Source organism: Micromonospora sediminimaris (genome assembly GCF_016863575.1).
Taxonomy (GTDB): domain Bacteria; phylum Actinomycetota; class Actinomycetes; order Mycobacteriales; family Micromonosporaceae; genus Micromonospora; species Micromonospora sediminimaris.
Map to the genome: position 1 here is coordinate 1 of NZ_BOPD01000005.1, position 56409 is coordinate 56409.

Below are 56409 nucleotides of genomic sequence, written 5' to 3' on the forward strand. Positions count from 1 at the left end.
CCCGCCGGTAACGGCGGGTCAGCCCCGCTTGGGCAGCACGACCACCCGACCGAAGAACTCGTCGATCCGGTGCACCACGTCGTTGAAGTCGTCCAGGTCGATCGGCTTGGTGACGTAGGCGTTGGCTTGGAGCGTGTAGCTGCTGATGATGTCGGTGTCCGCGTTCGAGGTGGTAAGCACGACGATCGGGATCGTCCGCAGGTCCTCGTCGCCCTTCACCTCGCCCAGCACCTGACGCCCGTCCATCCGGGGCATGTTGAGGTCGAGCAGGATCACGTCCGGGCGTTGGGCGTCGCCGTGCCGGCCCTCGCGACGGAGGAACTCCATCGCCTCCTGACCGTCGGCGACCACGTCGATCACCTTCTCGACGTCCGAGGTGGCCAGGGCCTCCTCGATCATGAGCACGTCGCCCGGGTCGTCGTCCACCACGAGAATGCGAACCGGAGCGAGGGTGCGTGCGCCCATCTCTACCTGCCTCAGGTCGGCCAGGACGGGGCCTACCGGCCCCGCGCTGGCGGAAATCTAGCCCATCGCCGGACGGTCGGCGACCGCCGGGTCCGCGAAGTCGCGGCCGTACCTCCAGCACCCCCGGCCTGGCCCGCTATGGTCAGCACAGATGTTTGCTGCGCGACAAGTATAGGGGCCCTTGCGGGCGGCAGCTCACCTCGCGGTCAGGCCGCTCGCCGGTCGGCAACCGGCAGCGCCCCGCGCCCCCGCTGGAGAAAGTCCACCGCCCGGGGAAAATCGTGCAGCACCCCGCCGTAGTGGGCCAGCGACGCTTCCACCGTCGCGGCCGGCACGCTACGACTGTCCAGGATGGTCACCAACCACTCGACGAACTCGGTGAACAGCGAGCCGTCGTCGACGTAGAGGGCGGCGGCCAGGAAATCCAGGATGTATCCGAGGTCGCTGACCGTCGAATCCAACTGGGCCGGGCTGTGGTCGCGAATGGCCGGGAACCGCTGCGCCAGGTCGGCCAGCGCGCTGTCGATCAACTCACCACGCCGGTTCACCAGGCTGGCGTACTCGTCGTCGGCCAGGTGCGCCAGGTCGGCCGGCGCGGCCGCACGCAGGGCTCGTTCGTCGCCGAGCAGGTCGGCGGCGGCCGGGGCGCTGGCGGCCCAGGGCACGCCGAGCCGCCGAGCCCACCGGCCGTCCACACCGAAGCCCCGACCACCGACCAGCACGGGCACGTCCGAACGCCGGCACACCTCGACCATCCGGTGCGCGTGCGGTAGCCGCATCGGCAACGCGGAGGCCAACGCCACCGCGTACGCGTCGTGCCGGTGCAGGTACGACACCAGGTGCGCGGCGGGGACGCTGGCCCCCAGGAAGGTGACCTGCCAACCGCGCAGCCGCAGTACCTCGGCGACCAGTCGCGCCGGCAACGCGTGCCACTCGCCGTCCATGCAGGCCACCACGATCCGGGCACGGGTCGGCCGCACGTCGGCGTACGCGGCGACGGCCGCCACCACCCGGTCGCTGATGTGCGTCGCCGCGTGCTCCTGGGCCACGCTCCACTCGTTGCGCGCCCAACGCTCGCCCACCTCGGCCTGCGCCGGAGCGACCAGATCCAGCAGCACGCGTTCGGCCGCCACGCCGGCGTCGAGCAGCCCGCGCGCCACCTCGACGGCGGCGTGCTCGTCGGCCTCGGCGAGACAGTGCAGGTAGTCCGGGTAGACGGCGTCGAGCGAGGTGTCTCTCGTCGCGGCGGTCACCGGGTCGTCGCCCCCTCCGGATCCGGCCCGGTCACGGTCGGCACCGCGTGCAGATGCCGTTGGGGGCGATTGGCGACGCCGGTAGCGCGCAGCGCGAGAACCGCGATGTCGTCGTGGTCACGCTGCGCCAACCAGTCGCAGGTCACCTGTTCGATCCGCTCCGCCAGCGCCGGTGCCGGCATCCGGTGGCACCCGGTGAGCGCCTGCACGAGGCGATCGGTGCCGAGCAGTTCCTCGCCCCGCCGGCCGCCGCGCGCCTCGGTGACTCCGTCGCTGTAGAGCAGGCATGTTTCGCCGGGGGCGAGCCGCGTGGAGACCTGTCCGATGCGCGGATCCGGCACCACGCCGATGAGCATGCCGTTCAACGGCAGCTGCTCGACCTCGCCGGAGGAACGCAGCACCAACGGCGGCAGGTGCCCGCCGCCGGCCAGCGTCAACCCCAGGCCACCGTCGCGGTGCGGACGGACCACTCCCAGCACCATGGTGGCGAACCGGCCCTGACCGTGCGCCAGGGTCGTCTCCAGCAGCGCGTCGTTGAGCAGCCGCAGCAGCTTGGCCGGTTGCTGCTCGACCCGGTGCAGCGCGTGCAGGCACTGACGCAGCTGCCCGGTGAAGACCGCCGCCTCGACTCCCTTGCCGGAGACGTCGCCGAGGAAGAACACCGAGCCGCCGTCGGGCAGCCGGTGGGAACCGTAGAAGTCGCCACCGATGCGTAGGCCGGCCTGGGCGGGACGGTACGCCGTGCCCCACTCCACCCCTGGCGCCGCAGCGGGCTCGACAGGCAGCAGGCTGGCCTGCAACATGTCGGCCACCTCCGCCTGTTCGCGGTAGAGCAGCGCGGTGGTCAACGCCGCACCGGCCCGGGCGGCGAAGGCCCGAACCAGGTCGAGGTCGTCCTCGCCGTACCAGCCGCCCGTCCCCCGCGCGACGAGCAGCACCCCCGCAGGCGCGTCCCGGCCCGGCAACGACACCAGCCGGGCAGCCACCTCGGTGGCGGAGACACCGGGCAGCCAGCCCGCCTCGACGACCTGCTCGACCAGCCAGTCGACGGCGTGCGGGTGGTTACCCCGCAGACTCTCGGCGATCGCCGGCGGGAGCGCCGTGGCGGCGATCACCCCGCGATCGACGGTGGGTGTCTCGTCTCCGGCCCGGCTGGCCCGCCACCAGCGGGCCCGTCCGGACCGTGGCGCCAGCACCAGCACCGCCACCTCGGCGAGGGTGGGCACGGCCAGGCGGACCACCGCCGCGGCGGCCCGGTCCGGGTGTAGCGGGTTGCCCAGCTTGTCGCCGACCGTCGTCAGGAACGCCGACCTGGACCGCTCGGCGGCCAGTTCCTCGGAGCGCCTCTCGCGGTCGCTGACATCCTCGACGTACCAGCAGCTACGCCCGGCGGAGAGCGGGACTCGGCGTACCCGCAGCCACCTGCCGTGATGACGCAGGTGTGGATCGAGCGAGGCCAACTGCTCGACGGCCGCGAGCGTCCCGCCGACGACCACCTCGGGCAGCAGACGCTGCGCGACCGGGCTGACGTGCCGTACGGTCCCGTCCGGACCGCACACCACCACGCCTTCACGCAGATGCTCGGCGACCTCCGGCCAGTCGAGGGCGGGCTGACCCTGCGCCGGCTCCAGGGCGGGCAGCGCGGCGACCGACCGAGAGGTGGTCTGACGCCAGGCGGGGACCCGGGCGGCGCTCGGCGTGGAAGACCGTCCGTCGCCGGGGTCGAGGTCCCTGACGTCGGCACCTGTCACCAGCTTTAGCCTCGCTCCTTGTCGGATCCGCAGCCGCTTCGAGCGGCATGCATGGTCACGTCCTGACACCCAGCCTACGCGGGTCTGCCGGTGCCGCCACCCGGGCAACCGTCCGCCGGGCACCGACGGCCGCCCGACCGGCGGGCCAGCTCAGTGGTTGTTACGATCCCAACCGCCCCTACCCGCCCGCCATCCGCGGAAGGCGTGATCGTTGCTGTCCCACGGTCGCAGACCCGAGACGCCGCCGCTCAGCATGTCCGTCGACCGGTCCGATCCTGACGCGCCCGTGATCAAGGTCGTCGGTGATCTCGCCTACACCACCGCCGCGCCGCTGCGGGCCGAGATCGACCGGTGGATGAGCACCGACCCCAGAACGCTGGTGCTCGACTTCGGCGGCCTGCAGTTCATCGACAGCACCGGGCTCAGCGTCATCGTGCACGCCTGGCGCGAGGGCCAGCAGCGGGGCGTCCGACTGCGGCTGCGGGCGGTCCCCCGGTTCCTCGAGACCATCCTCGGCATGACGGGGGTGACCAGCCTGCTGGCCCGAGAACCGGCCGGCACCGAGCCGGACGATCAGTCTCCGGTCACCGCGTAGCGGCTGTCGGCAAACTTCTACACCCCGCGACTTGCGCCTGGCCGGCGTACTGGGAGCATGGAGTCATGTCGGCACAGCTGTTGGTCATCGAGGTCGACCGGCACGACGCGGGGCGGGCCGAGTTGCGGCTGACCGGCGACCTCGACTTCGACAGTTCGCCGGAACTCATCGACGTCGTGGCCGCCCTGCGGCGCGACGGCTACCAGCAGTTCGTCATCGACCTCAGCGGGGTCGGGCTGTGTGACTCGTCCGGGTTGAGCGCGCTCGTGGTGGCCTATCGGGGTGGCTCCGCGCCACTGCGGCTGACCGGCGTCAACCCCACGCTGCGCCAACTGCTGGACCGCACCGGCCTCGCCGAGCTGCTGAAGCTTCCCCTGGCCGCCGGGGACGACGTGCAGGCGGCCGGCTGATCCACTCGGGCCACCAGAAGGGGTGGCCCCCGACCCTGGGACCAGGGGTCGGGGGCCGGAGGATGGCTCAGGAGGCCGGGATCGGATACCGACCCGTACGGTGGGGCTCCATGGTCGGCTCCGCGTCCTCCGGTGGACCGGAATCCGGAGTTTTAAACAGATAGCGGACGAACTCCGCACCTGTTCCGTCGTCCTGCGCCCCGGGCCACTGGCCGGCGCAGTCGACGCCGATCACCTCGCGACCACCGCCGTCGGCGTCTTCCAACAGCGCCCACAGGCTCACCGGGTAACAGCGGGTGCGCTCGGGTGCCAGCCGCCACCGGGCGTACCAACCGGGTCGAGCGGGGACGATCTCGACTATCCGCTTCATCACGACCTTCCCTTCCGCCGTGCCTCGGAAGATCTCCGGTCCACCACGATCGTCAGCCCCGCCCGGGTGACCGGCCCTCACCCCGGCCGGATGAAGCCTCACCGGCGTCGGCGACCGGCACCCGGCCCGACCCCGGCCCGATCGTTTCGCACCGGCGACGGCCGGGAAGGCCATCGACGAAGCCAGCGAACACCAGCGGAAGCGAGGTGTGCACCATGCGTAAGCAGATGGAGGGCGACAACCAGCGCCGTCGGGCACTGGCCCGCCAGGCCCGGGAACGCGGCATGCGAGCCGCCGACACCGGCGCCAGCCTGAGCGCGTCCAAACAACTCACCCACCTCGACCAGAACAAGCGGGCCGGCCCGGCACCGGCCGGCGGCCGCAAACCGGACACCACGCGGGGCGGTCCCGCTCCCCCGCCAGCCGGTTTGCCGGAGGCCCCTCGGCCCCGGCCGGAGCCAGGTGTGCAGGCACCGGGGATCACCACCATGGGCTACCGCGACCTGGTCGAGGACGTCGTCCGTCGCGCCGGGGTCGACTTCCGCACCGCCAAGGTCGGGGTCGAGTCGACGGTGCTCGTGCTGGCCTGGGCCCTGGAGGCCGGCGAACGCCGCCGGTTGCTGGAGGCGGTGCCCGCCTCACTGCACGACGTGGTCCCGGTGGACGGCATCGAGCGACGCCAGGACCTGAGCGGCTTCCTCTCCGAGGTGGGTCGGATCAGCGGTCGAAGCCCGGAGCAGGCGCGCTACCAGGCCGAGGCGACCCTCGCCGCACTCGCCGAGCACGACGGTGACCTGATCGAGTCGCTGCACGTACCGGATGAGCTGCGGCAGTTGCTGGCGCAGCCGTCGGCCGGCGGCGGCGTGGTCGGTCCGGTCAGCGCGCTGCCGCCGCTGTCGCCGGCCGAGCTGCGCGCGGCCCTGGCCGACCTGCCCTACTGGTCGGGTGACGGCACCGCGCTGTCCCGGACCCTGGAATTGCCGCCGGGCAACCTGGACCGGGTGTTGGACCGGCTCGATCTGCTGCGCCAGCAGACCGGCCGTGGGCCACGGATCGGCCGCGCCGACCCGACGACCGCCGTGCTGACCGTGACCTCAAGCAACGCCGGGGCGGTGACCGCGATGGACATCGACCTGGCGCACACGGTCGATGACGCCATCGACGAGGCGGGGGCCGGAATGGCCGCCGGCTGAGCCGGAAATCAGCTGTGCGGTCGCGGGGTCCGCGCCCACGACCGCACGAGCCTCCGTGCCGACGGGCCCGTGGTCAGCGGGCCCGCGCCGGCATCTCGGGCGACGCACTCTCCAGCGGTACGGCGGTGGCGGAGATCAGTCCGAGCTGTGCCGCCGACCGCTGTAGTGCGGCGTCGAGGAACCAGTCCGCGCTCACCCTGGCCCGGTTGCCGGGCATCGCAAGCAGGTGGTAGCCCCGGGTGACCGCCTTGGCGGGCAGACCGGACAGCGGCACCTTCAGCGGATTCGCCGCGGCCTGCTTGCCGCCCAGGTCGACCACCCAACCGAGGTCGTGGTGCTTGTACGGCCGGCGGCGTCCCTGCCCGTACGAGGCGGCGATGTTGTGCGCGGCCAGTTTGCCCTGCCGCTGCGCGTGCTGAGCGGTCATCGTGCAGATCTCACCGGGCCGGGTCAGGTCGGGCACCGCGGCGGCGTCGCCGCAGGCGTACACCTCGGGGAACCCGGGGACGTTGAGGTACTCGTCGACGACCAACCGCCCCTTCTCGGTCCGCAGGCCCAGTTCCGCCACGAACGGGTCGGGGCGCACGCCGACGCACCAGACCAGCGAGCAGGTGGGGACGTACTCGCCGTCGGTGAGCTTGACCCCGTCGGAGGTGGCGACCGCCACCGAGGTACCCATCCGTACGTCGACCCCGCGCCGCCGCAGCACCTTGTCGGCGGTGACCGACATCCGCCGGTCCAACTCCGGCAGCACGCGTGGGGCGACGTCCAGCAGCAGCCACCTCGGCCGGATCTTGAGCCGGGGGTGCTGGGCGGCCAGTTCGTCGGTGAACAGGATGCCGTGCGCGGCCACCTCGGTACCGGTGTATCCGGCACCCACCACCACGAAGGTGGCGCGTGCCTGCTGCTCCGCCGGATCCTCTGCCTGCTCGGCCAGCTCGATCTGCCGGACCACGTGATCGTGCAGGTAGAGCGCCTCAGGCAGACCGCGGAAGCCGTGCGCGTACTCGGTCACGCCGGGAATGGGTAGCAGCTTGTTCACGCTGCCGACGGAGAGGACCAGGCGGTCGTACGCCAGCCGATTGCGGTCGCCCTCCGGCTGGGTGAAGCCGACCCACCGGTTCTGCAGGTCGACGCTGTCGGCCTCGCCGATGACCACCCGTACGCCGTCCAGGGTGCCGGCCAGCGGCACCGCGATCCGGCCCGGCTCCACCACCCCCGCCGCCACCTCCGGCAGCAGCGGCAGGTACAGGAAGTAATCCGTCGAATTCAGCAGGACGATCTCGGCTCGGTCGCGGGCCAACCGGCTCAACGTCTTCGCCGCGTGGTACCCGGCGAACCCGGCCCCCACGATCACCACACGAGGCTTCGTCATTTCGGCCCGGTTCCCGTCGTGCGCGCCGGCAAACGTCCCCACGACAGTCGCGAGGACCTCAGCGTGGTCGGTCGGGTGGCATCGGGAACTGCAGGAAGGTGGCGCCGCGCAGGTCGAGCCAGGCACGGTCGGGCGCGCGGACCAGCCGCAGCATCACCTCGACGCAGGTGGGGCAGCGACCCACCAGGCCGGGCGCGTGCGAGTAGACCCGCAGCCCGGCCACCGGACCGGGGGTGCCACAGTTGGCGCACCGGGCGGTGGCGCTGCTCAGGTCGACCGCGAACACCTCCCCCAACGGACCGTCGAGCATGTTGCCGTCCACGTAGGGCAGCGCGGTCATCCGCGGTCTCCTCTCAACCGGTCGGGCCGAAACGTTCGGTGCGTACCCGCCGCGCCGGGTGGCCCAGCCCGACGAGCAGGTCGGAGACGGTCTCCACGAAAGCGGTGGGCCCGCACACGTACACCAACGGCTCCAGCTCCGGCGGCCAGCCATGGGTGTTGACATCGGCGAGGCCGAGCCGGTGCGGCTCGCCGCGCCAGCCCTCGGGCGCCTGCCGGGTGTACACGTACGCCACGTCCAGGCCGGCGTCGTCGCGTACCCGTCGCCGCAGCTCGTCGGTGTAGAAGGCGTCCTCGGGGGTGCGGACGGAGTAGATCAGCCGGAACGGTGCCCTGCTGCCGGCCGCCCGCCGGCCGCGGATCATGGCCATGAGCGGCACCACCCCCGATCCCCCGGCGACCAGCAGCACCGGTTCGGTCTGCTGTGGCCGCCAGACGAACCAGCCGCCGATCGGGCCGCGGACCTCGACCGGGTCACCCTCGCGGTAGGCGTCCACCAGGAACGGCGACACCTCGCCGTCGGACACCCGCTGGACGGACACCTCGATCCGGTCACCGTCGGCGGGGGCGGCGAGCGAGTACGACCGGGCGGCCTGGTACCCGTCCGGCGCGGTGAGCCGGATGTCGACATGCTGGCCAGGCAGGTGGGCCGGCCAACCGGGTACCTCCAGCACCAGGGTCCGCGCCGTCGGCGTCTCGGTCCGGTGTGCCACCAACCGGGCCGCCCGCCAGCTCATCCGGCCGCTCAATCGCCCTGGTACCGCTGCTCACGCCACGGGTCGCCGTAGTCGTGGTAGCCGGCGGTCTCCCAGAAACCCGGGGTGTCCTCGACGGTGAGATGAATGCCCCGCACCCACTTGGCGGACTTCCAGAAGTAGAGGTGCGGCACGAGCAGCCGCGCCGGCCCGCCGTGCTCGGCCGGCAGGTCGTCTCCGTCGTAGGTGTGCACCAGCCAGGCCTGCCCGTCGCGCAGGTCCTCCAGTGGGAGGTTTGTGGTGTAGCCGCCGTAGGAGTGCGCGAGGGCGTAGTCGGCGGCGGTGTCCACGCCGTCGAGCAGCGTGTCCAGCGAGACGCCGCGCCAGGTGGTGCCGAGCTTGGACCACCGGGTGACGCAGTGGATGTCGACGGTCGGCGTCTCCTGCGGCAGCGCCATCATCTCGTCCCAGCTCCACCGGTACTCCGTACCGGTCTCGGAGCTGATCACGAATTCCCACTGGTCACGGGGCACCCGTGGGGTCGGGCCCGCGGAGAGCACGGGAAAGTCAGGCGTCAGGTACTGGCCGGGAGGCAGATCCGGAGCTTCGGCGCGCGGCCGACCCTGGAAGCCCGGTGTGACGATACCCACCGCTCAGTCCTACCACGGCGAGCACCGCCGGGGGCGGGTTCGACAGGCACGGAGTCGGCCACCCGTTCCCGTGGACGCTCACTTCCGCTCGGTGACGACTTCCTTGGCCCCCGGCACCACGTTCCGGGTCGCCCGCAGGCTGGTGATCGTGACCACGGTCAGCACGCCGACGATGACCAGCAGCGAGGCCACGGTGGGGATCTCCGGGACGCCCTCCCAGACGCCGTGCGCCCAGTGCAGGCCGAGCTTGATGCCGATGAAGGCCAGGATGATCGCCAGGCCGTAGGTGAGGTGGACCAGCCGGCTCAGCGCCGCGTGCAGCACGAAGTACAGCGCCCGCAGGCCCAGCAGGGCGAAGGCGTTGGTGGCGAAGACGAGGTACGGGTCCTCGGTGATGCCGTACACCGCCGGCACCGAGTCGACGGCGAAGACCACGTCGGTGGCGAACACCGCAACCACCACCAGCGCGAGCGGGGTGAGCGCCCGACGCCCGTCGACCCGGACGGTCATCTTGGTGCCGTGGTACTCGTGGACCACCGGCATGAACCGGCGCAGCAGTCGCACCGAGCGCATGGTGCCGATGTCCACCGTCTGCTCGTGCCCGGTGAACGCGTCGCGGAGCAGCTTGGCGGCGGTGAACAGCAGGATCAACGCGAAGATCAGAAAGGCGAAGTCCAGGGTTTGCAGGGCCGCCGCGCCTAGGGCGATGAAGACACCACGCAGGACCAGCGCTCCGGTGATGCCGAACAGCAGCACCCGCTGGGCGAGTTCGCTGGGCACTGCGAAGGCGGCCAACAGCAGCATGAAGACGAAGAGGTTGTCGACCGACAGCGACTTCTCGACCAGGTATCCGGTGAGGTACTCGAAGCCACGCTCGGAGCCGTAGCGGTGCCAGACCCAGGCACCGAAAGCCAGCGGCAGGGCTATGTAGAAGGCGGTCCAGCCGAGTGCCTCCTTGAGCGACACCTCGTGCGGACGCCGGGTCACCAGGAAGTCCAGCGTCAGCAGGGCGAGCACGCCAAGGATGGTGATCGCCCACAGCGAGGGCGTGCCCACCGACTGCAGACCAGCCGCGACAGACAAATCGGACATGGGGCCTCCTCGAACACCGTGTCATGTTCGAGGTCTCCTTCACCCACGTTTCGTGGGCAACCACCCGAGGCGCGCTCCGGGCGCGCCGTACTGACCGGCATGGTTCGTGGGAAGTACTCCCCTCGTGCTGACAAGGTTAGGACAGCCGAATTCCGCCCGCCAGGCGGGGCGTTGTCGGGCCCGGTGGCTTCGCTCACGGCGGGCGGCCGGCCGAACGCGAGGTGAGCGCCTATCGTGACCCGGTGACCGCAGACCTGGCGACCGGCCCACTGTCCGGCGTACGCGTGGTGGAGCTGGCCGGTATCGGCCCCGGGCCGTTCGCCGCCATGATGCTGGCTGACCTCGGCGCCGACGTGATCCGGGTCGACCGGGTCACCGAGGTGGATGCCACGGCCTTCGGCACCCCGCACCCCGATCTGCTCAACCGGGGGCGCCGCTCGATCGGGGTGGACCTGAAATCCGCCGACGGGCGCGAGGTGGTACTGGCCCTGGTCCGCGACGCGGACGCCCTCGTCGAGGGGTTCCGGCCCGGCGTCACCGAACGGCTCGGCGTCGGGCCGGCCGACTGCCACGCGGTCAACCCGGGGCTGGTCTACGGCCGGATGACCGGCTGGGGCCAGGACGGCCCGAACGCCCCGTACGCCGGGCACGACATCGACTACCTGGCGCTGACCGGTGCGTTACACGGCATCGGACGGGCCGGTGAGCCTCCGGTGCCGCCGATGAACCTGCTCGGCGACTTCGGCGGCGGCGGAATGATGCTCGCCCTGGGTGTCGTCTCCGCGCTGTACGCGGTGCGCGGGGGTGCCACCGGCCAGGTGGTCGACGCGGCCATCGTGGACGGGGTCGCGGTGCTCAGCACCCAGATCCACGCCCTGCACCAGCTCGGCATGTGGCGAAACCCGCGCGGGGTCAATCTGCTCGACGGGGGTGCGCCCTTCTACGACACGTACGAGTGCGCCGACGGGCGGTACCTCGCCGTCGGGGCGCTGGAGCCGCGCTTCTACGACGAGTTGGTGCGGCTCACCGGTTTCCCACTGCCGCCGGACGAGCCGATCGACCGCACCGACCCGGCGAACTGGCCGGCGCTGCGGGCCGCCTGGGCGCGCCTGTTCCGCACCCGTACCCGCGACGAGTGGGCCGCGCTGCTCACCGCCTCCGACGCCTGCGCCGCGCCGGTGCTGGACTGGCGTGAAGCCCCGGAACACCCGCACCTGGCCGCCCGGAAGACGTTCGTGCTCAGCGACGGGGTCGTCCAACCGGCGCCGGCACCCCGGTTCTCCGCCACCCCGGCCGCGATCCGCCGGCCGCCGCCGTGGCCGGGCGAACACACCGACGAGATTCTCGGCGAGGCAGGCTTCGACCGGGACCGGATCAGCCGGCTGCGCGCCAGCGGGGCTGTCGGCTAGTGCGGTGTCCGCACCGACGGCCAGTCAGCCGCGCCGCAACGTGGCGCCGGGCGCCAGGGCGGGCTCGACCATGTCGCGGTAGTCGCGGGGCAACTGGACCACCAGTTCGTCGAACTCGCCACCGGTCACCGCCTCCCGAAGGGTGGTGAAGACCGCGCGGACCGCGTCCCGGGCGGCCGGCTCCCCCACCCCGGCGCGGAGCGCGACCCGGGCGACGAACTCGGCGGCGCCGAAGCGCTCCGCCGCCTCGATGTCCGGTGTCGGGCGCATCGGCAGCCGCAGCGGAGCGGGCAGCTGCACGGCCAGGTCCAGCACCTCGCCGCCGGTCAGCCGCTCGGCCAGCGTCTCCAGCGTCGCCCGAATCAGCTCCACCGCCCGCGACGATGACGTGGCGGTGCGCTGGGCGACCTGGTCGACGAACGTGTCGTAGTTCATCGCGTACCCCCTCCGGCCGGCGCTTACCCACCCGCTCGGTATGGAAACGGCGACTGCTTTTCCGTCGGCCTCGGCGCGTGAGCGGCCCCGGGTCGGGTATCCGCGCCCGGTTGTGGCCGGACCGAATGCCCGGGAGGAGCCGACATCATGGCGAGTTACGCCGACGTCCTGCAGTACCTGTCGAGCCTGGACTACCCCGCCGGGAAGGACGAGGTGGTACGCGAGGCCGAGCGGGAAGGGGCGCCGCCGGACGTGCTCCAGGCCCTGCGCGCCCTTCCTCCGGTGGATTACGCCAACGGCAACCAGGTGGCCCGGTCGGCCGGCATCGACGCGGCCCCCGAGATCACCGACGCGCAGCGTGGCGCGCAGGGACGCGACAAGCGGCACCAGCGGGTATCACAGCACCTGCGCGGCATCTAGGCCTGCCCGCCGCGTCTCGACTCGCCGGTAGACAGGGAGGCGCCCCGGCAGCGAACCGCTGCCGGGGGCGCCCCTGCGTAACCGCCTGCCCTGGCGACGGCGCACCCGAACCGGGTCGCGGCCACCAGGCGGCCGACAGCCACCCGAACCGGGTGGCTGCGTTTTACTGCGGTCAGCTTACCGCACGCCATCAGCCGAACGGACAGCGGGTACCGACGAAGGGCCTCATTCTGTCAGCTCGGCGTAGCGCCCCTCCAGGTCGACCCGCGCGAGCGCACCGACCAGCCAAGCGAGCCGCTCCGACTCGCGGCCGCCGGCCAGCCCGGCGAGATCCTCGGCGGAGCGGCCCAAGCCGAGTCGCCGCGCCGCCGTCAGCGCGCGCCGGTCGGCCACCGGCGCGACCTCGCCCCACAGCGCCTGCACCTCGCGCAGGAACAGGTCCGCGACCTGCTCGTCGACCCCCGGAAGGGCGGTGAGCAGGGCCCGCTCACGGGCCGGGTCGCGGTGCGCCGCCGACCGCAGCCGCCTTAGGTCGCCCCGGTACCGTTCGACGACCGTGCGGGCCAGCCGGCCCAGCAGGTCGGCCAGCGCGTCGACGTCGCCGCGCTGGCCGCTGTCGCGCAGCGCCCTGACCCGATCCGGGTGTGACGCGCCGGACAGCCGGGCGGCGCTGTCCCAGCCCGCGTCGGACAGCGCGTGCGCGCCGTCGACGGCCCGCCGGAAATCTCCCCGGCGGGCGAGCAGCATGGACAGGCAGAGCACCTGGAACAGGCTGGACGGGTTGTTTGTGACCCGGAATCCGTACTGCTCGGCGAAGCCCCGGCCGCTACCGGCGAGCCGACGCGCCAACCGCTTCCTGTCCTCGATCGTGGCAACCGTGGTGGGCATGAGCGGCTGTTACCCGCGCCCCGCACGAGTAGGCCGGGTGTCCCGGCCGCCCGGACACGAACCTCAGCTGCGATCCAACGTCAGTACGCGTACCCCTGAGCCCAGCACGGCGGCGTCCACGTGGGTGAACAAGGTGGGCTGGAAGGGACCGGCGAACATCGGGATGCCCGAGCCGATCACGGACGGGTGCTGCTTGATGATGAGCCGGTCGATCTCGGGCAGCAGGCTGTGGGCCAACGTACCGCCGCCGACCAGCCAGATGTCCAGCTCGCTGCCGTCCTGCTTGAGGCTGCGGACTCGGTCGAGGGCGTCGGTGCGGACCAGCTCGACGGCGTTGCCCGGCGTTGCCCGCAGGGTGGTGGAGAACACCAGGTGACGCAGGTGCGGATAGGCGTCGTCGAGCCCGGCGTCCAGGCCGAGCTGATAGGACGCCCGACCTTCGAGCACCGTGTCGAAGACCTTTCCCGGCCCCTCGACGCCCAACGCGGCACGGGCGGGCGCGGGCAACGTCTCCGGGAAGTTGGTCACCATGTAGTCGATCAGGTCGGCGGGGACCGGGAAGTAGCTCTGGCCGCTCGGGTCCCCGCCGTCCGGGCCGGCGATGAAGCCGTCGAGGGTGGTCGCCACGTAGTAGGTGAGTCGGCGCAAGAGGCCCTCCATCACAGGACGCTCAACTGTCGGATCGGTGGTCCTCGGGGTTCCGGCCGGCTTGGGTCACTCGGCGCCCACGAGCCTCGCCAGGGTAGCTTCCAGCTCGGCGCGGCCGCGTTGCTGCCCCTCGGCCGCGGTGAGTTCGGCGAAGAGCAGACCGTCGACGAGCGCGAGCGCGGCCTTGGCCACATCGCGTGCTGCCACGACGCCCTGCTCGGTCAGCCGCTGCTCGATGGCACCACGCACCCGGTGCGTGCCGGCCGCCAGGACCTCGCGCAGCTCGGGCCGCCGTACGGATTCGAGCGCGAGCTCGTAGCGGGCGAGGAGCCGCTCCCGGTCGGCGCTGAGCAGCTGTTCGGCCACTCGGGCGAGGTCTGCGGCGAGCGTCCCGCCGGTTGCGGGAGCGAGGGCCGCCTCGTCCAGTTCGGCCAGCCGGTCGACGGCCGCCCGGAGCAGGTCCGCGCGGGTGCGGAAGTAGTAGGAGGTCGAGCCGAGCGGAAGCCTCGCCTCCCTGTCGACGGCTCGGTGCGTGAGTCCACGTCCACCGGCCGTGGCCAGCGTGGTGATCGCCGCGTCCGCGATCACCGTCCGGCGTTCGGTCGCCATGGGCTTCCCTCCCAGCTCTACAGGTGTAGAGTAGCACTCCTCGACACCTGTAGAGGAGGATTCCATGCCGAACGACTACGTGGTGCACGTCCTCGTACTCGGCCTGGCCACCACCGCAGCGTTCAGCCCACCCACGCGACCACGGCCGCTGGCGCGGGCCGCCTTCCTGGCCGGGATGGTCGTGAACGAGGTGCCTCACCTGGTACTGACGCTGCTCGCGGTCTCGACCGCCGCGGCCGTCTGGAGCGGGGACCTGCGCCGCGACGTGTTGTCGGGCGTCCTGCTGGCGGGCGCGGCCGCGACCGCGGTGATGCTTGTCGCGTTGACCAGCCGGGCCACCCGTTCGAGCTCCGTCGCTGATGCCGCACTCCGTGCGGCCGGAATAGACCGCGCACCGCCGCGACAGAGCCGGTGGCGTACCGCCCTCACCCCGCTTCCGATCCGACCGCGTTCCGTGCAGCGACTACGCAACCTGCGCTACGGCGACCACCGGCGCCAGCGCCTCGACGTGCTGCGACGCCGCGACCGGCCCACGGGTGGCCCGGTGCTGGTCTACTTCCACGGCGGCGGCTACTTCTCGGGAAGCAAGAACTGGGAAGGTCGTGGCCTGCTGCATCACCTCGCCGCGCGCGGCTGGGTGTGCATGAGCGCGACGTACCGACTCCGCCCCGGGGCGGGCTTCGAGGAGCACCTTGCCGACGCGGAGGCCGCGATGGCCTGGGCGCGCACGCACGCGGGAGAGTACGGCGCGGACGCGACGACGGTGGTGATGGCGGGCAGCTCCGCGGGCGCTCATCTGACCTCTCTCTACGCGCTGCGCGCGACGCCCGACGAGCGCCCTGCCGCAGCGGTCTGCCTCTACGGCTACTACGGCCGGTACTACGGCCGCAGCACCGACGAGGTGGTCACGTCGACCCCGTTCGCGCTGCCGGCATCCGACGCACCGGCCTTCCTGATCGCGCACGGAAGTCTCGACAACCAAACCTCCGCCGCCACGGCGCGCGCCCTGGCGGACAAGCTGCGGGCCGAGTCGTCGCAGCCGGTGGTCCACGTCGAACTGCCCGGCGGCCAGCACGCGTTCGACTTCGTCACCTCCTGGCGGCTGACCGCTGTCATCGGCACCCTGGACGCTCTTCTGGCTGACATCGGCGTGGAAGCGGGACGTCAGCTGGAGGCGTCGTGAAGGTGCTGATCGCCGGCGGGGGTGTCGCTGGCCTGACACTCGCGGCGCTGCTGCGTCCCCGTGGCCACCAGATCACCGTGGTCGACCCCGGCCACGGCAGCGACGACGGCTTCGCACTCGCCCTGTGGCCACACGGAACCCGGGTGCTGCATGCGGTCGGCGTCCACGACCGGCTGGTCGAGCGCGGCCTTCCGATGCGGCGCTACACGGCGCGGTCGGGGTCCGGTGCCCTGCTCACCACCTCCGGGCCACCTGCCGGCATCGCCCGCCACGGATATCTGGGCACCGTGCCGCGCAGCGACCTCGTTGAGATGCTGGCCACGGCCTGCGACCACGTCGAGCACCGGACAGGTCGCGTCGTGGCCCTGGAGCAGCACCACACCGGCGTCGATGCTCATCTCGACGGCGGAACCATCATCGAGGCCGACCTGTTGGTGGGTGCCGACGGCATCGGTTCCGCGGTGCGCACCGCGCTCCTCGGACCCCAGCCCCGGCATGACACGGGATGGACCTGCGCCACGTGGTGGACCGAGGCGGCGGACCACCCGGGCGACGCCGGTGAGACGCTGGAGTTCTGGGGAGCCGGCAGCTTCGTCGGGTGCTACCCGTGCCGGGGTCGGAGTTGCCTGATCGTCGGCGGCCCCTCGGATACCGTCCGTGGTCAGCAGGCCAGGCCATGGCTGCGCCGGACTCTCACCGGAGCGGGCCTGCCCGCCGACCGTCTGCTGCCCGGCTCAGACGACGAACGTTGGCTGTGGCCCATGACCGACGTGCGCTCCACCCGATGGGTACGCGACCGGGTGGCGCTGGTGGGGGACGCCGCAGCCGCCTTTCTGCCGACCGCCGGAATGGGTGCCTCGATGGCGCTGGAGTCGGCGGCGGCGCTGGCCGACGAACTCAGCCGCTGCGACGCCGGCCACGTGCCCTTCGCCCTCCGCCGCTACGAGCGGCGGCGGAAGGGGCGCGTCGAGCGGGCGCAGCGGCAGTCACGCCACTTCGCCCGGGCGCTCTTCACCTCGTCGAGCACGCTCGCCCGCCTCCGCAACGGGCTCGTCGCCCGCATGTCCGTCGACCGGCTGCTCGCCCCCTTGGTGCGCGACCTGGATCATCCCGCCTGACTGACCTCGCCTAGGCGTGGAAGCCACCGGAACGGTCGCGGGCCTTGAGCCGGACGGTGGGCAGCGCCGGTGCCGGCAGCGGCGGGTCCGGGTCGTCGGCCACGACCCCGAAACGCCGCCCGGCCATCCAGTCCTCCCGGGCGGCGACGATCTCGTCGTGGTCACGGCCGACGAAGTTCCACCACATCACCAGCGGCTCCTCGAACGGTATGCCACCGAGCAGCATGAACCGGCTACCCGGCTCACCGCCGAGGCGCAGCACGTCCCGCCCGGCGCCGAGCCAGAGCAACGCCCCGGGCGCCAGCGGCAGCCCGTCGACCTCGCCAGCGCCGTCGAGGGCCAGCAGCGCGTACTCGAAGTCACGCCGCAGCGACAGCCCGGCCACCGCCGATCCGGCCAGTTCCAGTTGCGCGCCGAGCAGCGGGGTGTGCACCCGGGCCGGCGAGCGTTCTCCGGCGAGTTCCCCGACCAGCAGGGTGACGTCGAGATCCCCGTCGCGCCACCGGGGCAGCTCGGCGTGGTGGGCGAAGTCGGCCCCTGCGGCTCGGGCCTCGTCCGGCAACGCCACCCACAACTGCACCCCGTGCATCAGGGGCGGGTGCTCCGCCGGTGAGCGTTCGGAGTGGGCGATGCCGTGACCCGAGGTCATCACGTTGAGTTGGCCGGGACGGATCGGCTGCTGGTTACCGAGGCTGTCGCGGTGCAGGATCTCGCCGTCGAGCAGCCAGGTCACCGTCTGCAGACCGGTGTGCGGATGCGGCGGCACCTCCATGCCGGGCCGTTGGGCCACATCGTCGGGGCCGAAATGGTCGACGAAGCACCACGCCCCGACCAGTCGACGGGTGCGTTGCGGCAGCAGCCGACGCACCGTGGTGTAGCGGCCCAGCGGCACATCGTGGCCGGGCAGCAGCACGCTGCCTGGATCTACCGTCGCCACACCGGGCGGACGGGTCTCGGCAGGCATCGCTTCGGCACGCTCCACGGTCCGACTCTACGCCCGCCCCGGCCGCCCGCCCGGCGGTCGGCGAGCGGCTGCCCCCGCACGGGGCTCAGCCGCCGCGTACGGTCACCACGTTGGCACCGGCCACCAGGTCCAGGAAAATCCGTTCGGGGGCCCGGTCCCAGCCCGGTGAGCCGAGCACCGTACCCGGGGCGAGGCCGTCGCGGCGCTCGCCGTACAGATCGACGGCACCGGCGCCGGAGCCAGTCCGGACGCGCACCGGCACGCCGTCGGTGACCGTGACGTCGAACTGGTTGACCCCACCGGTGACCCGCACCACGAGCAGCCCGTCGACGTGGGGCAGCCGAAGGTCGGTCCGGGTCGCGCCACCCACCAGTTCCAGTCCGGACAGCCGGGCGGCGCTGAGGTCCATCCGTCGCTCGGCGGCCCCACCGGTGAGCCGCAGGTCCCAGGACACCCGGGCGTTCAGCAGCACCTCGACCACGCCCGGCTGCTCGCCGGTTCGCTCCATCCGCAGCGACACCCGATCGCCTACCAGTTCGGGACGTGCCCGCGAGCCGGACGCGGCGGGGCTGACCACGCGGTACAGCTCCTCCCCCAGCTCGGTGACCCGCAGATCCACCCGGTCCAGCCCGTCGACCAACTCGAAGCTGGCCCGCCGTCGATCGTGCAGCGGCGCGGTCCGTACCTCCTCGGGGCTCTCCCGCGCGGCCCGGGCGGCACCGCCCAGTCCGCTGGCGTCGTCCGGCGCGGCGGTCGCGCTGGCCACCGAGTCCGTTCCGCCGGAGAAGACCCGGCCGAGCCGGTGCGGGTCGGAGAGGATCACCACGACGGCAACCGCGCCCAGGCCCAGCACCAGCACCGCAGCGGCGACCAGCAGCCGGGCGGCCGGCGACCAGACCTGCCGATCCGGTGGTGTGCCTCCGACCTCGGTGGGCGTCGCCGGGAACACCTCGATCTCGATCGATGGTGCCGGGGCTCGCCCGGATTGTGTCTGATCCTGTCCGCCCTGCACCGATCCGGCCATCGGTCTCCCCTTTCACGGTCCCCTACCGAGGGGTACGCGCCAGGAGGCGGGTCGGATCAGTCGACCGCGTATCGCACCGGCACCTGAGCTGGTCCGGGACCGTCGGTGAACCGGGCGGCGGTGACGAACCGTATCGAAGGACGGTCGGCGCGACGCCGCCGAGGTCCGGCAACGGCGCCGGGCCTGAACCGGAAGGGACGTGTCGGTGATGCCGGAGACGGTCGAGTCGGTGTTCGCCAGTGTGGTCGCCCGCAACCCGGGTGAGCCCGAGTTCCACCAGGCCGTACGGGAGGTGTTGGAGAGCATCGGGCCGGCGCTGGCCCGGCACCCGGAGTACACGCGGGCCCGGATCATCGAGCGGATCTGCGAACCGGAACGGCAGATCATCTTCCGGGTGCCCTGGGAGGACGACGCAGGTCGGATCCGGGTGAACCGGGGCTTCCGGGTCGAGTTCAACAGCGCGCTCGGCCCGTTCAAGGGTGGGCTGCGCTTCCATCCCACGGTGTACCTGGGCATCGTCAAGTTCCTCGGCTTCGAGCAGATCTTCAAGAACGCGCTGACCGGGCTGCCGATCGGCGCCGGCAAGGGCGGCGCGGACTTCGATCCCAAGGGGTGCTCGGACCGCGAGGTGATGCGCTTCTGCCAGAGCTTCATGACCGAGTTGCACCGGCACATCGGGGCGCAGACGGACGTGCCGGCCGGTGACATCGGGGTGGGCAGCCGGGAGATCGGCTACCTGTTCGGCCAGTACAAGCGGATCACCAACCGGTACGAGTCGGGTGTGCTGACCGGCAAGGGCCTGTCGTACGGCGGCGCGCAGGCGCGTACCGAGGCCACCGGCTACGGCGCGGTGTTCTTCGCCGAGGAGATGCTGCGGCAGACCGGGGATGGTCTGGACGGCAAGCGGGTGGTGGTCTCCGGTTCCGGCAACGTGGCCATCCACGCCATCGAGAAGGTCCACCAGCTCGGCGGGACGGTGGTCGCCTGCTCCGACTCGACCGGCTACCTGCTCGACGAGAAGGGCGTCGACCTCGACGTGTTGCGGGAGCTGAAAGAGCGGCGGCGCGGCCGGTTGGCGGACTACGTGCTGGACGTGCCGCACGCGGTAAGCGTCGCCGGCCGTACCCCCTGGGAGGTGCCGTGCGACCTGGCCCTGCCGTGCGCGACCCAGAACGAGATCGGCGGCGCGGAGGCCGCCCAGTTGGTCGCCGGTGGCTGCGCGGTGGTGGTGGAGGGGGCGAACATGCCGACCACCCCCGAGGCGGTGCGCATCCTCGGTCGGGCCGGCGTGCGCTTCGCTCCCGGTAAGGCGGCCAACGCCGGTGGCGTGGCGGTCAGCGCCCTGGAGATGCAGCAGAACGCCAGCCGGGAGACGTGGACCTTCGCGAAGTCGGAGCAGCGATTACGAGAGACGATGCGGGACATCCACGCCCGGTGCTGGGCGACGGCGGAGGAGTACGGCCTGCCGGGCGACTACGTGGCCGGGGCGAACATCAACGGGTTCCGCCGGGTCGCCGAGGCGATGCTGGCGCACGGCGTGGTCTAGGGCGGGCAGACAGGTACCGGTGCCCGTCGGAGGGAGCGGCGGGCACCGGTACCTTCGTTCTCCGGGCCCTGCCCGGAATCGTGGATCAGTTCGCGCCACCCGCACCGAAGCGGTTGCGCCGCCGCCAGGCCAGCGTGCCGAGCAGCAGGACGGCACCGGCGGCGACGAGCCCGCCGCCGACCTTCATCGGCGTGTCCAGGCTGCTGCCGGTGACCGGCAGGTGCGGCTTCTTCTTGTGCAGCACCCGCAACTGGGTCGAGGCGGTACGGCCGGACTCCCGACCGGTCGCGGTGAAGGTGAGCAGGCCGGTCACCGACGGCGTGTACCGCCGGGTGAAGACCCCTTCGGAGTTGGTCCGGGCGGTGAAGCTCAGCGGCGCGCTGGCCTGGAAGGCCACCGGCGCCATGGCGACCGTGCTGCCGTCGCTGCGCCGTGCCGTACCGGCGGCCGGTGCGGCCAGCGGCGACACCGAGACGACGATGTCGACCGTCTCGTTCGGCCCGAAGTTGCGGCCGGTCAGGATGACCGTCTCACCGAGGAAGATGGTGGGTCGGTTCACCGTCAGCGACGCCAGCACCGGCGGATACGGCGGTGGCTGGGGCGGATCGGTGACTGTTGGCGACGGCTGCGGCTGCGGTTGCGCCGCCCCCGCCGCAGCCGGCACGGCCACCACGGCCAGACCGACCGTGAGCGCCATGATGATGCGGGATAGCCGCATGGTTCGTTCCCTCCTACTGAGAACAGCTTGGTGCGGTAACAACATGGGTGGTCCATGGGGTGGCGGTCGGGGTCAGCCACAGCTCGGCCGCTCCGCTGTCCGTCTTGCCGGTCAACAGCGAGACCTCCAACGTGCGGGTCCCGCCCGGTCCGATCTCGACGTTCACGGTGGCGACCTGCCGCCGCCGCTCGGTGCCGTTGCCCACCGAGGTCTCGGCACCGTCGACCCGGGTGTCGAGCACCGCCCCGCCGGCCGGCCCGTACACCGACACCAGCGTCCGGACGGTGTACGGATCCCCGGCCCGGCCGAGGCCGAGGACCGACTCGCTGAGCCCCGAAGCCGGTGCGGTGGACCGGAGCGTCACCCGGAGGTTCAGCTCACGGCGACCGTCTGCGTGGCAGTCGCCGACCGTCAGGTCGGCGGTCTGCCGGAGGTAGTAGCCGAGCTTCGCGCCGCTGCCGTCGTTGAGGAACACGCCGACCGTCGGCACGGTGTCCTGTTCCGGAAGCGTCCCGGCCACCCGGCTGTCGCCGAACGTCCGCTGTTCCTCCGGTCGGGCACTCCAGAACAGTATCCGACGTTCTTGTATAGAGCGGTTGAATGCGGACAACAACCCATTCGGGTGGACGTTCCGGGCGAATAGCGTGTCGAAGACGGTGGCCGCTGCACCCGCGAAAAAGCCGTCCTGTTCTCTCGGACTCATCCGCTGGTAGGTGTCGCTGAGCAGCGTCTTGACCGCGTTCTCGGCGCTCAACGCCACGCCACCCGGCACCCGCACCGGCCCGGTGGCCTTCAGCAGGTACGACAGCACCACCGGGTCGACGGCCAGGACCCCGTCCACCGTCTCCCCGCTGTGCCGGCGGTACATCTCCCGGTACAGGGCCGCCGCGGTCGGGAAGTGCGGGCTGAGGTTCACATCCGCCGGATAGATGCCGGGAAGCTCTCCCCAGAGGGCGCGCACCTCCGCCGGGATCTTCAGCGGCTCGGCGAACCGGCCGATGCTCGAACCGCTGCCCTGGGCCCCCATCTTGACTCGGCCATTGTTCGCCTCGATGACCGCGTACGCGCCGAACATGCCGCCGGTCGCGCGCAGCTCAGCGGGGTTCTGCGACACCAGCAGATACCGTCGCGGCCCGTCCACGCCCAGCAACGGCGGCAACAGTCGGCTCGCCCGGTCCGCCGCCGAGGTCATCGCGGCCAACTGGTCGATCTCGCCACGCAGCTCCGTGAGGGCGCGTCGGACCTGCCCGACCAGCCGGTCACCGGAGACCTCGGCCAACTCCGCGCGGGTCCGCTGGACCGTGGCGTGCACCGCGACCAGATCGTCGGTGACGGCGCGCAGGCCGTTGAGGTCCAGCCGACCTTCCTGAGGGATCAGTCCGCCGAGGTCGACCCGGAGCAGCGCCGGGAACGCCTGGCGGGCCAGGTCGTCGATGGCGATGGCGATCTGCCGGACCGCGGTGAGGTTCGCCCCGGCCACCGGGGCCTGTCGGCCGAGCCACCATCCGGGGTCCCCGGTGGCCCGCCGCGCCGCGCCGGCCTGCTCCTGCAGGGCGGCGAGGGTCCGCTGGGCGCGTGCGGTGTCGCCACCGACCAGATGGGCACTCAGTTCACCGGCCAGGCCGGCGGCGTTGACCAGGTGGGCACGCGCCTGCCAGCCACGAAAACCGACCCACCCGGTGAGACCCAGCACCAACGAGGCAACCACCAACGTGGTCAGCAGGATGCGACGCAGTCGGGCGCGCCGACGGCGGCGGGATCGGCTACGCCGCCGTCGAGGGCTCTCGCTCTCCGACACATCACACCTCTTTCCAAAAACGGACAGAAGACCACATTGTTCTTAACACCTAACGGTGAGTTTGGAGTGTTAATGACGGGATCAGGCGTTACGAGAGGTTCGTTCGGCTTCCGTGGCACGCCTGGCGCCGATGGCCGCCGCCTCGCGCAGCAGCTCCTCGATGCGATCCACGCCCGACGGCAGCGACATCTCCCGGAGATACGCTTCCCGGCCGCGCCGACCCATCTCGGCCCGCGCCGGTGCGGGGATCTGCGCCGCCAGCCAGAGCCGGTCCGCCAGGCTGGCCCAATCCTCTGGTGGGCAGGACAGCCCCGCCCGGGCCCGTTCGACAAGCGTCGCGGTGTCGCCGCCGGCCGAGGCGACCACCGGTACGCCGCAGGACAGGGCCGCTTGGAGCTTGTCCGGCACGCTGCTGCGCAGCTCGGGCAGATCGCGCACCATCACCAGCTGGTAGTCGGCAGCGGCGTACAGCTCGGGCATGTCCAACGGGGAGCGCCGGTCCACGAATCGGACGTTGTCGGCCCGCAGCTCGGCGGCGAGGCCCCGCACCCGCCGCTCGTCGGCGCCCGAGCCGACCAGGACCAGATCCACGGTCTCGCCCAGGGCCGCCGCCGCGCGTACCGCCGTGTCCAGTCCCTGCCGCGCGCCGATGGTGCCGGCGTGCATCACCACGCACCGTTCGTCCCGGCGGACCAACCGCCGAGCGGCCGGACCGGCCGACACCGGGCGGAAGATCCGCTCGTCGGTCCAGTTGAGCACCACCCGGACCCGCGCCTGGTCGATCCCGTCCGCCAGCACCGCGTCCCGCAGGGACGGCGTGGTGACCGCGACGCGGCTGGCGGCACGGTAGGTCCGGAGGGTGGCCGCCCGCACCCGCGCCGCCCACCTGCCGTCGTCGATGGCCTCGGGGACCTGTTCGGCCCAGACGTCCGGCACGTGCAGCACCAGCGGCACCGGACCGAGCAGGCGCAGCAGGGCCGCCGAGGCGAAGACGGCGGCCGGCGGCTGGTGCACGTACAGCACGTCCACGCCGGCCAGGAACCGGCGGCCCACAAGCGCCGCGCTGCCGGCGAAGGTCAGCCAGGAGGCCATCCGGCCGCGTACGGTGACGTCGCCGGTGCTGTACCGGGGCACCCGCCGCACGGTCAGCCCCCGGCTGCGGGTCTCGTGGTGCCAACGCTGCCGCCACCCCGGGTACACGTGCCCGCCCGGATAGTCGGGGAAGCCGGTGAGGACCCGCACCTCGTGCCCCCGCGCCGCGAGTTCCTCGGCGAGGCTGCCGGGAATGAACGCCGGCTCCGGCGGAAAGTGGTACGTCACCATCCCGATTCGCACCCGGACACCCCCGTTCCCTCGCATCGGTTCGGCGCGCCGCCCGGGACCGCGGCTGCGACGAATGCGTACGATCTCGACATCCCCTCACCGGGCGGACGCCACCGGCGACCGTCAAACGTCGCGGCGCCACCGCCCGCGACCGCGTCGTCCAGGGGGTTCCACATGCTCAGCGGGGTGCTGTTCGTCTGCCACGCCAACCTGTGCCGGTCACCGATGGCCGAGTACGCCGCCCGTCGCCTGCTCACCGGGCAGCCGGTGACGGTGGCCAGCGCCGGCACCGACGCCGTCGAGGGCCTGGCCATGCATCCGTACGCGGCGGCGATCGCCGCCGAGACCGGTGAGGACCCGGCGTCGTTCCGCAGCCGGCGACTACTGCCGGAACACCTCACCGGGGCGGTGCTGGTGCTGACCGCTACCCGGCGCCAGCGCTCCATCTGCACCGCGCTGGCGCCGGCGGCGCTGCACCGGACCTTCACGCTGCGCCAGTTCGGCCGGCTCGCCGCGGCGGCCGAACCACCGCCGGACGAGCAGGACGATCCGGTACGGGCCGCGGTGGCCGCCGCCGCACTGGCCCGGGGGCGGTTGCAGCCCGCCCCCGGCGATGCGGACGACCTGCGTGACCCCGTGGGGGGCACCCCGGAGGACTTCCGACGCTGCGCGGAGGAGATCGACCGCGCGCTGCGCCCCCTGGCCACGCTCATCGGGACAGCCGGGTGAGTTCCTGCGTGTGGTCGCTCACCTCGCCGGTGTTGGCCCGCTCGGCATGCCGGCCGCCCCTGCTGCGCTCCGACGGCACCGACTGGCCACCCGTCGCTGCGGCGACCACCCGGTAGGCCTCGTACTGGTACGCCTCGGCCTTGGGCACCCGGGCCATGTTCAGCACGCAGCCGAGCAGCCGCACCGAGACCGAGTGCAGGGCCCGGGCGGCCGCCGCCACCTGGGCCCGCGAGGTACGTCCCTGCTGGGTGACCAACAGCGCGCCGTCGGCCTGCACGGCGACCACCACACCGTCGGTGACCGCGAGCAGCGGCGCGGTGTCGATGATGACGATGTCGGCGGATTCACGCAGGGCGAGCAGCAGATCCGACATGGCCTTGGAGCCGAGCAGCTCGCTCGGGTTGGGCGGCGCCGAGCCGCTGGGCAGCACGAGCAGCGACTTGTCGCCCCAGCGCTGGACCACGTCGCCCACCTGCACGTCGCCGACGAGCACGTCGGTCAGCCCCACCCCCGGGTCGATACCCAGGTAGTCGCCGACCTTCGGGCGACGCAGGTCGGCGTCGACAAGCAGCACCCGCCAGCCCGCCTCGGCCAGGGCGATCGCCAGGTTGCACGACAGGGTGGTCTTGCCCTCGCCCTGCAGGGCGCTGGTCACCGCGATGACCCGGGCCGGCTCGTGCACGTCGACGAAGCGCAGGTTCGTCCGCAGCTTGCGGACGGCCTCGGCCCGCGCCGAGGTGGCGGCGTCACCGACGATCAGTGGAGCCGACCGCGCGCTGGTGTCGATCGGGATCTCGCCGAGCAGCGGGCTGCCGGTCACCCGCTGCAGGCCGGCCGCGTCGCGCAGCCGGACATCGGCCATCCCCCGCAGAATCGCCAGACCGACGCCGGCCAGCAGACCGAGCAGGGCGCCGATCGCGGTGTTGCGTACCGGCTGCGGCGACACCGGCGTCGGGGTCACCCGTGGCCCACTCACCACCTCGATCTTGATTGGCCCCGGGCTGCCGTCCGGCCGTGCCTCGACCTTCTGGACGAGTTCCACGAACTTCGCCGAGAGCGCCTCGGTCACCCGCAACGCCCGGGTCTGGTCGGTGTCGGTCACCGACGCCCGCAGCAGCACCGTGCCGGTCTCGGTGGAGGTGCTGACCCGACGCTGAATCTCCTCCGCGGTCAGCCCGAGCTGATTGTCGGCCACGGCGGCCTGCGCCAGCCGATCGCTGGTGAGCAGCTCCGCGTAGGACTTCACCCGCTGCTGGAGGAAGAGCCCGCCCTGGTAGGCATCGGTGACACCCTGGCTCGGCGTGGTGACGAAGAAGGTGACCGAGGCGACGTAGCGAGGCTGGGCCCGCACGGTGACCAGCGCGGTCACGCCCAGGGCCACCATGAGGGTGACCAGGACGATCCACCAGTGCCGGCGCACCAGGCGTAGTTGGCGGTACAGGTCCATCAGGCGGGCCTCCGTACCGGGCCGGTAACGCCAAAGAACTTCACGAAAACCCCCAAGGTCGACTCAATCTCGTGAAACCATTAAAGCGGCTCATGCGGCTTATGTCCGGAGTTAGGTATTTTCTCAATGGCGGATCGTGCCCGCAGTGACCAACCGGACCGGGGGTCTGTCGGAATCGCTCCGACCCGGAAAAAATGCGGTGTCTTCGCCGAGCACTTCGGGTGACTCCTCGCCCTCCTGTGGGAAGAGTCGCGTTCGCCCCGCTCGCGACGGTCGTCGGCACTGGATAGGGTCTTGCACGGGTGTGCCGGGAAGCCTGGTCGGCGATGGTGCCGTGCTGCCCTCCGACCGACGAGGTGGACCTCACGTATGACCGATCAGACCCCGCCCCCCGAGCGCCGTGGCGTGCGCGGCCTCTTCGCGCGTACCTCCTGGCCCGAGGCGCGTTTCCTGGCCGACGTGCTGCGCACGGAGACCGTCGGCGGCGCCCTGCTGCTCCTCGGCGCCGTGATCGCACTGGTCTGGGCGAACTCGCCCTGGGGTGACGCCTACGCGGACCTGGGGCGGTGGGTGCCCTGGTCGGGCGGCGCGGCGTTGCACCTCGACCTCGACCTGGCCACCTGGGCCGCCGACGGCCTGCTGGCCATCTTCTTCTTCGTGGTAGGGCTGGAACTCAAGCGCGAGTTCGTCGCCGGCGAACTGCGTGACCCGCGGCGGGCGGCGCTGCCGGTGGTGGCGGCGGTCGGCGGAATGGTCGTGCCGGCGCTGATCTTCGTGGCCGTCAACGTCGCCGGTGGCGGCGACGGACTGCGCGGCTGGGCGATCCCGACCGCCACCGACATCGCGTTCGCGCTGGCGGTGCTGGCCGTGATCGGGGCCTATCTCCCGCAGGGACTGCGCGCCTTCCTGCTCACCCTGGCCGTCGTCGACGACCTGCTGGCCATCACCATCATCGCGATCTTCTACACCGACGACTTCAGCATCGTCCCGCTGCTCGCCGCCCTGGCGCCGATCGCCCTGTTCGGCCTGCTGGTGCAGCGTCGCCGCACCTGGTGGTGGGCGCTCATCCCGCTCGCCGTGATCGCCTGGACCCTGGTGCACTCCTCCGGAGTGCACGCCACGGTGGCGGGCGTGCTGCTGGGCTTCACCGTGCCGGTGCTCGCCGGCAAGGGCAGCCCCGGCGGCCGCCCGATGCCCGGCCTCGCCGAGCACCTGGAGCACGTGTGGCGGCCGATCTCGGCCGGCTTCGCGGTACCGGTCTTCGCGTTCTTCGCCGCCGGGGTGTCCCTGCGTGGCGCGGACCTCGGCGCGGTGATCACCGACCCGATCGTCCTCGGCATCGTGCTCGGCCTCGTCGTCGGCAAGTGCGTCGGCATCCTCGGCTCCACCTTCCTGCTGGCCCGGTTCACCCGGGCCAGCCTGGACGAGGACATCAGCTGGTCGGACCTGCTCGGCGTGTCGTTCCTGGCCGGTATCGGGTTCACCGTGTCACTGCTCATCGGCGAGTTGGCCTTCGGCTCCGACGGCGGCGAGGGCGACAACGTCAAGGCGGCGGTGCTGGCCGGCTCGCTGATCTCGGCGCTGCTGGCCACCGTCGTGCTGCGGCGGCGCAACAAGGTGTACCGCGCGATCGCCCTCAAGGAGCAGGTCGACCAGGACCGGGACGGTGTGCCGGACGTCTACCAGAAGCCCGGCGGCTGACCCGTTCCGCGCCGCGCTCATCGGGGAAACGCCCGGCCGACCCGCTCGGCCGGGCGTTTCGCCTCTCTCGACCGCCGCCGGAAGTCCGCGGTCAACGCGGTACGCACCAGCAGGCGCAGGGCCACGATCGCCACCAGTACGGCGATCTCCGCCCAGGACTGCTCCCCGGTCAGCCGCAGCAGGCCGGCGGCGAGCAGCATGTCGAGCAACACCCCCAGGGCCGTCGTACGCGAGCCGGTGGTCAGCAACGCCACCGCCGCCGCGAGTACACCGAGCGCCGTGATGAGGGCGGAGAGCAGCATCCTCATCGGTTGTCGACCTGCCGCTGCTCGTGTTCGATCTCGCGTCCCAGCACGTAGTTCAGCACCGTCCGGATGGCCGCGATGGCGGCCAGTTGGCCGATCTGCGCAAAGGTCGGCGACAGCGCGGTCCGCAGGATGTCCGCCGCCAGCTGGAATTCCAGGCCGAGGGTCAGGAAGCGCCCCAGGGACAGCCGGATCCGGGTGAACACGGCGGCGTCGCGGTGGCGCAGCCCGTCGACCACGAACCGCAACGCGGCCAGCGTCGCGCCGACGACGATGACGAACGCGCCGACGAGTTCCACAGCGGTCACCAGCAACTGGTGGCCCCGTTGGAGGATCACCTCGACGTCCACCCCGACGGCTTACCCGGCCTGCCTGCGGGTAGTCGGCGCCGGGTCGTACGACGACGGGCCGGTCACCGTGGCCGCCGGGCAGGCGACCACGGCGGTCAGCGCAACTGGGTCACCGCGTCGATGATCAGCCAGACACCGCTGATGGCGAAGAGCGTGGCGGCGCCGTACCTGATGGTTCGTTCCGGCAACTTCCGACCGAGCAGCCGACCGGCGATGATCGCCAACGCGTCCGCCAGGACCATGCCGATCGTCGAGCCGATCCAGGTGCCGAACCAGCCGTACTGGGTGGCCAGCGTGATGGTCGCGAGCATCGTCTTGTCGCCCAACTCGGCGAGGAAGAAGGCGACACCGACGGTGATCACGGCTGATCTGCCGCCGCGGGCGGCACGGCGCTCGTCGTCCTCGGTGAGCCGGTCGCCCCGCAGCGTCCACGCGCCGAAGCCGAGGAAGGCCAGACCCGCCAGCAGCGAGATCCAGCCGGTCGGCAGGGTCGCGCCGAGGCCGTGGCCGATCGCCACCGAGGCGAGGTGCACCACTGTGGTGGCGACGGTGATGCCGATCAGCACCGGCACCGTGCGATACCTGGTGGCGAAGGCCAGCGCCATGAGCTGGGACTTGTCTCCCAGTTCGGCGACGAAGATGACGCCGAAGCTGATCACCAGCGCGGCGAGGAACCCGTCCATGATGTCCTTCCCGGATCAGACCGGGAGAAGGGTGTGGGGACGCCCTCGACCCGGCCGCAACAGCCTGGGTCGAAGGTCTCGCCCGCCTCGCCGAAACGAGGCCGGGTGGCCGGATGCGTCACGCACCAGTATGTCGACCACGACGTTATGGGCTACTCCCCTTCGCTACGCCCAGCCTAGCCGATCGTCCGTGCCCGGATCACCGGGGCCCGGCGTGCCGGCCGCCGGACCCCCGGTGCCGAGCAGATCAGCTCCGCCGCTGGACAGCGCTCATTCGGCGCGTGCGAGGGTCACCCCGAACAGGCCGTCCGGGTCGGTCCAGAACCGCTCAGTGCGGAACCCGGCGGCGGCCAACTCGCGCGAAATCCCCTCCGGGCGGAACTTCGCCGACACCTCGGTACGCAGGTCCTCACCGACGGCGAAGTCGACGTTCAGGTCGAGCACCGCCACTCGCATGGATCGCTCAGCCCGCAGCCGCATTTCGATCCACTCCTGTTCCGGATTCCAGAGCGCGACATGGGCGAACCCCGCCGGATCGAAGTCGGCGCCGAGTTCCCGGTTGAGCACCCGCAACACGTTGCGGTTGAACTCCGCGGTCACCCCTGCCGCGTCGTCGTACGCGGGCACGATCACCGCCGGATCCTTGACCAGGTCGGTACCGACCAGCAGCCAGTCACCCGCCTCCAGCGCGGCCCGCATCCCGGCGACGAACGCCGCCCGCTCCTCCGGCAGCAGGTTGCCGATCGTGCCACCGAGGAAGATGACCAGCCGCCGCCCGCCGGTCGGCAGGTGCTCCAGGTGGCGCGTGAAGTCCCCGACGATGCCGCGCACCCGCAGGCCCGGATAGTCGGCGGCGAGGGCGGCGGTGGACCCGGCCAGCGCGCTGACCGACACGTCCAGCGGCACGAACGTGCCGAGCCCCCCGTGCTGGGTGAAGGCATCCAGCAGCAGGCGGGTCTTCTCCGAGGAACCGGAGCCCAGCTCGATGAGCGTCTTCGCGCCGGTCAGCTCGGCGATCTCCGTCGCCTGCGCGGCCAGGACGGCACGCTCGGCCCGGGTCGGGTAATACTCGGGCAGTCGGGTGATCTCGTCGAAGAGTTCGCTGCCCCGGGAGTCGTAGAACCACTTCGGCGGCAGCCACTTCACCGCGGCGGTCAGCCCGACGCGGACATCCCGACGCAGGCTGCGACTGATGTCCCGGTCGTCGAGGTGGATCTCGAGCGGCTCAGCGCTCATCTGCTGTCCCCTTCCGTCGTGTCTGACAGGTGTGTGCGGACCCGATGCCTGCCGGCCGGCCGCCCGGACGCCTCACCACGCCGCCAGTGCCTGCTGGCGCAGATCGGTCGCCGTGGCCTGCACGAGTTGCCCGTCGGGCACCGCACGCCAGCCCGGTCCGTCGTCGTGCGGTTCGGAGGCGAGCAGCACCGACGCGGGTGTGGCACGCAATGACAGGGCGTGCCCGGCCGCGCTGGCGACCACCGTGTGCCCGTCGGTGAGCAACAGGTTGAGCCGGGAGCCGGGGGCCGCCGCCGCCACCGAGGTCACCGTCTCGGCGACCGCCCGGGCCGGCGCGACACCGGCGCGCAACCGGTCACGGACCAGCGCCCACAGCAGTGCCGAGTCGGTCGTCGCGTCGAGGGTGAGCAGGTCCCGTACGGGTAGCTCGGCGGCGAGCGGGACCATCGTGTCCGGCCAGCCCCGGACCACACCGTTGTGGCTGAACAGCCACCGCCCCTCGGCGAAGGGCGCGGCGGCGGTGTCGACGATCGCCATGCCGACGGTGGCTGAGCGGACGGCGGCCAGCACCGCGCCGGTGGAGGTGACCGCGGCCAGTTCGGCGATGGTCGGGTCGCTCCAGATGGGTTGCGCCCGGCGGTACCGCACCGGCGTCGGGCCGTCCGGGTACCACCCGATGCCGAAGCCGTCGGCGTTGATGGTCCCGCCGCCGCGCATGTCGCGGGGAGCCCAGGACTGGCGCAGCAGCGAGTGCGGCGGGTCGAACAGCAGCTCCCGCAGGGTCACCGGTGGCCCTAGATAGGCCAGGTGTCGGCACATCAGGCGACCGGCTTCCGGGCGGTCACCGATGCGCCTCGTCCGGCCGGGCGTCCCGGGCGCAGCGGAAGCCGCTGAAGATCTGTCGCCGGATGGGATAGTCCCAGTTTCGGAACGTGCCGCGGCACGCCGCCTGGTCGGTACCGAACGAACCACCCCGCAGCACCTGGTAGTCGTCGCCGAAGAAGACCTCGGAGTATTCCCGGTAGGGAAAGGCGGCGAAGCCCGGGTAGCCCTGGAGCGGGGTGGCGGTCCATTCCCACACGTCGCCGATGAGTTGATGCACCCCGAGTGGCGAGACGCCTGCCGGATAGGCGCCCACCGGTGCCGGCGACAGGTGCCGCTGGCCCAGGTTTGCGTGCGCGGAGGTCGGATCCTCGTCCCCCCACGGATAGCGCCGGGACCGGCCGGTCGCCGGATCCCACCGGGCGGCCTTCTCCCACTCCGCCTCGGTGGGCAGCCGCTTGCCCGCCCAGGTGGCGTACGCCTGTGCTTCGTGGAAGCAGACGTGCACCACCGGCTCGTCGTCGCGGACCCGGTCCAACCTGCCGAACCGCAGGTAGGCCCAGCCGTCTCCGTCCCGCCGCCAGTGCATCGGCGCGCTGAGCCCGGCCTGCCTGCGGTGCTGCCAGCCCGCCTCGGTCCACCAGCGCGGGTCGTCGTATCCCCCGTCGGCGATGAACGCCCGGTACGCACCGTTGGTCACCGGTGCGGCGTCGATGACGTACGCGGGCAGGTCCACCCGGTGGGCGGGGCGCTCGTTGTCCAGTGCCCACGGGTCGGTGTCGGTGCCCATCACGAACGGGCCGGCGGGCACCAGCACCTCGGCGGGCACCCGTACGGTCGGCTCGGGCGGCGGCGGCGCGTGCAACGCCACCGGGCCGGAACGCAACTGGTGGGTGGCGAGCATCGTCTCGTCGTGCTGCTGCTCGTGCTGCACGATCATGCCGAAGGCGAAGCCGTCGGTGACCAGCCGACCACTGTCGAAGGTGACCCGGTCCAGCAGGTCGTACACCTTCTCCCGGACCGTGGCCACGTACGCCCGGGCCTCCGGCGGCGGCAGCAACGGCAACGACGGGCGGTCCCGACGCGGCTGCTTGAACGCGTCGTACAGGTCGTCGATGTCGCATCGGACCGGTTCCCGCCCGCCGACGTCGCGCACCAGCCAGAGCTCCTCCTGGTTGCCCACGTGCGCCAGGTCCCACACCAGCGGGGACATCAACGGTGAGTGCTGACGCATCAGGTCGTCGTCGTCCACCGCCTCGGTCAGCAGGGCGGTGCGGGCGCGGGTACGCGCCAGCTCCGCCGCGATCCGGGCGCGTAACCCCTCGGCGTCGCGGTCGATGCCGATGTCGGTCACCGCATGCTCCTCTCCGCGGCGTCACGCCGCCGTCGTAATCCGTGGTCCATCTCCTGGTGCAGGGTCGGCGGCAGTTCCAGCCGCGGCAACGCGGTCCGGGCCAGGTCGAGCAGGCCCGCGGCGGCCCGGGCCAGGGTGGCGTCCCGCAGGCCGTGCCGCGCGGCGCGGCGCCAGCTGTCGGCAGCGGGCGCAGCCGCCTCCATCGCCGCGACGATCGTGTCGGGCCCGCTGAGCAGTGCGCTGAGCACCGCCAACGGCAGGATCCAGCCCCGCCCCGGTTGGGCGTCGAAGTAGCGGATCTCCAGGTAGCCACGCGGACGCACCGGCGGGAACAGGGTGCTGACGTGGTATTCCAGGTCGTCGACGCGGGGCGGTCGGTGCAGCGCCCCGTCGACCCAGTCGGCGAAGGTCACGCCCGGCGGAGCTGTCCAGTCCGGACCGTCGCCGCGCACGCAGAGCAGCGGCGCGGCCAGGACGTAGGCCGTCCAGGCGGCGACCGGATCACGGTCGGCTTCGGCGGGCGTCCAGACCGGGGCGGTGCGGGCGGGATCGATGCGCCACCACGCGCCCATCCGGGCCGACGCCCAGCCGGTGTCACGGCCGGCGTGCCGGTTGGCGGTGGCGAAGGCGGCGAGCAGGGGCGGCCCGACCGCGTGTACCAGTTGCCAGCGGGCCGGCAGTTGCTCAGGCTGCCCGGCGTCGAGACAGATCTGCAGCCCGGCGGTGCTGTACATCATCGTCCGCCCGTCGGGCCCGCGACGGTCGAAGACCTGGCGCATCGCGCGGTAGCGGGGGGTGTCGATCACCGGCCGAGGGCGTCGGTACGGGTCGATGCCGGCCCGGCCGAGAGTCAGGCCGGCGGCGTCCAACAGTCTGGTGGCCTGCTCCACGTCGGACTGGGTGGCCTCGATCAGCGCGGCGACGCAGGCTTGCGGTGCGGTGGAGATCTCCAGTTGCCCGCCGGGCTCGACGGTCATCGCGCTGCCCCGGAGCAGGCGCAGGGCGGGGCTGGTCGGGTCCAGCGTGGTGGGGCCGTACGGCCCCAGTGCCGCGCGCAGCCGCGCGGCGTCGACGGGGCGAACCGGATCGACGGCGTCGTGGACCGTCCATTCCAGCTCGACCCCGGTGAGGGTGGGTGGACCGGTCTTGAAGCAGATCCGGGCGAGGTGCCGGGCCGCGGCGGCACGGTCCCGCAGCACCGGGATCCGGTCCACCTCCGGTGACATCACCATGCGTGGCTCCTTCCCGATCGATCCGCCGCCACGGTAGCCCACCCCGGTGACATCGAACCCATAAGAACCTGAACCGCACGGTGCCGGCGCACCGGCTCCGAACGCCTGACACGTCGCCTTCGCCGGCTGGTTGACGAGGCGATTCGCCCGGGGGGCGGTCTCGGCAGCTCCGCCACCATCTGTGTAGCAGGGACCAACCGTCCGTCGAACGGATTTCACGATTCGGTCGAATTCGACTCGGGCGGAACAGGTTCCCCTTCGCGCGGACCGCCGGACGGAGGGGTCCGGTGGGACTCAGCCGGCGGCGCTTCCGGTCTGCTCCGGCTCGGCCCGGAGGCCGTGGCAGTACTCCTCGATGTGTTCCGCGCCGCCGGCCGCGACCACCAGTTCCTGGAAGGCCGGCGTACGCAGCGCCTGCTCCCGCTGCCGTTCCGACTTGGCCAGATAGGCCCGACAGAGGCCCGGATGGTCCCTGGTGTTTTCCGAGTTTCCGGGGCCGACGTTCCCGCTGGCTCCGGGGCTCGGCCTCGCCGAGGCGCCCGGTGGCCACACCGGGGTGCTCGGCGACCGCGCGGGTGGGGAGGTCGGGGCTGCGGTAGGACCGTCGGTCGGGGCTGCGGTGGCCGCTCCGGTAGGCCCGGTCTCCCCGGGAGGCGTGGCGTCGATGGTGGGTGCCGGCGCGGCGGGGCTGGTGACGACCGGCGGCGAGACCGGACCGGAGCCGTCCAGACCGGCCGCCGCCAGAGCGACGCCCGCGGTGGCGGTGGCCGCCAGACCGGCGACCCAGGCCACCGCGCCAACGGTGAACCGGCGCCGTCGTCGCCGGGGCGTCGACGCCGCCGCCCCAGGTTGGCGGGCGGTGCGGAACGCCGCGACGGCGGCCTCCTCGCCGGCCAGTTCCCGCTCCCGCGCCGGACCGGCGGCGGCCCGTAACAGGTCGGCGAGCGGGCCGGTCGGTCCCGGTGCCGTACGCGTGGGTCCGGCGTGCGGGGCGGCATCCAGCAGCCGCTCGTGGTCGCCGCGTCGCGACCGGCTCAGCATCACTCGCAGTCCACGCATGTCAGCCGTCCACCGGTTCGGTCTGCGGCGGCAGGCCGGCTCGTCGCCGGGCCCGGATGTCGGCCCCGGTCGGGACGTCGTCGGGTGCGGTGCTCGCAGCTCGCTGGTCCAGCAGCACGGCCAGCCGGCGCAGGCCACGGTGGGCGGCGGTACGCACCGCACCGGCCCGACGGCCGAGCACCCGCCCGGCGGTCTCGGCATCGAGCCCGATCACGGCCCGCAGCAGCACCGCCTCGGCCTCCCGGGGCGGCAGGCTGGCGATCATCGCGAGCGCGGCCTCGGTGCCGAGACTCTCGCCCGCCCGTTCGGCGGTGTCCGCGTCCCCGGCCAACTCGCTGAGTTCCTGCACGGGCACTGACAAGGCGGGGCGACGGCGCTGCCGGCGCAGGTGGTCCATGGCTCGGTTCCTGGCGATGGTGACGACCCAGGCACGAAACTGGCCGCCGGTGAAGGTGGGCAGGTCGCGGGCCACCTGCAACCAGGTCTCCGACGCGACGTCCTCGGCGTCCGCACCGACCAGGGCGGTCAGGTAGCGCAGCAGCCCGGGCTGAAGGTTGCGGTAAAGGTTACGGAAGGCGTCCTCGTCGCCCGCCCGGGCGGCCACCACCAGTTCGTCCAGTTCACCGGTCACGGTCGCACCGCCGCCCCACCGGCCGCTCTCGGGAGGCCCACCGAGGGGCGGCACGCCTCGACTCGGCCGACTCCGCGCCCCGGACCTCGCTCCGCACCCCACCCCCGTTGACCTGAACGAACCGGGCTCGTGCGGCCCGGTAGCGGATTCTCGCCGACAACGCCGAGGACCACAACCTGACCGCGCGCCAGTCCCAGCCGACCGAGGTTGGGCCGACGTTCGAAGCGCCGACACCGCCGGACCGGGACGTGGCGGGCACACCCGCAGTGAGAATTGTCTACCTGCGCAACCGCGGTTCGCCGTAACGCGGCGCGGGCCCACGACGCTGCGGACAGTCGGACCGGACCGACACCGACGACAATGTGGCGCCCTGTGCCGTCCTGGTCACCCTGGGACAACCGCGGTCCGCGGTCGACGGGTCCGTCGATTCGGACAACGGGCCGACCATCGGCACGGCCCGACCCGCCGACGCGCCGTTCGGGCTCGCGGTGGGTACGGTAATGCCGTGTTGTCTTCGGAGGTCGTACTCAGCGGTCGCTACCGCTTGGACGAGCGTGTCGCCACCGGCGGCATGGGCGACGTCTGGCGGGCGACCGACCTGATCCTCGGACGGCAGGTCGCGGTCAAGGTGCTGCTGCCCTCGCTCGTCTCCGACCCCGATTTCATCGCCCGGTTCCGCGCCGAGGCACGGATCATGGCGGCGCTGCGGCACCCGGGAATCGTGCAGGTCTACGACTGCGGTGAGGACGATCTGCCCGACGGTGGCCGGGCCGACTACCTGGTCATGGAGTTCGTCACCGGTCAGCCGCTGTCCAAGCGGATCGAGGCCGAGGGTCGCCTGGACGTCGGCCTGACCATGTCGGTGGTGGCGCAGGCGGCCCAGGCGTTGCACGCCGCGCACGTCGGCGGGATCGTGCACCGCGACGTCAAACCGAGCAACCTGCTGATCCAGGAGGACGGCACGGTCGTCCTGGTCGACTTCGGCGTGGCCCGTTCGACGAACGTCACCAGCATCACCAGCACCAACGCCGTGCCGGGCACCGCTCTGTACATGGCTCCCGAGCAGGCCGCCGGGCGACCGGTCTCCGGCGCGACGGACCTGTACGCGCTCGGTGCCGTCGCCTACTGCTGTCTGACCGGCAGTCCGCCGTTCACCGGCGACAACCCTCTCCAGGTCGCCGTCCGGCATCTCGACGACCCACCACCGGAACTGCCCCACGACATCCCGGAAGCGGTGCGGGTGCTGGTCGACCGGGCCCTGGCCAAGGACCCGGCCGACCGGTTCAGCAGCGCGGCGGCGATGGCGGAGGCGGCACGGGCAGCCGTATCCGAGGGCTCCCTGCCCACCACGGTGGTCCCGGCGGCCACGGCGCTGCGCGACGCCGGGCCGGACACACGCACCGGACTGCCGGTGATCGACGCACCGCCACCGGGCCGTCGGCGTCGCGGCAAGTTGGTGGGCGCGCTGACCGCCGTGCTGGTCGGGATGACGGCGCTCGGCGCAGCGCTCGGCGCCACCCAGGAGGCCAACACCCCGGCGGTCAAGCTGCCGACCACCGCACCGACGGTGGAGTCCACCGACGAGGAAGCGGCACCACCGAGCCCGCAGGAGAGCGCACCGGCGCAGGCGCCGTCGCTGCGTCCGGCCGGTTCGACGACCCGGCCGAGCGAGTCTCCGTCGCCTGAGCCGTCTTCGCCGCAGCCCAGCGAGTCGAGCGAGCCCGCGTCGCCGGACCCGACCACGCCCAGCCCCGACCCGGAGCCGACGGATACGCCCAGCAGTCCGGCGTCGTCGACACCCACCACGCCGTCCACGCCCACCACGCCGCCGGACGGTGAGCCGGGCACCGGCGAGGGCGAGGGGGGCGGCTGACCTCACCGGCCGGTCGCTCTAAATCCCCGAAACGGACGTACGGCACCACACTGCGCTCTAGGCTCCTCACCAGCAGTTATCTCCTACTGTTCGGGAGTTCGGGTGAGCGTGGAGAAATTGGTCGTCGTCGGCCAGGGTTACGTCGGTCTGCCGCTGGCCATGCAGGCCGTCGAGGCCGGTCTGGACGTGGTCGGCCTCGACGTCGACGCCGACCGGATCAAGCGCCTCGCTTCGGGCGAGTCGTTCGTGTCGGACATTCCCGCCGACCGGCTCGGCCGTGCGCTGGCCAGCGGTCGGTACCGCCCGAGCACCGAGTACGCCGATGCCAAGGACTTCGACATCTGCGTCATCACCGTGCCCACTCCGCTGCGTGACGGCACCCCCGACCTGAGCTTCGTGGAGCAGGCCGGCACGGGGATCGGACCGTACCTGCGGCCCGGTTGTACGGTGGTCCTGGAATCCACCACCTACCCCGGCACCACCGAGGAGCTGCTCCGACCGCTGTTGGAGGCGGCCAGCGGGCTGCGCAGCCCAGGGGACTTCCACCTCGGGTACAGCCCCGAGCGGATCGACCCGGGCAACCCGACCTGGCGGCTGGCCAACACCCCGAAGGTGGTTTCCGGGGTGGACGCCGCCGCGCTCACCCGGATCGACTCGTTCTACCGGCGCCTCGTGGAACGCACGGTCCCGGTGGACTCGACCCGGGTAGCCGAGCTGACCAAACTCATCGAGAACACCTTCCGGCAGGTCAACATAGCCCTGGTCAACGAGCTGACGATGCTCTCGCACCAGTTGGACATCGACGTGTGGCAGGCCATCGAGGCGGCCGAGACGAAGCCGTTCGGATTCATGCCGTTCCGGCCCGGGCCCGGCGTCGGCGGGCACTGCCTGCCGATCGACCCCTGCTACCTCTCCTGGCAGGTCAAGCGCCGCCTCGGCCGGCAGTTCCGGTTCATCGAGCTGGCCAACGACGTCAACCACGAGATGCCCGAACACGTGGCGCAACGGGTGATGGCCGGGCTGAACCGCTCCGGGCGGGCGGTCAAGGACGCCCGGCTGCTGCTGCTCGGGCTGGCGTACAAGCGCAACACCGGTGACATGCGCGACTCGCCGGCCGTGGAGGTCGCCCGCCGGCTGCGGGAACTCGGCGCCGAGGTCCGGGCGGTCGAGCCGTACGCCGAGGCGCACCACCTGCCCGCCGGGGTGCTGACGGTGAGCCTGACCGAGCGCGAGCTGCGCGAGGCCGACGGTGTCGTGGTGGTCACCGACCACGACGTGTTCGACTACGACCTCGTGGTCCGGCATGCCCGATACGTCTTCGACACCCGCAACCGCTGCACCGGCCCCACGGTGGAACGCCTCTGATCAGCGGTCCGCGAGTGCCTCGACGACGGGCAGCGCCAGGGCCCGGCGGGCCGGCAGCACCGATGCGACAAGCGCCGCCAGCACCGCGATCCCGAGGATGCCGCCGAGCTGTCCCCACGGCAGGACGAGGGTGAACTCGCCGGCGATCCGGGACAGCACGGCCATCGCCGAGGCGGCGACCCCGGTGCCGAGGGCGACGCCGAGCACCGCGCCGACCAGCGCGGTGAGCACCGCCTCGACGGCCAGCATGCCCCGCATCCGCCCACGGGTCAGACCGACCGCCCGCAGCACCGCGTTCTCCCGGGTGCGTTCCACCACCGACAGGCTCAGCGTGTTGGCCACCCCGACCAACGCGATCACCACCGCCAGTCCGAGCAGTGCCACCACGAACGCCAGCAGCATGTCCACGGTGCCGGTGAGCATCCGTTTGTACGCCGCCTGGTCCATCAGGTTGACCGTCGGGTAGTCGACCAGGACCGCCTCGATCGCGGCCCGGGCCGCAGTGGCGGACACCCCCGCCGCCGGGTCGACCTCCGCCAGGTGGCCCCGCTCGTCGGGGAAGAGCCGGGTGAAGTCGGCGTCGTCCAGCTCGACGACGTGACCCTCCGGTACCCGCCCGTTGTCGGCCTCGGGTCCGGTGCCGACGACCACCGCCGCCACCTCGAACGAGCGTCCGTGCAGGGTCACCGTCTCCCCCGCCGACCAACCACGCCGACCGGCCAGCTCCCGGTGCACCAGCAGCCGACCCGGTCCGAACCGGTCGAGCTGCCCGGTGAGCACCCGGTCGACCCGGTGACCGACCAGCGCCGGGGCGGCGGCCCGGAACTCGACGTCGGCGACCACGTGCGTACGCCACTCGTGCACCGTGCCCAGCTCCGGCCGGTCGGCCAGCGCGTCGACGACCCCGGCGGGCAGCTCCACCCCGATCCCGGTCACCACGAAGTCCACGCCCACCTCGGCGTCGACGCTGCGCTCGATGGCCGCCTTGGTGCTCTGCGCGCCCACCACGAAGGAGGAGACCAGGCCGATCCCGATCACCAGCGCGGTGGCGGTCGCGGCGAGCCGTCGCGGATTGCGGACCGCGTTGGCCACGGCGAGGGAGCTGGTCCTCCCGAAGATCCTGCGGGTCGGGACGCCGAACAACCGCACCAACGCCGGCACCAGCACCGGACCGAACAGGACCAGGCCGAGGAAGCTGAGCACCCCGCCCAGGGCCACCAGCACGACCTGCCCCGCCGAGGCCGCGCCGACCAGTGCCGCCACCCCGCAGGCGAGGACGATCGCGCCGAGCGCCAGGCGTACCCGGCCGGCGGGGCGGGCGACCTGGACGGCGGCGTCGGTCAACGCGGCCACCGGGGCGACCCGGGTGCCCTGCCAGGCCGGTACGAGTGCCGCGCCGACCGTGAGGGCCGTGCCGGCGGCGAGGCAGCCCAGCACGGTGCCGACGGTGAGGGTCGGCTCGCCGTGCAACGGGGTGTCCAGCCGCGCCATCAACAGGTTGAGGCCGGCCGCCAGCCCGGCACCGAGCCCCACGCCGAGGGTCGAGGCGGCGAGCCCGACCGCTACCGACTCCAGCAGCGTGGCCCGGAACACCTGTTCCCGGGTGGCACCGACCAGGCGCAGCAGCGCGGTCCGCCGGGTGCGCTGGGCGAGCACGATCGTGAACGTGTTGGCGATGACGAAGGCGGCGACCACCACGGCCACCCCGGCGAAGGTGAGCAGCACCATGTTGAACTGGCTCAGGTCGCGAACCTCCTCGGCCACAGCGGCGTCGAGGATCTCCTGTCGGGTGCGTACGGTGGTGTCCGCGCCGACCGCCTCGGCGATCCGCTCGGCGAGCAACCGATCGGTCGTACCCGCCTCGGCCGCCACCATGATCCGGTCGTAGCCGCCGCGGTCGGTCGCGGCGAGGGCGTCGGCACCCACCAGACCGATGTACGGACCACCGACGTCGCGCGCAGTACCGGCCACGTCGACCGCGCCCACCAGGGTGTACGGGCGGGCCGCGCCGCTGGCGCCGCCGACACGTACCGGCGCGCCGAGGTCGAACCCCTGCGCCGTGACGGTCCGCTGGTCGAGCACCAGCTCGCCGGTGCGGGCGGGCAGGCGGCCGGCCACCACGTCGTACGACTGGAGGGCGGGATCGGTGGGGATCGCGGCGAGGACCCCGTGGCCGAGCACCGGACGGCCGTCGGAGCCGACCAGCCCGCCGGTGCCGATCAGCTCGCCCTCGGCGGCGCGTACCCCGTCGACCGCGCGCACCCGTTCGACCAGGGACGCGTCGATCACCTCGTCCCGGTAGACACCGACGTCGGTGTGGCGGTCGAAGGTGCCGGCCCGGTCGTAGGCACCGGCCCGCATCCCGTCCACGAAGATCAACGTGCCGGCGATGAAGGCCACCCCGAGGACGACGGCGAGGGTGGACAGCAGCATGCGCGCCGCCTCGGCGCGCAACGACCGCAGGGTCAGCCTGATCATGTCAGCGCCCTCCGGCCGGGGCCGTGGCGTCGGTGTCCAGACGACCGAGCACGTCGAGGATCCGCTCGGCGGTCGGCTCGGCCAGTTCCCGGACGAGCCGACCGTCGGCGAGGAAGACCACCCGATCGGCGTGGGCGGCGGCGACCGGGTCGTGGGTCACCATCACCACGGTCTGCCCGAGGGTGTCGACCGCCTCGCGCAGCAGCCGCAGCACCTCTGCCCCGGCGCGGGAGTCCAGGTTGCCCGTGGGCTCGTCGGCGAAGATCACCCACGGTTTGGTGATCAGTGCCCGGGCCACCGCGACGCGCTGCTGCTGGCCACCGGAGAGTTCGGCCGGACGGTGCCGCAGCCGGTCGGTCAGTCCCACCGCCGCGACCACCTGCCGCAGCCAGGCCGGGTCCGGCCGCCGTCCGGCGATGTCCAACGGCAGGGTGATGTTCTCCTCCGCGCGCAGCGCCGGCAGCAGGTTGAACTTCTGGAACACGAAGCCGATCCGGTCGCGACGCAGCAGGGTCAGCCGGCGGTCGTCGAGGCGGCCCAGCTCGGTGTCGCCCACGCGTACCGTTCCGGCGGTGGGGCGGTCCAGGCCGGCCAGGCAGTGCATCAGGGTCGACTTGCCGGAGCCGGAGGGGCCCATGATGGCCGTGAAGCGGCCGGCGGCGAAGTCGACGTCGAGGTCGTCGAGGGCGACGACGGCGGCCGGGCCGGTGCCGTACTGCTTGCGCAGGCTCCGAGCGGTGACGGCGACACCGGCGGTGACGTGGACGGGTGGTGCGATCGACACGTGCTGCTCCGTGGGACGGTGGATGTCGGACGTCCCCGACGCTATGGAGACCACCGGCCTGTCGAGATCAACCCGGACGCTCGACCTCGGTACGCCTCAGGTCGTCCCGCCCCGGCCACTCCCGTACGCCTCAGGTCGTACGCGGGCCCTCAGCGCCCGGGGTGACCAGGCCGCTCTCGTACGCCAGCACCACGGCCTGCACCCGGTCGCGGAGCTGGAGCTTGGCCAGGATCCGGCCGACGTGGGTCTTCACCGTCGCCTCGGCGACGTGTACCCGGGCGGCGATCTCCGCGTTGGCCAGACCCTGCGCGACCAGCAGCAGGATCTCCCGTTCCCGGTCGGTGAGCTGGGCCAGCCGGGGGTTCTCGGTGGGCCCGCTGCCGAGCTGTCCGGCGAACCGGTCGAGCAGCCGGCGGGTGATCGACGGGGCGACCACCGAGTCGCCGCCGGCGACGACCCGGATCGCGGTCAGCAGTTCCTCCGGAGGGACGTTCTTGAGCAGGAAGCCGCTGGCTCCCGCGCGCAACGCGGCGAACGCGTCCGCTTCGGTGTCGAAGGTGGTCAGCACCAGCACTCTCGGTCCTCCGGCCGGCCGGTTGGCGCAGAGCCGCCGGGTGGCCTCCACCCCGTCCATCGTCGGCATCCGGATGTCCATCACCACCACGTCCGCCGGGACGCGGTCGAGTACCCGCAGCGCGTCCGCGCCGTCGATCGCCTCGCCCACCACCTCAAGATCGGGCTGGGAGTCCAGCACCATCCGGAAGCCGGCTCGCACGAGCGCCTGGTCATCCACGATCACCACCCGGATCGTCATGCCGCGAGCACCTCCGAGCCGGGGGACGACGGCAGCGGCAGCCACGCCCGTACCTGCCAGCCACCGGCAAGTCGGGCACCGGCGGTGAGGGTGCCGTCGTACACCGAGACCCGTTCGCGCATGCCGACCAGCCCGTGACCACCCGGCGGTGTCGGGGTGAGCGGTCCGTGACCGCGACCGTCGTCGACCACCGCGAGCGCGACACCGTCTGCGGTATGCGCCAGCGTGAGCTCCACGCTCGCTCCCACCCCGGCGTGCTTGAGCACGTTTGTCAACGCTTCCTGCGCCAACCGGTGCACGGTCAGTTCCAGCGCGGGCGGCAGCGGGACGGATCTGCCGGTGACCGTGTAGCGCACCCGCAACCCGGCCTCCCGGAACCGGTCCAGCAGGGCGGGCAGCTCGGCCACCGAGGGCCGCCGGTGGTCGGGCCCGGCCGGGTCGGGCACGGGTCGTACGGCCGGTGTGGGCACTGGTTCCGGAGGGTTCGCTTCGCGCAGTACGCCCACCAGCCGACGCATGTCCTCCAGTCCCTGCCGGCCGGTGTCCGCCACGATCTTGAGCGCGTCCCGGGAGGTGTCGGGATTCTGGTCGATCATGTACCGGGCCCCGTCCGCCTGAACGATCATGACTGCCATGCTGTGCGCCACGACGTCGTGCAGTTCGCGGGCGATGCGGGTGCGTTCCTCCGCCACCGCCGCCCGCGCCTCGGCCTCCCGCTCCCGTTCGAGGGTGGCCGCCCGCTCCTCCAGGCTGAGCACGTACTGCCGGCGGGTACGGACGTTCAGGGCCACCAGCCAGACCGCCCCGGTGAGCAGGGTGTAGTAGACGGCGGCGTAGTACCAGGCGGCCGGCAACGGATCCCGCACGGCGGCGAAGACCGCTCCGAGCACGGCCACCACTCCGGCGATGGCGCCGTCGCGTAGCCGCTCGGCGTACTTGACCACGCCGTAGAGGGCGATCAGGACCGCCACGTCGTAGAGCATCGGCGCCCACCCGAGGGCGACCTGGGCGAAGGCCAGCGCCGCCACCACGACGGTCACCGTCACCGGGCGGACGCGGCGGAACAGCAGCGCCAGCGCCATCGCGACACCTATGGAACTGGACCACCAGCCGCCCGGCTGCACCGGCCCGCCGGCCACGCTGACCAGGGCCACCAGGCCGGCAAGGGCAACGTCGAAGGCGACCGCGGGCAACCGCCGGCCGAAGATCATCGCATTCATCGTGCACCCAGCGTACGAGGCATCCCGGCGACGGACGCGAAAGGTGCTCCCGGCCTCCCGGAGCTGGATCGGTCAGGACGGCAGCAGGTCGCGCATCCGGGCGATCTCGACGGACTGCTCGCTGGCCACGGAGGTGGCGAACTGCTCCACGGTCAGGTCGACCCCCACCTTCAGCACGTCGGTCGCCATCACCACGGCGCCCTCGTGGTGATCGGTCATCATCCGCAGGAAGAGACGGTCGAAGTCGGTGCCCCGGGCGGCCGCGAGCCGGCGCATCGCCTCGGCCGACTGCATCCCGCGCATCGTGGCGTGGTCGTGCCCGTCGACACCGGCGGAGAGGCCCCGCGCGGTCAGCCAGGCCCGCAGCACGCCGATCTCCGGCCCCTGGCTGGCCCGGATCCGGTCGGCGAGGGCACGCACCTGCGGCTCGGCGGACCGGTCGGTGGCCAGCTCGGCCATCTCCAGCGCCTGCTCGTGGTGCGGGATCATCATCCGGACGAACCAGGTGTCCAGCCCGTTGTAGCGCGGCGGCGCGTCGTTGCGGACCTCGTCGGCGGGGCGTTCGACGGCTTCCTCACCCGGACGACCCGGCACGATGACCGGTGGCGCGGAGGCGTCCGCCGGGGCCGGCGCGGGGCTGGCGGTGGCGGGCGCGGTGGCGGTTGCCGGGGCCGGATCGTCCGATGCGGAGACACCGCGCAACGCGAAGGCTCCGGCGGCCAGCGCCACGGCAACCGATGTGACGGCGGCGAGTAGCCGTCCGCGTCGGGCGGTCATGCCACACCTCCTCCGGGTCGAGGTCGCTGCGATCGTAACCATTCACATTGGACATAGAATGTGAGCTGGATCACATCGATGAATCTCATCTACGAGTAGGGTACGGCCAACGTCACTACCCCTCTCGAAGGGCGTCGCCGATGGTCGGATCGACCCTGCCACGGGGGCGGCAACTGCGTATCGTCAGTGTGGCCGCCACCGGGCTCCTCCTCGCCAGCATCGCCGTTGCCTCGCCCGGCAACGCACAGACGGTCTCGTCGGCGGCCAGCGAGCCCGCCGCAGCCGTCCAGGCACCGCTCGGTGTCGACGAGATTGCCAGCAGCCCCAACCTCAAGCTGATCGCCAACCTGCCGAAGCAGGCGCCGTTCGACACCACCGCGGCGCTCGGCACCGACATCGCCTTCCAGGGCAGGTACGCCTTCGTCGGCAACTACGACGGCTTCGTCATCTACGACGTCGCCAAGCCGAGCAAGCCGAAGATCGTCTCCCAGGTGCTCTGCCCGGGCGCGCAGAACGACGTCTCCGTCTACGGCGACCTGCTCTTCCTGTCCACGGACTCGTCCCGCAACGACGACTCGTGCAGCAGCACCTCCCAGTCCGCCACGAACAAGGCATCGTGGGAGGGCATCAAGATCTTCGACATCAAGCACAAGGCCAGCCCGCGGTACGTCAAGGCGGTCGAGACGGCCTGCGGCTCGCACACCCACACGCTGGTACCGGCGAAGGACAAGAAGTCGGTCTACCTGTACGTCTCCTCGTACAGCCCGAACGCCGCCTTCCCGGACTGCCAGCCGCCGCACGACTCGATCAGCATCGTCAAGGTGCCGCTGAAGAAGCCGACCGACGCGGCCGTCATCGCCACGCCGAACCTCTTCCCCGACGGTGGCTACGAGGGTCGTACCGGCGGCTCGGCGACCACGGGCTGCCACGACATCACCGCGTACCCGACGAAGGACCTCGCCGCCGGCGCCTGCATGGGTGACGGGGTGCTGCTGGACATCAGCAAGCGGGAGGCGCCGCGGGTGCTGCACACCGTGCGGGACACCACCAACTTCGCGTTCTGGCACTCGGCCACCTTCAACAACCGTGGCACCAAGGTCGTCTTCACCGACGAGCTGGGCGGTGGCGGCGGCGCCACCTGCAACGAGACCGTGGGCCCGGAGCGTGGCGCCAACGCCATCTACGACATCACCGGTCGGGGTGACCAGCGGAAGCTGGAGTTCCGCAGCTACTACAAGATCCCCCGTACCAACGGCGACACCGAGAACTGCGTGGCCCACAACGGCTCGCTCATCCCCGTCCTCGGCAAGGACATCATGGTCCAGGCCTGGTACCAGGGCGGCGTCTCGGTGTGGGACTTCACCAACTCCCGCAAGCCGAAGGAGATCGGCTACTGGGAGCGCGGTCCGCTGTCGGACAGCCAGCTGATCGTGGGTGGCTCCTGGTCGGCCTACTACTACAACGGGCACATCTACTCCTCCGACATCCAGAAGGGGCTCGACGTGCTGGCGCTCAACGACTGGCGGACGTGGACGGCGAAGCTGGCCCACTTCCGCGAGCTGAACGTCCAGACCCAGCCCAGCTACCTGAGCTGGTAGGACCAGCGCACCGACCGGGCCCGGTCACCCCCGTACGGGGTGGCCGGGCCCGACCGCGTAACAGCCGCATCGACTGTCGCGTTTCCTCCCGCCTGTCCCGGGTACCACGTCCGTCACGCAGGGAAGGGGTGTGAGATGACGCGCAACGAGTACCACGTGGTGCCCGACGGCGCCGGCTGGAAGGTCGAGCAGGGCAGCACCGTCGTCGGGACGTACGACACGAAGCAGCGGGCGGTCGAGGCCGGGCGCGAGACGGCACACGGCAACGAACCCAGCCAGCTCGTGGTGCACACGGCCGACGGCAAGATCGAAACCGAGTACACCTACCAGGACGACCCGTACCCGCCCGCCGGCTGACCGGGCGGCACCAGCGGCGGCCTGCCGATACCATCCACCCGGGTGCTGTCGGCAGGCCGCCGTCGCGGGTCCGTCGTCACCACCGTCCCCCACCGCCGCCGCGGCTCCGCTGCCACCGCCGGCCGTGCCGGCCGTCACCTGCGACGACACCGAGACCGGCGGGGTACGCCGGGCGTGTCAGGATGGCCGATCGTGACCACTGCCGGGGCTGCCCCGCCCGCCCCGATCCGACCGCCCCACCGCCGACCCCACCCGCTCGACGCGATCGCCGTTCTGCTCGCCGTCGTCGGGGCCGGTTGCGTCGCGACCGGGCTGTTGCCCCGCCCCGAGGCCGCCGCCACCCTCGGCCGGATCCTGCCACTGCTGCTCTTCCTCGGCACCGTGGTGGTCCTCGCCGAACTGACCGCAGCCGCCGGTGTCTTCGACGTGCTCGCCACCCGGCTGGCCGTGGCCGCCGGCGGTAGCTGGCCCGCGTTGTTCGCACTCTGCGTCGGCTTCGCCGCGGCGACCACCGTCGTGCTCAACCTGGACACCACCGCCGTGCTGCTCACCCCGGTGCTGCTCACCCTGGCGGCCACCCTGCGCACCGCGGTGGCGCCGCTGGCGGTCACCACCGTCTGGCTGGCGAACACGGCCAGCCTGCTGCTGCCGGTGTCCAACCTGACCAACCTGCTCGCCGCGGACCGGATCGGCCTGGACCCGCTCACGTACGCGAGCCTGATGTGGCTGCCGCAACTGGCCGTGCTCGCGGTCACCACGGTGCTGCTCTGGTACTGCTGGTGGCGGCCGGCCCGGCCGCCCGGCAACCGGTTCCCGGCACCGGCGGCACACCGCCCGCCCGATGGGGTGCTGTACCGCACCGCGCTCGCCGGCTGCCTGCTCTTCGTCGGCGCGATCCTGGCCGGCGTACCGGTCGGCCTCGGCTCGACGGTCGCCGCCGGTCCGCTGGTGCTCGCCTTCGCCATCCGCTCGCCCCGCACGCTGCGGTACGCGCTGGTCCCCTGGCGGTTGCTGCTCTTCGTCACCGGGCTGTTCCTGGTGATCCAGACCATCGGTCGGCACGGGTTGAACGACCTGGTGGCCGGGCTGATCGGGCCGGACGGCGGGGTGCTCGGCGCGCTGCGCGCAGGTGGCACCGGAGCCCTGCTGGCCAATCTGGTGAACAACCTGCCGGCCTATCTGGCCGGCGAGGTGGTGCTGCCCGCCCAGGAACGGCAGCGACTGCTGGCGCTCCTGATCGGCACCAACGTGGGACCGCTGGCGCTGCCCTGGGCGTCTCTGGCGACGCTGCTGTGGCTGGAACGATGCCGGGCCGCCCGGGTCCGGGTGCCGGCGGCCCGGTTCCTGCTGACCAGCGCCGTGGTCGCGGTGCTCGGCACCCTCGCCGCGGTCGGTGCCCTGCTGCTCACCGGCTGACCCTGATCGGGGCCGGGCGGCGTGGCCGGTCACCCGGCCACGCCGCTCGGCTCAGGCTCGACGGACCGGTAGCTGCAACTCGGTGACCCCCTTGTCGGCCTCCTCCGGCCAGTACTCCACGTAGAGTTCGCGCGCGTAGCCGTCCGTCCGCCAGTCGTTCTCCTCGATCCAGCGGGCCAGCACCTGCAGGCTGCGGTCGGCCGTGTCCATCGGGCCGTGGTGGATCGTCGTCGCCGCCGTGATCGCCGGCAGTTCCACCACGGTGATGCCGCCGACCGCCTGCCGGCTGCCCTCGATCCCCACCCCGGCGTGCACCACGACGCCGTCGCCGTCGACGGCCTGGTCGTACCAGGCCACCGCCGGACCGGCCGGGTTGACCCCGGCGGCCTCCAGCCGGCGGAACAGCTCCGGGTAGAGCGGCGTCAGTACCGGACCGATGTCCGCGGGTTCGTAGCTGCGGGCGACGGCACTCAGCTCCGCGACCCGGATCGACGGCACCTGCTTGAGCACGACATCCTGGCTGGTCATCCGACCCTCCGTCTCAATCATGTGGAGCCTCGCCTCGACGCTGGACAGTCGGGCGGTGTCCGCCGCCACCTGCGCCGCCAACTGGGCCCGACGCAGCCGCAGCATGCCCCGCAGCTCGACCAGGTCGACCGCCTCGTCGAGGATCGCCCGCACCTGGGCCAGGGTCAGGCCCAGCTCCTTGAGGGCGATCACCCGGTTGAGCCGACCCAGCTGGGCGGCGGTGTAGTAGCGGTAGCCGCTGTGCGGATCGACGGCGGCCGGCGGTAGCAGCCCGATGCTGTCGTAGTGCCGCAGCATCCGGACCGACACCCGGCCCAGGCTGGCGAAGTCTCCGATGGTCAACATGGCTCCCCCAGGGTCGGCGCTGACACCGTGTCAGAGTCAATCCTGGGCCACCACCGGCCGACAACGACTCAGCCGGGCAGCGGGGCCTCGTCACCGCGGTTGCGACGTGGGGACACCAGCCGGCGCATGATCGGGGTGGCGTTCCACTTCGCCGCACCGACCAGGTCCCGGGCGTGTTCCAGCACTGTGTAGTCGGGCCTCGCCCGACCGGCGGCGAGCGCGGCGTCCAGGTCGTTGCCGCAGCGCATCAGCACGCTGTCGAAGTCACGGCGGACCGGCTCCAGCAGGTGGTAGCCGAATGATCGGTGCAGGCGGGCGAAGAGCGGCTTGTACAACCGGGCCCGCTCGTGCAGCCCGGAGGAGTACGACATGGGGTTCTTCGGCCGGCGTCGGATGTAGTCGGGCAGCACGTCGGCGAAGGCCCGGCGGACGATCCACTTCTCCTGGCCGGCACGCAGCTTCAAATCGATCGGCAAGCGCATCGCCAGCTCGACGAGCGCGAGGTCGAGGAAGGGCACCCGGGCCTCGACGCCGAAGGCCATGCTGGTCCGGTCGACCCGCTGGAGCTCGGTCCGGCACAGGTTGCGGATCTTGTGCAGGAAGAGTCGCCGGGACGCCTCCGGACCGACCTCGTGGTACATGGGGTAGCCGCCGAACAGCTCGTCCGAGCCGTCGCCGGTGAGGACCACCTTGACGCCCAACTCCCGCAACCGCCGGAAGATCGGCACGGAGACGACCGCGTTGATGATGTCGCCGTACTCGGTCAGCTCGGAGATCCGGATCGCCTCCCGCACGTCGGCGAGCCGGATGTCGCGCGGGCGCAGCTCCACCACCTCGTGCGCCACGCCGAGATCCTTCGCCAGCCGCCGGGCGTACGCCAGGTCCGGGCTCTCCGGCACGCCGACGGTGACGGCGACACAGTCCGGGTGCAGCTGGGCCGCGTGCAGCAGCGCCAGCGAGCTGTCCAACCCGCCGGAGAGCACCACGCCCACCGTCAGGTCGGTGTCCAGCCGCACCCGGAGGCTGTCGGTGAGGGCGGCACGGACGAGCAGGGCGGCCTCGTCCGGGTCCGCCACCACCGGCCGGCCCGCGCCGAGGGCGAGCAGGTCCACGTACGGTCGCAGCTGCGGGTGACCGTCGGCGTCGGCCCAACCGTGGTGCCCCGGCGGCACCTCGCCCACCGGCGCGCCCAGCCGGACCAGCGCCTTGACCTCACTGGCGAGGTGCAGGCACCCCGGTGTCCGCGCCCAGTACAGGGGCTTCACGCCGAGCGGATCCCGGACCAGGTACGCACGTCCGGTGGCCCGTTCCACCACGACGAAGGCGTACTCGCCCCGCAACCGGGTCACCACCTGCTCGCCCCAGTGTTCGAACGCCGCGAGCACCACCTCGGTGTCGCTGGCGCTGCGGAACCGGTGACCGAGGGCGGTCAGCTCCGACCGCAGTTCATGGTGGTTGAAGACCTCGCCGTTGTAGCAGAGCAGCCACCGCTCGTCGGCGGAGACCCAGGGCTGCACGGCGCGCTCACGATCCACCACCCGCAGCCGCCGGGTGCCGGCGAGCAGACCACTCTCGTGTCGGGTCTCGGTCACCTCGCCCCGTGGCGCGAGTGTGCCGAGCATCCGCCGGAAGATCGCCGGGTCCGCCTCCGGGCCGATGCTGAGCATGATCCCGCACACGGTCAGCTCCCCATCTCGGCTTCGTACGCACGGCGCAGCCGCAGCGTCGCCGACGGCGCGAGGCAGATGTGCCACGCCTGCCCCTCGTCCACCACGTTGATCTCGCCCACCCGTTGCCGGTTCAGCAGCAGCCCGGCCAGGGTGTCCCGGACCCCGAAGCGGCGGTACCACTCCATCTCCACGTCGACCGCCCAGCCCAGGCAGTGGCCGCTGGGCACCATGGCGGCGTACCCGAGGCGGCGCAACCGGTACTGGTGTTCGGCGCTGCGGACCAGGCTGGTCACCCAGAGCGGCGGCGTGCCCGCCGGGGTGGCCGCGGCGAACTCGCGACCGATGTCGTTGAGCAGGGCGATCACCTCACGGCGGGACCGGCGGAACAGCAACCCGGCGGTACGCGGCGTGGCGTCGGGCAGCACCCGGCGGCGCAGCGCGCGTACGCCCCGGCCGACGACCGTGCGGGGCTGCTCGGTGTACTGGAACCGCAGCAGCCCTCGCCGCCGCAACCACTCCAGGTCGACAAGTTCGGCGCTGTGGTCGACCTCCGTGTCGGTGAGGAACGTGGCGGCGTCGCGCCACCACATCACGTCGATGCGGGACAGCAGGTAGATGCGCACCAGTGCGGCCAGGTCAGCGGCGGAACTGCGCTCGTTCGGCTGGTACCGGGCCATCTCCAGCAGCAGGGTCTCGCGGGCTCCGATCAGCCCCTGGGAGGTGGCGTCGAGCACCTGCATGATGGCCGGTTCCCGCAGCCGCTGGTCGATCAGCACCTGACGAGCCTTCGCGCTGCTCACCCCGGCGAGCGCGCTCACCTCGACCAACAGTTCGGCCACGGCGTCGCGGTAGGCCGCGAGGTCGGGCGGGGCCGCGGTGACCGGGCGCACGATACCCGGTGGGCGTCGGCGGGCCGGGGTGACGGGGAGACCGGGTCGGTGTCCCGGGCTTCGGCTGGGCACTCGCATGATCGGTCCTCTCTGCCGCCGCGACGGTCGCCTTGTGACAGAAAGTAACCACACCAATCCGGATTTAGTGCGAGCAATACTCCTGTATCCCCCTAAGGCGTGGCAGACCACTCGCCCGGCGCGTGCCGCCCGGCGGCACACAGACCGGGCGGGGTCGTTGTACCATTCGGTACAACGACCCGTGCCGCGGAGGTGCGGTCGACGGACGGGAGGGACGGTCGATGCCGACCATCACCCTGACCACGGGGACGATCGACTACACCGACACCGGCGGTGACGGACCAGTCCTGGTGCTGCTGCACGGTGTGAACATGGACGCGAGCCTGTGGCGCCGGGTGGTCGCCGAACTCGGTCCGACCGTGCGCTGCGTCTGCCCCACCCTGCCGCTCGGCAGCCACCGGAGACCGATGGACCGGCCGGAACTGGTCACCCATCGGGGCGTCGCCGCCCTCGTCGGGGAACTGCTCGACGCACTGGACCTGCGTGAGGTGACCCTGGTCGCCAACGACTGGGGTGGCATCCAGTTCCTCGTGGCCGACGGCCCGACCGACCGGATCGCCGGTCTGGCGCTGGTCGCCTGCGAGGCGTTCGACAACTTCCCGCCCGGAAAGCCGGGCAAGGCGGTGGCGATGAGCGCGCGACTTCCGGGTGCGCTGTGGCTGTCGATGCAGCTTCAACGGTTCGGCTGGTTCCGGCGCGCTCCCGGCGCCTGGGGGTGGATGAGCAAGTACCCGATCCCCGACGAGGTGCTGGACGCCTGGTTCCGACCGGCGCAGCAGGACCGGGCGATCCGACGGGACCTACGCACCTTCGCGTTGTCCACCCCGCCGAAGGCGGAACTGCGGGCCCTGCCGAACCGGCTGGCGTCATTCGACCGCCCGGTCCTCGTGGCCTGGGCCCGCGAGGACAAGCTCATGCCCCCGTCGCACGGCCCCCGGCTGGCGGCGCTGTTTCCCCGCGGCCGACTGATCGAGATCGACGACAGTTACACCCTGGTGCCGGAGGACCAACCCCGCCGGCTCGCGGCGGAACTCGCTCGGTTCGTCACGACCGAGGTGCGCGGGCCGCACCCCTGAGCCGTTGCCGGACGTCACCCACGCCGCGCGCGTCACCCGGCCCGGCTGATCGGCCGGGTGGATTGCAGGAAGGCCGCCATGGTGGCGTCCGCCGTCGCCCGGTCGCCGGTGAGCGCCAACTCGAACAGGACGCCCCGGGTCATCGCCATCGCCATCCGCGCCTGGATCCGCGCCTGTGCGGTCGGATGGCCAACCTCCTCGAAGAACCAGCCGAGCCGGTCGGTCCAGAAGGTGATCCAGGTGCGCAACGCGCTGGCCCACGCGTGCCCCTGCATCGCCGCCGCCGACATCTCGAAGAACAGCGGCGCGAACGCCCGATCGTCGGCGAGCCGGAGCCAGAAACGCCAGGCGCCGTCGTACGGGTCGTCGGCCGCCTCGCGCAGCAGCGAGTCGAGCAGTTCCTGCTGGTCCCGCCAGACGGCCTCGACCATCGCGGTGAGCAGCCCTTCGCGGGAGCCGAAATGGTAGATCAGCATCCGGTGGCTGGTCCCGATCTCGGCCGCGAGCGTACGCAGGCTGGTGTCGCCGACACCGTTGGCGGCGAAGTACGCGATCACCCGTCGCAGGAGGGCCTCCTGCGGACCGCCGGCCGGCACGGTGACTGTCACGACCCGATGCTAGTGCGGTGTCCAGGACCGTTGGCGGTGTCGCGGCGAGGTCCGCTCTCCGCGATGACGGTCAGCGGTCGGGAGACGGCGGCGTCCAAGGCGGCACCGCCCTCGGCGACGCCGCGCACATGTTCGGGTGGTCGCCGCAGCGGTCCAGGGGAGGTGATGAAAGGCTTGACCCATGAGTTCCACGCCCGTACTGCCCGACCCGTCCGCCGAGCCGCCCGCCTTCACGGAACTCGGCCTACGACCCGAACTGCTCGCCGCACTAGCCGCGCTCGGGTACGAGGAGCCCACGCCGATCCAGCGGGAGGCGATCCCACCGCTGCTGAGCGGCCGGGATCTGCTCGGGCAGGCGGCGACGGGCACGGGCAAGACTGCGGCGTTCGCCCTGCCGCTGTTGCAGCGAATGCCCGACGACCGGGCCGGAGACGACCCGCACGCGCTGGTGCTGGTGCCGACCCGGGAACTCGCGGTGCAGGTCTCCGAGGCGTTTCACCGCTACGGCAAGGACCTCGGTGCGCGGGTGTTGCCGATCTACGGCGGGCAGCCGATCGGTCGGCAGTTGCGGGCGCTGGACGCCGGCATCGACGTCGTGGTGGCCACTCCCGGCCGCGCTCTGGACCACATCGCCCGGGGCACGCTGCGGCTGGGCAACCTCGCCACGGTGGTGCTGGACGAGGCCGACGAGATGCTCGACATGGGCTTCGCCGAGGACATCGAGGCGATCCTGGAACACACCCCCGAGCAGCGGCAGACGGTGCTGTTCTCGGCCACCATGCCGGCGCGTATCGACGGGATGGCCCGAGCGCACCTGAGCGATCCGGTGCGCATCCTGATCGCCCGCGAGCAGCCGGTGGCCGGTGAGGCGCCCCGGGTGCGGCAGAGCGCGTACCTGGTGGCGCGGGCGCACAAACCAGCGGCGCTGGGGCGGGTGCTGGACGTCGAGTCGCCCACCGCGGCGATCGTGTTCTGCCGCAGCCGGGAGGAGGTGGACCGGCTCACCGAGACGATGAACGGTCGCGGTTACCGGGCGGAGGCGCTGCACGGCGGCATGAGCCAGGAGCAGCGGGACCGGGTGATGGGGCGGCTGCGCGCCGGCACCGCCGATCTGCTGGTCGCCACCGACGTGGCGGCCCGTGGGCTCGACGTCGAGCAGCTCAGCCACGTGGTCAACTTCGACGTGCCGTCGGCACCTGAGTCGTACGTGCACCGCATCGGTCGGGTTGGCCGAGCCGGCCGGGAGGGGGTGGCCATCACCCTGGCCGAGCCCCGGGAGCACCGGATGCTCAAGACCATCGAGCGGGTCACCGGGCAGCGGATCACGATCGACAAGATCCCCACGGTCGCCGATCTACGGACCCGTCGGCTGGAGCTGACCCAGGCCGCGCTGCGGGAAAGCCTGCTGGAGGACGACCTGGACCCGTTCCGGGTTATCGTCGAGACGCTCAGCGACGAGTTCGACCTGATGGAGGTGGCGCTCGCCGCCGTGAAGCTGGCCCACGAGGCGACGCTGCCCGGTTCCGACGAGGCCGAGGAGGAGATCCCGCAGGTGGCGGTCCGCCCGCCTCGGGAGGGCCGGTCGGCGGGGTACGAGGGCCGGGGCGAACGCCGACCGGCGCGGCCCCGTACCGCCGGCACCACCCAGGTCTTCATCGGCGTGGGCCGGCGGGCCGGGGTGCGCCCGCAGGATCTGGTGGGCGCGATCACCGGGGAGACCGGGGTCCGGGGCAGGGACATCGGCTCGATCGAGATCGCTGATCGCTTCTCGCTGGTCGAGGTGCCCCTCGGCGTCGCCGACGAGGTCATCGCCGGGCTGCGCGGCAGCACCATCAAGGGCCGTAAGGCCACCGTCCGCCGGGACCGTGAGGGACGTCCCGGCGAGCGCCGATTCGACGACGGCGACCGCCGCGACCGCCGCTGATCTCGGTCACCCTCCCGCGCCCCGGCCGCCGTCGCCTGCTCCGCTGTGCCGCGCCCCCGGCCAGCTGACCGGGGGCGCGAGCGCGGTCAGGCGGCGGTGACGCGCTGCCCGCCCAACGACGCCGGATCGATCTCGGCCGGGCGCAGCGCCAACGCGAGTACGTCGGCGACGTCGGCCAGGGTGTGCACGGTCAGCGCCTCGCGAACCTCGGTCGGCAGGTCGTCCAGGTCCGGTTCGTTGCGGGCCGGGATGATCACCTCGGTCAGTCCGGCCCGGTGGGCGGCGAGGAGCTTCTGCTTCACGCCGCCGATGGGCAGCACCCGCCCGGAGAGGGTCACCTCGCCGGTCATCCCGAATTCGGGGCGTACCGGTCGGCCGCTGGCCAGCGACGCCAGGGCGGTGACCATCGTGATGCCGGCGCTGGGCCCGTCCTTGGGCACCGCGCCCGCCGGGACGTGCAGGTGGATCCGCCGCCCGGCGAGGGCGTTCGGGTCCAGGCCGAGGCGACGGCCGTTGGCGCGCAGGTAGGACAGGGCGATGTGCGCCGACTCCTTCATCACGTCGCCGAGCTGGCCGGTGAGGGTCAGCCCCGGCTCGCCGTCCATGCTTGTCGCCTCGATGAACAGCACGTCTCCCCCGGCCCCGGTGACCGCCAGTCCGGTGGCCACGCCAGGTGTCGCGGTGCGTTCCGCCGATTCCGGCGTGTGCTTCGGCCGGCCGAGGTAGCGGACCAGGTCGTCGGCGCCGACGCGGGCGGGCGTCGGGTCGTCGGCCAGGGTCACTGCCAC

At 72.2% G+C, this 56409-nt stretch carries 55 protein-coding genes (1 of these 55 only partly in view); 17 read left to right on the forward strand and 38 right to left on the reverse strand.

The genetic code is table 11. From position 1 onward, the window contains the following. Positions 1-18 precede the first annotated feature (18 nt). The 3 genes from Vse01_RS02630 to Vse01_RS02640 all read right to left on the reverse strand — a co-directional run bounded on the left by Vse01_RS02630 (position 19) and on the right by Vse01_RS02640 (position 3469). A complete protein-coding gene (locus Vse01_RS02630) occupies positions 19-465 on the reverse strand; it encodes a response regulator (protein ID WP_093402729.1) in 447 nt (148 codons plus the stop codon). Positions 466-671: 206 nt separating this feature from the next. After that, positions 672-1718 (reverse strand): cobalamin B12-binding domain-containing protein, encoded by a 1047-nt coding sequence (locus tag Vse01_RS02635; RefSeq protein WP_093402728.1) that lies wholly within the window; start codon positions 1716-1718, stop codon positions 672-674. Further along, positions 1715-3469 (reverse strand): PP2C family protein-serine/threonine phosphatase, encoded by a 1755-nt coding sequence (locus Vse01_RS02640; protein ID WP_093402727.1) that lies wholly within the window; start codon positions 3467-3469, stop codon positions 1715-1717. Before Vse01_RS02640 ends, Vse01_RS02635 begins: the two co-directional genes overlap by 4 nt. A gap of 253 nt (positions 3470-3722) precedes the next feature. Here Vse01_RS02640 and Vse01_RS02645 point away from each other — a divergent pair, with 253 nt between their 5' ends. Together Vse01_RS02645 and Vse01_RS02650 are read left to right on the forward strand one after the other, a co-directional pair. After that, complete coding sequence (locus Vse01_RS02645) at positions 3723-4064, forward strand: STAS domain-containing protein (RefSeq protein WP_093402726.1); 342 nt, start codon at positions 3723-3725, stop codon at positions 4062-4064. A 65-nt stretch (positions 4065-4129) separates the two neighbouring features. After that, entirely contained in the window at positions 4130-4474 is a 345-nt protein-coding gene (locus Vse01_RS02650) for an STAS domain-containing protein (RefSeq protein ID WP_204019231.1), read from the forward strand. Between the two features lie 67 nt (positions 4475-4541). Here Vse01_RS02650 and Vse01_RS02655 read toward each other — a convergent pair whose 3' ends face one another. Then, positions 4542-4844, reverse strand: a complete 303-nt coding sequence (locus Vse01_RS02655) for a hypothetical protein (protein ID WP_093402831.1) — start codon at positions 4842-4844, stop codon at positions 4542-4544. A 215-nt stretch (positions 4845-5059) separates the two neighbouring features. Between Vse01_RS02655 and Vse01_RS02660 the strand changes: the two genes are divergently transcribed. Beyond that, on the forward strand, positions 5060-6037 hold the full coding sequence (locus tag Vse01_RS02660; protein WP_093402830.1) for a DUF2267 domain-containing protein: 978 nt from the start codon (positions 5060-5062) through the stop codon (positions 6035-6037). 73 nt (positions 6038-6110) lie between these two features. Here the strand turns inward: Vse01_RS02660 and Vse01_RS02665 are convergent, their stop codons facing one another. The 5 genes from Vse01_RS02665 to Vse01_RS02685 all read right to left on the reverse strand — a co-directional run bounded on the left by Vse01_RS02665 (position 6111) and on the right by Vse01_RS02685 (position 10188). Further along, entirely contained in the window at positions 6111-7412 is a 1302-nt protein-coding gene (locus tag Vse01_RS02665; protein WP_093402829.1) for an NAD(P)/FAD-dependent oxidoreductase, read from the reverse strand. Between the two features lie 58 nt (positions 7413-7470). Next, a complete protein-coding gene (locus Vse01_RS02670) occupies positions 7471-7752 on the reverse strand; it encodes a DUF6510 family protein (protein ID WP_093402724.1) in 282 nt (93 codons plus the stop codon). Between the two features lie 13 nt (positions 7753-7765). Beyond that, positions 7766-8488, reverse strand: a complete 723-nt coding sequence (locus Vse01_RS02675) for a ferredoxin reductase (RefSeq protein WP_093402723.1) — start codon at positions 8486-8488, stop codon at positions 7766-7768. Between the two features lie 8 nt (positions 8489-8496). Continuing rightward, positions 8497-9096, reverse strand: a complete 600-nt coding sequence (locus tag Vse01_RS02680) for a sulfite oxidase-like oxidoreductase (RefSeq protein WP_093402722.1) — start codon at positions 9094-9096, stop codon at positions 8497-8499. A gap of 78 nt (positions 9097-9174) precedes the next feature. Beyond that, entirely contained in the window at positions 9175-10188 is a 1014-nt protein-coding gene (locus Vse01_RS02685; RefSeq protein WP_093402721.1) for a TerC/Alx family metal homeostasis membrane protein, read from the reverse strand. 242 nt (positions 10189-10430) lie between these two features. Here Vse01_RS02685 and Vse01_RS02690 point away from each other — a divergent pair, with 242 nt between their 5' ends. After that, on the forward strand, positions 10431-11597 hold the full coding sequence (locus Vse01_RS02690) for a CaiB/BaiF CoA transferase family protein (RefSeq protein ID WP_093402828.1): 1167 nt from the start codon (positions 10431-10433) through the stop codon (positions 11595-11597). Between the two features lie 24 nt (positions 11598-11621). On the opposite strand, the gene Vse01_RS02695 is transcribed toward Vse01_RS02690, so the two are convergent. Continuing rightward, positions 11622-12032: a DUF2267 domain-containing protein gene (locus Vse01_RS02695; RefSeq protein WP_093402720.1), complete on the reverse strand. Its 411-nt coding sequence runs from the start codon at positions 12030-12032 to the stop codon at positions 11622-11624. A 147-nt stretch (positions 12033-12179) separates the two neighbouring features. Here Vse01_RS02695 and Vse01_RS02700 point away from each other — a divergent pair, with 147 nt between their 5' ends. Continuing rightward, on the forward strand, positions 12180-12452 hold the full coding sequence (locus Vse01_RS02700) for a DUF2795 domain-containing protein (RefSeq protein WP_093402719.1): 273 nt from the start codon (positions 12180-12182) through the stop codon (positions 12450-12452). Between the two features lie 225 nt (positions 12453-12677). Here Vse01_RS02700 and Vse01_RS02705 read toward each other — a convergent pair whose 3' ends face one another. From Vse01_RS02705 to Vse01_RS02715, 3 genes are all read right to left on the reverse strand, one after another. Next, positions 12678-13340 (reverse strand): hypothetical protein, encoded by a 663-nt coding sequence (locus Vse01_RS02705; RefSeq protein ID WP_093402718.1) that lies wholly within the window; start codon positions 13338-13340, stop codon positions 12678-12680. Between the two features lie 63 nt (positions 13341-13403). Continuing rightward, entirely contained in the window at positions 13404-14000 is a 597-nt protein-coding gene (locus Vse01_RS02710) for a dihydrofolate reductase family protein (RefSeq protein WP_232511137.1), read from the reverse strand. Between the two features lie 54 nt (positions 14001-14054). Then, the gene (locus Vse01_RS02715) at positions 14055-14597 is read right to left on the reverse strand and encodes a TetR/AcrR family transcriptional regulator (protein ID WP_093402717.1); all 543 of its coding nucleotides are present in this window, start codon (positions 14595-14597) and stop codon (positions 14055-14057) included. Positions 14598-14661: 64 nt separating this feature from the next. On the opposite strand from Vse01_RS02715, the gene Vse01_RS02720 reads away from it, so the two are divergent. Together Vse01_RS02720 and Vse01_RS02725 are read left to right on the forward strand one after the other, a co-directional pair. Further along, a complete protein-coding gene (locus tag Vse01_RS02720) occupies positions 14662-15780 on the forward strand; it encodes an alpha/beta hydrolase (protein ID WP_093402716.1) in 1119 nt (372 codons plus the stop codon). Beyond that, positions 15777-16898 carry an FAD-dependent oxidoreductase gene (locus Vse01_RS02725; protein WP_093402715.1) on the forward strand — a complete coding sequence of 374 codons (1122 nt, stop codon included), beginning with the start codon at positions 15777-15779 and terminating at the stop codon, positions 16896-16898. Before Vse01_RS02720 ends, Vse01_RS02725 begins: the two co-directional genes overlap by 4 nt. A gap of 10 nt (positions 16899-16908) precedes the next feature. Here Vse01_RS02725 and Vse01_RS02730 read toward each other — a convergent pair whose 3' ends face one another. Beyond that, positions 16909-17862 (reverse strand): pirin family protein, encoded by a 954-nt coding sequence (locus Vse01_RS02730; protein WP_373870623.1) that lies wholly within the window; start codon positions 17860-17862, stop codon positions 16909-16911. An 85-nt stretch (positions 17863-17947) separates the two neighbouring features. Then, positions 17948-18886, reverse strand: coding sequence for a hypothetical protein (locus Vse01_RS02735; protein ID WP_232511136.1), 939 nt, complete (start codon positions 18884-18886; stop codon positions 17948-17950). A 208-nt stretch (positions 18887-19094) separates the two neighbouring features. Here Vse01_RS02735 and gdhA point away from each other — a divergent pair, with 208 nt between their 5' ends. Beyond that, positions 19095-20432, forward strand: coding sequence for an NADP-specific glutamate dehydrogenase (gene gdhA / locus Vse01_RS02740; RefSeq protein WP_093402825.1), 1338 nt, complete (start codon positions 19095-19097; stop codon positions 20430-20432). 85 nt (positions 20433-20517) lie between these two features. Here the strand turns inward: gdhA and Vse01_RS02745 are convergent, their stop codons facing one another. The 3 genes from Vse01_RS02745 to Vse01_RS02755 form a co-directional block, all read right to left on the reverse strand. Then, positions 20518-21150, reverse strand: a complete 633-nt coding sequence (locus tag Vse01_RS02745; protein WP_093402713.1) for a hypothetical protein — start codon at positions 21148-21150, stop codon at positions 20518-20520. Positions 21151-21163: 13 nt separating this feature from the next. Beyond that, positions 21164-22948, reverse strand: a complete 1785-nt coding sequence (locus Vse01_RS02750) for a DUF4012 domain-containing protein (RefSeq protein ID WP_093402712.1) — start codon at positions 22946-22948, stop codon at positions 21164-21166. An 81-nt stretch (positions 22949-23029) separates the two neighbouring features. Then, positions 23030-24283 (reverse strand): glycosyltransferase family 4 protein, encoded by a 1254-nt coding sequence (locus Vse01_RS02755; RefSeq protein WP_093402711.1) that lies wholly within the window; start codon positions 24281-24283, stop codon positions 23030-23032. A 162-nt stretch (positions 24284-24445) separates the two neighbouring features. Between Vse01_RS02755 and Vse01_RS02760 the strand changes: the two genes are divergently transcribed. Continuing rightward, positions 24446-25000 (forward strand): arsenate reductase/protein-tyrosine-phosphatase family protein, encoded by a 555-nt coding sequence (locus Vse01_RS02760; protein ID WP_093402710.1) that lies wholly within the window; start codon positions 24446-24448, stop codon positions 24998-25000. Here Vse01_RS02760 and Vse01_RS02765 read toward each other — a convergent pair. Continuing rightward, complete coding sequence (locus Vse01_RS02765; RefSeq protein ID WP_093402709.1) at positions 24981-26447, reverse strand: tyrosine-protein kinase domain-containing protein; 1467 nt, start codon at positions 26445-26447, stop codon at positions 24981-24983. The genes Vse01_RS02760 and Vse01_RS02765 overlap by 20 nt on opposite strands. A 369-nt stretch (positions 26448-26816) precedes the next feature. Here Vse01_RS02765 and nhaA point away from each other — a divergent pair, with 369 nt between their 5' ends. Next, positions 26817-28148 (forward strand): Na+/H+ antiporter NhaA, encoded by a 1332-nt coding sequence (gene nhaA, locus Vse01_RS02770; RefSeq protein ID WP_093402708.1) that lies wholly within the window; start codon positions 26817-26819, stop codon positions 28146-28148. A gap of 17 nt (positions 28149-28165) precedes the next feature. Here nhaA and Vse01_RS02775 read toward each other — a convergent pair whose 3' ends face one another. The 9 genes from Vse01_RS02775 to Vse01_RS02815 form a co-directional block, all read right to left on the reverse strand. Beyond that, on the reverse strand, positions 28166-28456 hold the full coding sequence (locus tag Vse01_RS02775) for a DUF1622 domain-containing protein (protein WP_198413145.1): 291 nt from the start codon (positions 28454-28456) through the stop codon (positions 28166-28168). Continuing rightward, positions 28453-28803: a DUF1622 domain-containing protein gene (locus Vse01_RS02780; RefSeq protein ID WP_093402707.1), complete on the reverse strand. Its 351-nt coding sequence runs from the start codon at positions 28801-28803 to the stop codon at positions 28453-28455. The genes Vse01_RS02775 and Vse01_RS02780 overlap by 4 nt, the downstream gene beginning before the upstream one ends. A gap of 95 nt (positions 28804-28898) precedes the next feature. Then, positions 28899-29486 (reverse strand): TMEM165/GDT1 family protein, encoded by a 588-nt coding sequence (locus Vse01_RS02785; protein WP_093402706.1) that lies wholly within the window; start codon positions 29484-29486, stop codon positions 28899-28901. Positions 29487-29756: 270 nt separating this feature from the next. Then, positions 29757-30722, reverse strand: a complete 966-nt coding sequence (gene egtD / locus Vse01_RS02790) for an L-histidine N(alpha)-methyltransferase (protein ID WP_093402705.1) — start codon at positions 30720-30722, stop codon at positions 29757-29759. A gap of 72 nt (positions 30723-30794) precedes the next feature. Beyond that, positions 30795-31541 (reverse strand): ergothioneine biosynthesis protein EgtC, encoded by a 747-nt coding sequence (egtC, locus tag Vse01_RS02795; protein WP_093402704.1) that lies wholly within the window; start codon positions 31539-31541, stop codon positions 30795-30797. A gap of 22 nt (positions 31542-31563) precedes the next feature. Continuing rightward, complete coding sequence (gene egtB / locus Vse01_RS02800) at positions 31564-32898, reverse strand: ergothioneine biosynthesis protein EgtB (protein WP_093402703.1); 1335 nt, start codon at positions 32896-32898, stop codon at positions 31564-31566. Further along, complete coding sequence (gene egtA, locus Vse01_RS02805; protein WP_093402824.1) at positions 32895-34130, reverse strand: ergothioneine biosynthesis glutamate--cysteine ligase EgtA; 1236 nt, start codon at positions 34128-34130, stop codon at positions 32895-32897. Before egtA ends, egtB begins: the two co-directional genes overlap by 4 nt. A 294-nt stretch (positions 34131-34424) precedes the next feature. Continuing rightward, entirely contained in the window at positions 34425-35189 is a 765-nt protein-coding gene (locus tag Vse01_RS02810; RefSeq protein WP_093402702.1) for a hypothetical protein, read from the reverse strand. 1 nt (position 35190) lies between these two features. Then, the gene (locus tag Vse01_RS02815; RefSeq protein ID WP_093402701.1) at positions 35191-35820 is read right to left on the reverse strand and encodes an RNA polymerase sigma factor; all 630 of its coding nucleotides are present in this window, start codon (positions 35818-35820) and stop codon (positions 35191-35193) included. A gap of 505 nt (positions 35821-36325) precedes the next feature. On the opposite strand from Vse01_RS02815, the gene Vse01_RS02820 reads away from it, so the two are divergent. Together Vse01_RS02820 and Vse01_RS02825 are read left to right on the forward strand one after the other, a co-directional pair. After that, positions 36326-37693, forward strand: coding sequence for a serine/threonine-protein kinase (locus tag Vse01_RS02820; protein WP_093402700.1), 1368 nt, complete (start codon positions 36326-36328; stop codon positions 37691-37693). Between the two features lie 102 nt (positions 37694-37795). Next, a complete protein-coding gene (locus Vse01_RS02825; protein WP_093402699.1) occupies positions 37796-39058 on the forward strand; it encodes a nucleotide sugar dehydrogenase in 1263 nt (420 codons plus the stop codon). Here the strand turns inward: Vse01_RS02825 and Vse01_RS02830 are convergent, their stop codons facing one another. The 5 genes from Vse01_RS02830 to Vse01_RS02850 all read right to left on the reverse strand — a co-directional run bounded on the left by Vse01_RS02830 (position 39059) and on the right by Vse01_RS02850 (position 45131). Then, positions 39059-41536 carry an ABC transporter permease gene (locus Vse01_RS02830; RefSeq protein ID WP_093402698.1) on the reverse strand — a complete coding sequence of 826 codons (2478 nt, stop codon included), beginning with the start codon at positions 41534-41536 and terminating at the stop codon, positions 39059-39061. Between the two features lies 1 nt (position 41537). Beyond that, a complete protein-coding gene (locus Vse01_RS02835) occupies positions 41538-42320 on the reverse strand; it encodes an ABC transporter ATP-binding protein (RefSeq protein ID WP_093402697.1) in 783 nt (260 codons plus the stop codon). A 130-nt stretch (positions 42321-42450) separates the two neighbouring features. Beyond that, positions 42451-43134 carry a response regulator gene (locus Vse01_RS02840; protein ID WP_093402696.1) on the reverse strand — a complete coding sequence of 228 codons (684 nt, stop codon included), beginning with the start codon at positions 43132-43134 and terminating at the stop codon, positions 42451-42453. Further along, positions 43131-44345, reverse strand: coding sequence for a sensor histidine kinase (locus tag Vse01_RS02845; protein WP_307818513.1), 1215 nt, complete (start codon positions 44343-44345; stop codon positions 43131-43133). Before Vse01_RS02845 ends, Vse01_RS02840 begins: the two co-directional genes overlap by 4 nt. Positions 44346-44426: 81 nt before the next feature. Then, the gene (locus Vse01_RS02850; protein WP_093402694.1) at positions 44427-45131 is read right to left on the reverse strand and encodes a DUF305 domain-containing protein; all 705 of its coding nucleotides are present in this window, start codon (positions 45129-45131) and stop codon (positions 44427-44429) included. Between the two features lie 140 nt (positions 45132-45271). Here Vse01_RS02850 and Vse01_RS02855 point away from each other — a divergent pair, with 140 nt between their 5' ends. From Vse01_RS02855 to Vse01_RS02865, 3 genes are all read left to right on the forward strand, one after another. Further along, a complete protein-coding gene (locus Vse01_RS02855; protein WP_093402693.1) occupies positions 45272-46729 on the forward strand; it encodes an LVIVD repeat-containing protein in 1458 nt (485 codons plus the stop codon). Between the two features lie 135 nt (positions 46730-46864). Then, positions 46865-47086 carry a DUF2188 domain-containing protein gene (locus Vse01_RS02860; protein ID WP_093402692.1) on the forward strand — a complete coding sequence of 74 codons (222 nt, stop codon included), beginning with the start codon at positions 46865-46867 and terminating at the stop codon, positions 47084-47086. Positions 47087-47278: 192 nt separating this feature from the next. Beyond that, entirely contained in the window at positions 47279-48502 is a 1224-nt protein-coding gene (locus Vse01_RS02865) for an ArsB/NhaD family transporter (RefSeq protein WP_093402691.1), read from the forward strand. 51 nt (positions 48503-48553) lie between these two features. Here Vse01_RS02865 and Vse01_RS02870 read toward each other — a convergent pair whose 3' ends face one another. The 3 genes from Vse01_RS02870 to Vse01_RS02880 form a co-directional block, all read right to left on the reverse strand. Continuing rightward, positions 48554-49375 (reverse strand): MerR family transcriptional regulator, encoded by an 822-nt coding sequence (locus tag Vse01_RS02870; RefSeq protein WP_093402690.1) that lies wholly within the window; start codon positions 49373-49375, stop codon positions 48554-48556. Positions 49376-49443: 68 nt separating this feature from the next. Further along, positions 49444-51054, reverse strand: coding sequence for an asparagine synthetase B family protein (locus Vse01_RS02875; RefSeq protein ID WP_093402689.1), 1611 nt, complete (start codon positions 51052-51054; stop codon positions 49444-49446). Between the two features lie 2 nt (positions 51055-51056). Continuing rightward, on the reverse strand, positions 51057-52013 hold the full coding sequence (locus tag Vse01_RS02880; protein ID WP_093402688.1) for a DUF5715 family protein: 957 nt from the start codon (positions 52011-52013) through the stop codon (positions 51057-51059). 221 nt (positions 52014-52234) lie between these two features. Between Vse01_RS02880 and Vse01_RS02885 the strand changes: the two genes are divergently transcribed. Beyond that, complete coding sequence (locus Vse01_RS02885) at positions 52235-53089, forward strand: alpha/beta fold hydrolase (RefSeq protein ID WP_093402687.1); 855 nt, start codon at positions 52235-52237, stop codon at positions 53087-53089. Between the two features lie 32 nt (positions 53090-53121). Here Vse01_RS02885 and Vse01_RS02890 read toward each other — a convergent pair whose 3' ends face one another. Continuing rightward, positions 53122-53697, reverse strand: coding sequence for a TetR/AcrR family transcriptional regulator (locus Vse01_RS02890; protein WP_093402686.1), 576 nt, complete (start codon positions 53695-53697; stop codon positions 53122-53124). 181 nt (positions 53698-53878) lie between these two features. On the opposite strand from Vse01_RS02890, the gene Vse01_RS02895 reads away from it, so the two are divergent. Continuing rightward, the gene (locus Vse01_RS02895) at positions 53879-55621 is read left to right on the forward strand and encodes a DEAD/DEAH box helicase (RefSeq protein WP_093402685.1); all 1743 of its coding nucleotides are present in this window, start codon (positions 53879-53881) and stop codon (positions 55619-55621) included. An 86-nt stretch (positions 55622-55707) separates the two neighbouring features. Here the strand turns inward: Vse01_RS02895 and lon are convergent, their stop codons facing one another. Further along, a protein-coding gene (gene lon, locus Vse01_RS02900; protein ID WP_093402684.1) for an endopeptidase La crosses the window boundary here: on the reverse strand, positions 55708-56409 show its end. The gene runs 1635 nt beyond the window's last position; 702 of the gene's 2337 nt are visible here — the last part of the coding sequence; the start codon falls outside the window, past its right edge; its stop codon occupies positions 55708-55710.

Excerpts from the sequence above, each read along its gene's own strand:
- egtA (WP_093402824.1), bottom strand. The coding sequence starts at position 34,130 with ATGGTGATGTCACCGGAGGTGGACCGGATCCCGGTGCTGCGGGACCGT.
- Vse01_RS02840 (WP_093402696.1), bottom strand. The coding sequence starts at position 43,134 with ATGACGATCCGGGTGGTGATCGTGGATGACCAGGCGCTCGTGCGAGCC.
- Vse01_RS02660 (WP_093402830.1), top strand. The coding sequence starts at position 5,060 with ATGCGTAAGCAGATGGAGGGCGACAACCAGCGCCGTCGGGCACTGGCC.
- Vse01_RS02705 (WP_093402718.1), bottom strand. The coding sequence starts at position 13,340 with ATGCCCACCACGGTTGCCACGATCGAGGACAGGAAGCGGTTGGCGCGT.
- Vse01_RS02670 (WP_093402724.1), bottom strand. The coding sequence starts at position 7,752 with ATGACCGCGCTGCCCTACGTGGACGGCAACATGCTCGACGGTCCGTTG.
- Vse01_RS02775 (WP_198413145.1), bottom strand. The coding sequence starts at position 28,456 with ATGAGGATGCTGCTCTCCGCCCTCATCACGGCGCTCGGTGTACTCGCG.
- Vse01_RS02655 (WP_093402831.1), bottom strand. The coding sequence starts at position 4,844 with ATGAAGCGGATAGTCGAGATCGTCCCCGCTCGACCCGGTTGGTACGCC.
- Vse01_RS02895 (WP_093402685.1), top strand. The coding sequence starts at position 53,879 with ATGAGTTCCACGCCCGTACTGCCCGACCCGTCCGCCGAGCCGCCCGCC.
- Vse01_RS02675 (WP_093402723.1), bottom strand. The coding sequence starts at position 8,488 with ATGAGCTGGCGGGCGGCCCGGTTGGTGGCACACCGGACCGAGACGCCG.
- Vse01_RS02830 (WP_093402698.1), bottom strand. The coding sequence starts at position 41,536 with ATGATCAGGCTGACCCTGCGGTCGTTGCGCGCCGAGGCGGCGCGCATG.
- Vse01_RS02715 (WP_093402717.1), bottom strand. The coding sequence starts at position 14,597 with ATGGCGACCGAACGCCGGACGGTGATCGCGGACGCGGCGATCACCACG.
- Vse01_RS02665 (WP_093402829.1), bottom strand. The coding sequence starts at position 7,412 with ATGACGAAGCCTCGTGTGGTGATCGTGGGGGCCGGGTTCGCCGGGTAC.
- egtD (WP_093402705.1), bottom strand. The coding sequence starts at position 30,722 with ATGAGCGCTGAGCCGCTCGAGATCCACCTCGACGACCGGGACATCAGT.
- Vse01_RS02845 (WP_307818513.1), bottom strand. The coding sequence starts at position 44,345 with ATGATCTTCGGCCGGCGGTTGCCCGCGGTCGCCTTCGACGTTGCCCTT.
- Vse01_RS02860 (WP_093402692.1), top strand. The coding sequence starts at position 46,865 with ATGACGCGCAACGAGTACCACGTGGTGCCCGACGGCGCCGGCTGGAAG.
- Vse01_RS02760 (WP_093402710.1), top strand. The coding sequence starts at position 24,446 with ATGCTCAGCGGGGTGCTGTTCGTCTGCCACGCCAACCTGTGCCGGTCA.
- Vse01_RS02650 (WP_204019231.1), top strand. The coding sequence starts at position 4,130 with ATGTCGGCACAGCTGTTGGTCATCGAGGTCGACCGGCACGACGCGGGG.
- Vse01_RS02885 (WP_093402687.1), top strand. The coding sequence starts at position 52,235 with ATGCCGACCATCACCCTGACCACGGGGACGATCGACTACACCGACACC.
- Vse01_RS02700 (WP_093402719.1), top strand. The coding sequence starts at position 12,180 with ATGGCGAGTTACGCCGACGTCCTGCAGTACCTGTCGAGCCTGGACTAC.
- Vse01_RS02745 (WP_093402713.1), bottom strand. The coding sequence starts at position 21,150 with ATGCGGCTATCCCGCATCATCATGGCGCTCACGGTCGGTCTGGCCGTG.
- egtC (WP_093402704.1), bottom strand. The coding sequence starts at position 31,541 with ATGTGCCGACACCTGGCCTATCTAGGGCCACCGGTGACCCTGCGGGAG.
- Vse01_RS02695 (WP_093402720.1), bottom strand. The coding sequence starts at position 12,032 with ATGAACTACGACACGTTCGTCGACCAGGTCGCCCAGCGCACCGCCACG.
- Vse01_RS02730 (WP_373870623.1), bottom strand. The coding sequence starts at position 17,862 with ATGCCTGCCGAGACCCGTCCGCCCGGTGTGGCGACGGTAGATCCAGGC.
- Vse01_RS02870 (WP_093402690.1), bottom strand. The coding sequence starts at position 49,375 with ATGTTGACCATCGGAGACTTCGCCAGCCTGGGCCGGGTGTCGGTCCGG.
- Vse01_RS02855 (WP_093402693.1), top strand. The coding sequence starts at position 45,272 with ATGGTCGGATCGACCCTGCCACGGGGGCGGCAACTGCGTATCGTCAGT.
- Vse01_RS02880 (WP_093402688.1), bottom strand. The coding sequence starts at position 52,013 with ATGCGAGTGCCCAGCCGAAGCCCGGGACACCGACCCGGTCTCCCCGTC.
- Vse01_RS02685 (WP_093402721.1), bottom strand. The coding sequence starts at position 10,188 with ATGTCCGATTTGTCTGTCGCGGCTGGTCTGCAGTCGGTGGGCACGCCC.
- Vse01_RS02785 (WP_093402706.1), bottom strand. The coding sequence starts at position 29,486 with ATGGACGGGTTCCTCGCCGCGCTGGTGATCAGCTTCGGCGTCATCTTC.
- Vse01_RS02710 (WP_232511137.1), bottom strand. The coding sequence starts at position 14,000 with ATGGAGGGCCTCTTGCGCCGACTCACCTACTACGTGGCGACCACCCTC.
- Vse01_RS02735 (WP_232511136.1), bottom strand. The coding sequence starts at position 18,886 with ATGGCCGGATCGGTGCAGGGCGGACAGGATCAGACACAATCCGGGCGA.
- Vse01_RS02645 (WP_093402726.1), top strand. The coding sequence starts at position 3,723 with ATGTCCGTCGACCGGTCCGATCCTGACGCGCCCGTGATCAAGGTCGTC.
- nhaA (WP_093402708.1), top strand. The coding sequence starts at position 26,817 with ATGACCGATCAGACCCCGCCCCCCGAGCGCCGTGGCGTGCGCGGCCTC.
- gdhA (WP_093402825.1), top strand. The coding sequence starts at position 19,095 with ATGCCGGAGACGGTCGAGTCGGTGTTCGCCAGTGTGGTCGCCCGCAAC.
- Vse01_RS02720 (WP_093402716.1), top strand. The coding sequence starts at position 14,662 with ATGCCGAACGACTACGTGGTGCACGTCCTCGTACTCGGCCTGGCCACC.
- Vse01_RS02630 (WP_093402729.1), bottom strand. The coding sequence starts at position 465 with ATGGGCGCACGCACCCTCGCTCCGGTTCGCATTCTCGTGGTGGACGAC.
- Vse01_RS02810 (WP_093402702.1), bottom strand. The coding sequence starts at position 35,189 with ATGCGTGGACTGCGAGTGATGCTGAGCCGGTCGCGACGCGGCGACCAC.
- Vse01_RS02765 (WP_093402709.1), bottom strand. The coding sequence starts at position 26,447 with ATGGACCTGTACCGCCAACTACGCCTGGTGCGCCGGCACTGGTGGATC.
- Vse01_RS02850 (WP_093402694.1), bottom strand. The coding sequence starts at position 45,131 with ATGACCGCCCGACGCGGACGGCTACTCGCCGCCGTCACATCGGTTGCC.